The organism is Peribacillus sp. P4_B1 (assembly GCF_056402395.1).
Genome location: NZ_JBFUHM010000039.1, coordinates 1 through 45,341, shown reverse-complemented (window position 1 = coordinate 45,341; position 45,341 = coordinate 1). Strand labels below are relative to the sequence as shown.

At 38.3% G+C, this 45,341-nt stretch carries 51 protein-coding genes and 2 pseudogenes; 44 read left to right on the top strand and 9 right to left on the bottom strand.

All coding sequences use genetic code 11. The features are described from left to right. From AC1DVK_RS19640 to tdh, 18 genes and pseudogenes are all read left to right on the top strand, one after another. Positions 1-144, top strand: a pseudogene (locus AC1DVK_RS19640) (group II intron reverse transcriptase/maturase); the annotation flags it as partial. 235 nt (positions 145-379) lie between these two features. Beyond that, complete coding sequence (gene yfmF / locus AC1DVK_RS19635) at positions 380-1,660, top strand: EF-P 5-aminopentanol modification-associated protein YfmF (RefSeq protein WP_410860325.1); 1,281 nt, start codon at positions 380-382, stop codon at positions 1,658-1,660. Then, entirely contained in the window at positions 1,660-2,946 is a 1,287-nt protein-coding gene (gene yfmH / locus AC1DVK_RS19630) for an EF-P 5-aminopentanol modification-associated protein YfmH (RefSeq protein ID WP_477627190.1), read from the top strand. Before yfmF ends, yfmH begins: the two co-directional genes overlap by 1 nt. Positions 2,947-2,965: 19 nt before the next feature. Continuing rightward, entirely contained in the window at positions 2,966-3,691 is a 726-nt protein-coding gene (gene ymfI, locus AC1DVK_RS19625; protein WP_089364413.1) for an elongation factor P 5-aminopentanone reductase, read from the top strand. Positions 3,692-3,772: 81 nt separating this feature from the next. Further along, the gene (locus AC1DVK_RS19620; protein ID WP_061462470.1) at positions 3,773-4,030 is read left to right on the top strand and encodes a DUF3243 domain-containing protein; all 258 of its coding nucleotides are present in this window, start codon (positions 3,773-3,775) and stop codon (positions 4,028-4,030) included. A 243-nt stretch (positions 4,031-4,273) separates the two neighbouring features. Further along, positions 4,274-5,065, top strand: a complete 792-nt coding sequence (locus AC1DVK_RS19615; RefSeq protein ID WP_061462471.1) for a DUF3388 domain-containing protein — start codon at positions 4,274-4,276, stop codon at positions 5,063-5,065. An 8-nt stretch (positions 5,066-5,073) separates the two neighbouring features. Continuing rightward, a complete protein-coding gene (locus tag AC1DVK_RS19610; protein ID WP_410860327.1) occupies positions 5,074-5,982 on the top strand; it encodes a helix-turn-helix domain-containing protein in 909 nt (302 codons plus the stop codon). 160 nt (positions 5,983-6,142) lie between these two features. Then, positions 6,143-6,727, top strand: coding sequence for a CDP-diacylglycerol--glycerol-3-phosphate 3-phosphatidyltransferase (gene pgsA, locus AC1DVK_RS19605; RefSeq protein WP_034313524.1), 585 nt, complete (start codon positions 6,143-6,145; stop codon positions 6,725-6,727). A 22-nt stretch (positions 6,728-6,749) separates the two neighbouring features. Continuing rightward, entirely contained in the window at positions 6,750-7,982 is a 1,233-nt protein-coding gene (locus AC1DVK_RS19600) for a competence/damage-inducible protein A (RefSeq protein ID WP_061466024.1), read from the top strand. 346 nt (positions 7,983-8,328) lie between these two features. Then, entirely contained in the window at positions 8,329-9,375 is a 1,047-nt protein-coding gene (gene recA, locus AC1DVK_RS19595) for a recombinase RecA (protein ID WP_061462474.1), read from the top strand. A 349-nt stretch (positions 9,376-9,724) separates the two neighbouring features. Continuing rightward, positions 9,725-11,284 (top strand): ribonuclease Y, encoded by a 1,560-nt coding sequence (gene rny, locus AC1DVK_RS19590; RefSeq protein ID WP_477627189.1) that lies wholly within the window; start codon positions 9,725-9,727, stop codon positions 11,282-11,284. 157 nt (positions 11,285-11,441) lie between these two features. Beyond that, the gene (locus tag AC1DVK_RS19585; protein ID WP_089364416.1) at positions 11,442-12,239 is read left to right on the top strand and encodes a TIGR00282 family metallophosphoesterase; all 798 of its coding nucleotides are present in this window, start codon (positions 11,442-11,444) and stop codon (positions 12,237-12,239) included. Between the two features lie 181 nt (positions 12,240-12,420). Next, complete coding sequence (gene spoVS / locus AC1DVK_RS19580) at positions 12,421-12,681, top strand: stage V sporulation protein SpoVS (RefSeq protein ID WP_477627188.1); 261 nt, start codon at positions 12,421-12,423, stop codon at positions 12,679-12,681. Positions 12,682-12,818: 137 nt separating this feature from the next. Further along, positions 12,819-13,754, top strand: coding sequence for a dipeptidase (locus AC1DVK_RS19575; protein ID WP_061462477.1), 936 nt, complete (start codon positions 12,819-12,821; stop codon positions 13,752-13,754). Between the two features lie 217 nt (positions 13,755-13,971). Next, the gene (locus tag AC1DVK_RS19570; protein ID WP_061462478.1) at positions 13,972-15,729 is read left to right on the top strand and encodes a 2-oxoacid:acceptor oxidoreductase subunit alpha; all 1,758 of its coding nucleotides are present in this window, start codon (positions 13,972-13,974) and stop codon (positions 15,727-15,729) included. Beyond that, entirely contained in the window at positions 15,716-16,582 is an 867-nt protein-coding gene (locus AC1DVK_RS19565) for a 2-oxoacid:ferredoxin oxidoreductase subunit beta (protein ID WP_057913339.1), read from the top strand. The genes AC1DVK_RS19570 and AC1DVK_RS19565 overlap by 14 nt, the downstream gene beginning before the upstream one ends. 125 nt (positions 16,583-16,707) lie before the next feature. Then, positions 16,708-17,022, top strand: coding sequence for a hypothetical protein (locus AC1DVK_RS19560; protein ID WP_477627187.1), 315 nt, complete (start codon positions 16,708-16,710; stop codon positions 17,020-17,022). 237 nt (positions 17,023-17,259) lie between these two features. After that, a complete protein-coding gene (tdh, locus tag AC1DVK_RS19555; protein ID WP_477627192.1) occupies positions 17,260-18,300 on the top strand; it encodes an L-threonine 3-dehydrogenase in 1,041 nt (346 codons plus the stop codon). A 55-nt stretch (positions 18,301-18,355) separates the two neighbouring features. Here the strand turns inward: tdh and AC1DVK_RS19550 are convergent, their stop codons facing one another. Next, a complete protein-coding gene (locus tag AC1DVK_RS19550; protein ID WP_477627186.1) occupies positions 18,356-18,520 on the bottom strand; it encodes a hypothetical protein in 165 nt (54 codons plus the stop codon). Positions 18,521-18,874: 354 nt separating this feature from the next. On the opposite strand from AC1DVK_RS19550, the gene miaB reads away from it, so the two are divergent. Both miaB and AC1DVK_RS19540 read left to right on the top strand, forming a co-directional pair. Next, complete coding sequence (gene miaB / locus AC1DVK_RS19545; RefSeq protein ID WP_061462480.1) at positions 18,875-20,419, top strand: tRNA (N6-isopentenyl adenosine(37)-C2)-methylthiotransferase MiaB; 1,545 nt, start codon at positions 18,875-18,877, stop codon at positions 20,417-20,419. Position 20,420: 1 nt separating this feature from the next. Next, complete coding sequence (locus AC1DVK_RS19540) at positions 20,421-20,849, top strand: YlbF/YmcA family competence regulator (protein WP_061462481.1); 429 nt, start codon at positions 20,421-20,423, stop codon at positions 20,847-20,849. A 149-nt stretch (positions 20,850-20,998) separates the two neighbouring features. Here AC1DVK_RS19540 and AC1DVK_RS19535 read toward each other — a convergent pair whose 3' ends face one another. The 3 genes from AC1DVK_RS19535 to AC1DVK_RS19525 all read right to left on the bottom strand — a co-directional run bounded on the left by AC1DVK_RS19535 (position 20,999) and on the right by AC1DVK_RS19525 (position 21,948). Beyond that, positions 20,999-21,214, bottom strand: a complete 216-nt coding sequence (locus tag AC1DVK_RS19535; RefSeq protein WP_430151200.1) for an integrase core domain-containing protein — start codon at positions 21,212-21,214, stop codon at positions 20,999-21,001. Between the two features lie 125 nt (positions 21,215-21,339). Beyond that, on the bottom strand, positions 21,340-21,744 hold the full coding sequence (locus tag AC1DVK_RS19530) for an IS3 family transposase (protein WP_477627185.1): 405 nt from the start codon (positions 21,742-21,744) through the stop codon (positions 21,340-21,342). Next, positions 21,745-21,948: a hypothetical protein gene (locus AC1DVK_RS19525; protein ID WP_289320679.1), complete on the bottom strand. Its 204-nt coding sequence runs from the start codon at positions 21,946-21,948 to the stop codon at positions 21,745-21,747. A 533-nt stretch (positions 21,949-22,481) separates the two neighbouring features. On the opposite strand from AC1DVK_RS19525, the gene AC1DVK_RS19520 reads away from it, so the two are divergent. From AC1DVK_RS19520 to mutL, 3 genes are all read left to right on the top strand, one after another. After that, positions 22,482-23,021, top strand: coding sequence for an outer spore coat protein CotE (locus tag AC1DVK_RS19520; protein ID WP_056526911.1), 540 nt, complete (start codon positions 22,482-22,484; stop codon positions 23,019-23,021). Between the two features lie 269 nt (positions 23,022-23,290). Then, positions 23,291-25,918, top strand: a complete 2,628-nt coding sequence (gene mutS, locus AC1DVK_RS19515; protein ID WP_477627184.1) for a DNA mismatch repair protein MutS — start codon at positions 23,291-23,293, stop codon at positions 25,916-25,918. 22 nt (positions 25,919-25,940) lie between these two features. Next, positions 25,941-27,881, top strand: a complete 1,941-nt coding sequence (gene mutL, locus AC1DVK_RS19510) for a DNA mismatch repair endonuclease MutL (RefSeq protein ID WP_477627183.1) — start codon at positions 25,941-25,943, stop codon at positions 27,879-27,881. Positions 27,882-27,958: 77 nt separating this feature from the next. Here the strand turns inward: mutL and AC1DVK_RS19505 are convergent, their stop codons facing one another. The 5 genes from AC1DVK_RS19505 to AC1DVK_RS19485 form a co-directional block, all read right to left on the bottom strand. Continuing rightward, complete coding sequence (locus AC1DVK_RS19505; protein WP_477627182.1) at positions 27,959-29,116, bottom strand: site-specific integrase; 1,158 nt, start codon at positions 29,114-29,116, stop codon at positions 27,959-27,961. A gap of 36 nt (positions 29,117-29,152) precedes the next feature. Beyond that, positions 29,153-29,650, bottom strand: a complete 498-nt coding sequence (locus tag AC1DVK_RS19500; RefSeq protein ID WP_477627181.1) for an ImmA/IrrE family metallo-endopeptidase — start codon at positions 29,648-29,650, stop codon at positions 29,153-29,155. A 72-nt stretch (positions 29,651-29,722) separates the two neighbouring features. Beyond that, positions 29,723-29,899 carry a hypothetical protein gene (locus AC1DVK_RS19495; RefSeq protein ID WP_268590427.1) on the bottom strand — a complete coding sequence of 59 codons (177 nt, stop codon included), beginning with the start codon at positions 29,897-29,899 and terminating at the stop codon, positions 29,723-29,725. Between the two features lie 31 nt (positions 29,900-29,930). Next, positions 29,931-30,623 carry a hypothetical protein gene (locus AC1DVK_RS19490; protein ID WP_268590426.1) on the bottom strand — a complete coding sequence of 231 codons (693 nt, stop codon included), beginning with the start codon at positions 30,621-30,623 and terminating at the stop codon, positions 29,931-29,933. A gap of 117 nt (positions 30,624-30,740) precedes the next feature. Beyond that, positions 30,741-31,085 (bottom strand): helix-turn-helix domain-containing protein, encoded by a 345-nt coding sequence (locus tag AC1DVK_RS19485; RefSeq protein WP_328097689.1) that lies wholly within the window; start codon positions 31,083-31,085, stop codon positions 30,741-30,743. 159 nt (positions 31,086-31,244) lie between these two features. Between AC1DVK_RS19485 and AC1DVK_RS19480 the strand changes: the two genes are divergently transcribed. The 21 genes and pseudogenes from AC1DVK_RS19480 to AC1DVK_RS19380 all read left to right on the top strand — a co-directional run. Continuing rightward, entirely contained in the window at positions 31,245-31,472 is a 228-nt protein-coding gene (locus AC1DVK_RS19480) for a helix-turn-helix domain-containing protein (protein WP_328097690.1), read from the top strand. A 13-nt stretch (positions 31,473-31,485) separates the two neighbouring features. Beyond that, positions 31,486-31,791 (top strand): DNA-binding protein, encoded by a 306-nt coding sequence (locus AC1DVK_RS19475; RefSeq protein WP_477627180.1) that lies wholly within the window; start codon positions 31,486-31,488, stop codon positions 31,789-31,791. Beyond that, complete coding sequence (locus AC1DVK_RS19470) at positions 31,791-32,009, top strand: ORF6C domain-containing protein (protein WP_477627179.1); 219 nt, start codon at positions 31,791-31,793, stop codon at positions 32,007-32,009. Before AC1DVK_RS19475 ends, AC1DVK_RS19470 begins: the two co-directional genes overlap by 1 nt. A gap of 54 nt (positions 32,010-32,063) precedes the next feature. After that, complete coding sequence (locus AC1DVK_RS19465; protein ID WP_328097693.1) at positions 32,064-32,336, top strand: helix-turn-helix domain-containing protein; 273 nt, start codon at positions 32,064-32,066, stop codon at positions 32,334-32,336. A gap of 247 nt (positions 32,337-32,583) precedes the next feature. Next, entirely contained in the window at positions 32,584-33,504 is a 921-nt protein-coding gene (locus AC1DVK_RS19460) for a DUF4373 domain-containing protein (protein WP_477627178.1), read from the top strand. A 3-nt stretch (positions 33,505-33,507) separates the two neighbouring features. Continuing rightward, positions 33,508-33,864, top strand: a complete 357-nt coding sequence (locus AC1DVK_RS19455; RefSeq protein ID WP_349730427.1) for a replicative helicase loader/inhibitor — start codon at positions 33,508-33,510, stop codon at positions 33,862-33,864. 2 nt (positions 33,865-33,866) lie between these two features. Then, positions 33,867-35,177, top strand: a complete 1,311-nt coding sequence (gene dnaB / locus AC1DVK_RS19450; protein ID WP_477627177.1) for a replicative DNA helicase — start codon at positions 33,867-33,869, stop codon at positions 35,175-35,177. A 254-nt stretch (positions 35,178-35,431) separates the two neighbouring features. After that, positions 35,432-35,614, top strand: a complete 183-nt coding sequence (locus AC1DVK_RS19445; protein WP_477627176.1) for a DUF3954 domain-containing protein — start codon at positions 35,432-35,434, stop codon at positions 35,612-35,614. 79 nt (positions 35,615-35,693) lie between these two features. Continuing rightward, positions 35,694-36,344 carry a hypothetical protein gene (locus tag AC1DVK_RS19440; RefSeq protein ID WP_477627175.1) on the top strand — a complete coding sequence of 217 codons (651 nt, stop codon included), beginning with the start codon at positions 35,694-35,696 and terminating at the stop codon, positions 36,342-36,344. After that, positions 36,325-37,482, top strand: coding sequence for a helix-turn-helix domain-containing protein (locus AC1DVK_RS19435; protein WP_477627174.1), 1,158 nt, complete (start codon positions 36,325-36,327; stop codon positions 37,480-37,482). Before AC1DVK_RS19440 ends, AC1DVK_RS19435 begins: the two co-directional genes overlap by 20 nt. A gap of 84 nt (positions 37,483-37,566) precedes the next feature. After that, complete coding sequence (locus tag AC1DVK_RS19430; RefSeq protein ID WP_477627173.1) at positions 37,567-37,950, top strand: ArpU family phage packaging/lysis transcriptional regulator; 384 nt, start codon at positions 37,567-37,569, stop codon at positions 37,948-37,950. 444 nt (positions 37,951-38,394) lie between these two features. Beyond that, positions 38,395-38,949, top strand: coding sequence for a tyrosine-type recombinase/integrase (locus AC1DVK_RS19425; RefSeq protein ID WP_379175927.1), 555 nt, complete (start codon positions 38,395-38,397; stop codon positions 38,947-38,949). 293 nt (positions 38,950-39,242) lie between these two features. Continuing rightward, on the top strand, positions 39,243-39,410 hold the full coding sequence (locus AC1DVK_RS19420) for a hypothetical protein (RefSeq protein WP_477627172.1): 168 nt from the start codon (positions 39,243-39,245) through the stop codon (positions 39,408-39,410). Positions 39,411-39,429: 19 nt separating this feature from the next. Continuing rightward, a pseudogene (locus AC1DVK_RS19415) lies at positions 39,430-39,534 on the top strand (ArpU family phage packaging/lysis transcriptional regulator); the annotation flags it as partial. A 78-nt stretch (positions 39,535-39,612) separates the two neighbouring features. Beyond that, positions 39,613-40,461 (top strand): dCTP deaminase domain-containing protein, encoded by an 849-nt coding sequence (locus AC1DVK_RS19410; protein ID WP_477627171.1) that lies wholly within the window; start codon positions 39,613-39,615, stop codon positions 40,459-40,461. Then, the gene (dut, locus tag AC1DVK_RS19405; RefSeq protein WP_477627170.1) at positions 40,461-40,898 is read left to right on the top strand and encodes a dUTP diphosphatase; all 438 of its coding nucleotides are present in this window, start codon (positions 40,461-40,463) and stop codon (positions 40,896-40,898) included. The genes AC1DVK_RS19410 and dut overlap by 1 nt, the downstream gene beginning before the upstream one ends. 187 nt (positions 40,899-41,085) lie before the next feature. Then, positions 41,086-41,868 carry a hypothetical protein gene (locus AC1DVK_RS19400; RefSeq protein ID WP_477627169.1) on the top strand — a complete coding sequence of 261 codons (783 nt, stop codon included), beginning with the start codon at positions 41,086-41,088 and terminating at the stop codon, positions 41,866-41,868. Positions 41,869-42,223: 355 nt separating this feature from the next. Then, the gene (locus AC1DVK_RS19395) at positions 42,224-42,982 is read left to right on the top strand and encodes a hypothetical protein (protein WP_477627168.1); all 759 of its coding nucleotides are present in this window, start codon (positions 42,224-42,226) and stop codon (positions 42,980-42,982) included. Positions 42,983-43,217: 235 nt separating this feature from the next. Next, the gene (locus tag AC1DVK_RS19390) at positions 43,218-43,547 is read left to right on the top strand and encodes an HNH endonuclease (RefSeq protein ID WP_477627167.1); all 330 of its coding nucleotides are present in this window, start codon (positions 43,218-43,220) and stop codon (positions 43,545-43,547) included. Positions 43,548-43,676: 129 nt separating this feature from the next. Then, positions 43,677-44,018, top strand: a complete 342-nt coding sequence (locus AC1DVK_RS19385) for a P27 family phage terminase small subunit (protein WP_477627166.1) — start codon at positions 43,677-43,679, stop codon at positions 44,016-44,018. After that, on the top strand, positions 44,012-45,341 hold a 1,330-nt coding region (locus AC1DVK_RS19380; RefSeq protein ID WP_477627191.1), incomplete at its 3' end, for a terminase large subunit domain-containing protein. The genes AC1DVK_RS19385 and AC1DVK_RS19380, both read left to right, overlap by 7 nt.

The window sequence follows — 45,341 nt, the reverse complement described above, 5'->3', positions numbered from 1 at the left end:
GCATATGAATGGGGAAATAGCAGAAAGGGTTATTGGCGCATAGCGCATAGTCCTATTCTAGACAAAACCCTTAATAATGTTTATTGGCTCCATCATGGGTTAGTAAATCTATATGAACGATATACAAAACTACGTCAGACTTAAACTGAACCGCCGTATACCGAACGGTACGTACGGTGGTGTGAGAGGTCGGAGGCTAGGCGCCTCCTCCTACTCGATTTTTGTTTAAGCAAAAGATCGGGCTGATAAAACAAAAAAAGTAGCTGTAACTTGCATGATTTTTCCTTTCACATGTATATTTTAAGTAGATGTTTAAAAGGGTCCCGATCTACAAACAATAAGCTAATAAAGGTGATTTATATAATGAGGAGGATTATTCATGTCTATTGCTTCCGATACAATTACGGAAAAAAACGGCTACAGGCTTCATGTGGTCCGTACGGATAAATATAAAACGAATACTCTCGTGCTGAAAATGAAAGCCCCGCTTACAAAAGAGGACGTTACATATCGTGCATTGTTGCCATATGTGTTACAAAGCAATACAAATAAATATCCTACAACACCCGAGCTTCGTTCGTATCTTGATGATTTATACGGGGCTGGGTTTTATGTCGATGTAGTTAAAAAAGGTGAATATCAAATCATAAGTTTCACGATCGATATCGTCAATGAAAAATTCCTTAGTGATTCAACGCCGCTTCTCGAAAAGGCTTTTGGATTATTATCTGAGGTGATCTTTAATCCGAAGAAGAATGGCGAAGCCTTTGACCCCAAAACCGTTTCCAATGAAATCCGTTCTTTAAAACAGCGGATTCAATCCATTTCCGATGATAAAATGCGTTATTCAGCAACACGGCTTGTAGAGGAAATGTGCAAAAATGAACCATATGCTTTAGAAGCTAGCGGTAATCTGCAAGACTTGGAAACGATAACGCCTGAGTCACTTTTCGCTTATTATAAAAAAATGCTGACTGAGGATGAAATCGATTTATATGTGATCGGTGACATCGATGAATCAGAAGTGGGGGCTCTAGCTGACAAGTATGTATCACTGAAAGAACGAATGCCGGTGAATATGACAAGGATTACGGGTAATGAAGTGGAGAAGGAAAAAGAAATCATTGAAAACTCGGATGTGAAACAAGGGAAATTGAATATCGGTTATCGAACCCATGTTGCATACGGTGATCCGGATTATTATGCTCTTCAGCTATTCAATGGGATTTTTGGCGGATTTTCACATTCGAAGCTTTTCATTAATGTCAGGGAGAAAGCAAGCCTTGCTTATTATGCAGCTTCAAGGCTAGAAAGTCATAAAGGTCTATTAATGGTCATGGCCGGCATTGAAAATGCCAACTACAAGCAGGCATTGGAAATCATTCATGCACAAATGAAGGAAATGAAGCAAGGGAACTTTTCCGAAGAAGAACTGGCACAGACGAAGGCGGTCGTTAAGAACCAACTCCTTGAAACCATTGACGTTTCGAGAGGACTTGTGGAAATTTTATATCATAATGTGGTTTCCGGGCAGGATATATCACTCGATGAGTGGTTTGCCAAAACAGAGCGGACGACAAAGGAAGAAATCATTGCAGTGGGTCAAAAGATTCAGCTTGATACGATTTATTTTCTAACAGAAGAGGAGGTGCAAGGGTAATGGAGAAAATAGCATTCAATCAATTGAAGGAAGAACTTTTTCATGAAAAAATGGATAATGGCCTCGAAGTATATATTCTTCCGAAAAGTGGGTTCAATAAATCATTTGCAACGTTTACGACGAATTATGGTTCAATCGACAACCATTTCAAACCCTTGAATCAAACGGAATTCTCGAAAGTACCTGATGGAATTGCACATTTTCTTGAACATAAGCTTTTTGAAAAGGAAGATGGCGATGTTTTTCAGCAATTCTCAAAACAGGGAGCTTCTGCAAATGCTTTTACTTCTTTCACCCGTACAGCTTATTTGTTTTCAAGCACGTCCGATTTCGATAGGAATCTAACGACCTTAATCGACTTTGTCCAGGAGCCTTACTTTTCAGAAAAGACGGTAGAGAAGGAAAAAGGAATCATTGGGCAGGAGATCAATATGTATGATGATAATTCAGACTGGAGGCTGTATTTCGGGACGATAGCCAACATGTATCATCATCATCCAGTGAAAATTGATATTGCTGGTACTGTGGAATCCATTGCTGATATTACGAAAGATATGCTTTACGAATGTTATAATACGTTTTATCATCCAAGCAACATGCTCCTATTCATTGTAGGACCGGTAGATGTCGAAAGTACGATGAAGCTGATTCGGAATAATCAAAATAATAAAGACTATTACCAACAGCCTGAGGTGGAACGTAAATTTGATCAAGAGCCGGAAACCGTTGCCAAGGATAAAGAAATCTTAAAAATGAATGTTCATACACCAAAAGTGATGCTGGGCATCAAGGCCATCAATGTTAACCAAACCGGTTTAAAGCTTTTGAAAAGGGAATTGGCGGCTAATATTTATTTGGAAATGCTGTTTGGCAAAAGTTCACCATTGCATGAGGAGCTATACGAGAAAGGGTTGATCGATCAAAGCTTCTCTTATGATTATACTCAGGAGCAAGGTTTTGGGTTTGCGTTAATTGGCGGGGACAGTGCAAAACCTGATGAATTGACGGAGTCTTTATTTAGTATCCTGGAAAAATCTAAAGCCGGAACCGGCTTGAATGAAGAAAGCCTGCAAAGGACGATCAAGAAAAAAATCGGTTCTTTCCTTCGTTCTCTGAATTCGCCGGAATATATAGCGAATCAATTCACCAGGTACGCATTCAATGATATGAACTTGTTCGATGTGGTATCGGTTTTAGAAAAACTAACGATTGAAGATATAAGGGAGATCGCCAAGGACTTGATATCCGATGAACGGATGACTGTCTGCCAGGTACATCCTAAATAATATAAAAGGGGGCGGGAATGTGGGGAAACGTTTTGCCCTTATTACTGGAGCCAGCGGAGGAATCGGCAAGGAAATCGCTATAAAGCTCGCCGAGGAAAATTATTCACTTTATCTACATTATAACAGCAATGAAGAAGCGGTCCTTGAACTAATTGAAGAACTGAAGCCTCATCAAGTCGAACTTATTCCTGTTCAAGCGGATTTGGCTACACCGTACGGCTATAAGAAATTGGCGGAAAATATTTTCGCCCTTCATGCAATCGTCCTTAATAGTGGGAATAGCTATTATGGGCTCATATCGGACATGGATGAGAAAATCGTAAATGAAATGGTCCAGCTGCATGTAACGAGCCCTTTCCAATTAACAAAGGAACTGCTTCCGAAGCTGATGTACCAAGAACAGGCCGCTATTGTTGCGGTCACATCGATTTGGGGGCAGACGGGTGCATCCTGTGAAGTATTATATTCCATGGTCAAAGGCAGTCAAAATGCTTTTATCAAGGCGCTCAGCAAAGAAGTATCCCTTAATGGAATCCGGGTGAATGCCGTTGCCCCAGGAGCGATTTCCACTTCCATGCTCGAATCTTTCAGTGCAGAAGACTTGGAAATCATCAAAGGTGATATCCCAATGGGCAGGATGGGTAATTCAAAAGAAGTCGCCGAGGCCGTATACTATTTGCTTTCTGACAAGTCATCTTATATCACCGGACAAATTTTAGGAGTAAATGGTGGATGGTACACATGATTTTTTTAAAGACATGTATAATTTCCCCGATTCCTTCACAAAATATCTATGTACTATTTTGAAAGGAAAGGGTGACCATACATGTCTGTACTAGACAATTGGGATCAATGGAAAAATTTCTTAGGCGACAGATTAAATCAAGGTGAACAACAAGGTTTGTCAGATGGTGCTGTTACCGACTTGGCTTTCGAAATCGGTGATTACCTTGCGAAGCAAGTTGAGCCCCAGAATGAACAACAGAGAGTACTTGCTGATCTTTGGTCAGTTGCAAGCGATCAAGAAAAACATGCCATGGCAAGCGTTATGGTTAAGTTAGTCGAGAACAATGGAACAAGGTAAAAAATATCAATCCAAAGGCCCTGTTATTATTTAACAGGGCCTTTGGATTGATATTGATCACAATTTATCCCCATATATAAAAATGAATACTTTTTATAGGGTTTTTCCTTTTAACTTATCACGAAATGCTATATTATAGAAGCTAGACAATAATAACTAATGGGTGCAGACCTTTAAATTTACGATGGATAAGTTTTGCCCCTAATTTTAGGGTAAAAGCTTTTAGGCTTAAGGAGTGTTATCGTGGAGAATAAAGAATGGTATTTTGAATATGAAATTCAAGTCAACCGTCCAGGTTTATTAGGGGATATTTCATCCCTGCTGGGTATGCTGTCCATCAATATCATCACTATTAACGGGGTCGATGAAGGCAGGCGTGGTTTACTTTTGATGGCGAAAGATAGCCGTAACATAGAAAGATTCGAATCAATCCTCCATACGATGGATACGATAAAGGTCATTAAGCTTAGGGAACCTAAATTGCGTGACCGTCTCGCTGTCAGGCATGGAAGGTATATTCAGCGCGATGCTGATGAGAAAAACACCTTTAGGTTTGTACGTGATGAACTAGGCTTACTTGTCGATTTCTTGGCCGAGCTATTTAAACAGGAAGGTCATAAATTAATCGGGATACGAGGTATGCCACGTGTCGGAAAAACTGAATCTATCGTAGCCTCGAGTGTTTGTGCTAATAAGAGATGGTTGTTTGTGTCATCGACCCTTTTAAAGCAGACTATTCGCAGTCAGCTTATTGATGATGAATATAATAATGATAATTTGTTCATTTTAGATGGAATTGTTTCCACACGCCGTGCAAATGAGCGTCATTGGCAGCTGATTCGCGAAATCATGAGGCTTGATGCGGTTAAAGTCATCGAACATCCGGATGTTTTTGTCCAAAATACGGAGTATACTCTCGAAGACTTTGATTATATTATTGAATTGCGAAACAATCCAGATGAAGAAATAACATATGAAGTTGTCGACCAAAAAGACCAGTTTTCAGGGTCCAATTTTGGCTCCTTTGACTTTTAAAATGGCAGGTGTTTTATTTGACTGAGTTAGGTAATCGATTAAAGGAAGCTAGGGAAGCCAAAAGGCTTAGCCTAGAAGATTTACAGGAATTAACGAAGATTCAAAAGCGTTACCTGATTGGCATTGAAGAGGGAAATTACAGTATGATGCCTGGAAAGTTCTATGTACGGGCATTCATAAAGCAATATTGTGAAGCGGTCGGGCTGGATTCAGAAGAGATTTTCGAACAATATAAGAGTGAAGTGCCTTCAGTCTATAGCGAGGAATTGCCAGAACAGCTTTCAAGGGTCCAATCCCGGAAAACGATGCCGGCAGGGAATTCCAAGGTTGTAGAAATGTTACCTAAGGTCCTGGCTGCCGTTTTAGTCATTGGTGCGGCTGTATTGATATGGGTCCTGGTATCGAACTATATGAGTAAGCCGGATATTGATGATAAAAAGGGCGCTAAACAGAGCGAAGCCGTGGGTTACAATAAAAGTGATGGATTTAATGAAGAAAAAGAGAATCCAGACAAGAAACAGAATGATGTAAAAGCAGATTCATCTGATAAGAAGAATGAAGATGATTCAAATGTTAAAGATGAAAAGAAAGAGCAAAAGCTTGCCGTCATCAGTTCCAGCGGTAAAAATAGTACGTATGAATTGAAAAATACGGATACCTTTAAATTAAAGGTGACTTCCAAAGGCTCACCATGGGTAGGCATAAAAAATGGTGAAGGTAAATTACTATTCCAGGGCACCATCGACAATAATGAGAGCCAGGAAATTGATTTCACCAATGAAAAAGAAGCTGTCATCAATATTGGCAGAGCGTATGAAACTGAAATTTTTGTAAATGATGAGAAGCTGGAGTATTCTATTTCACCGACTGAAGTGAATACGCAATTGGTAACGATACAATTTACGAAAGCCGAATAGTCATCTTATAGATGACTATTTTTTCTCTATACAATATTAAGACCGGGTTTTGCTCTGCCTGGCATAAGATTGGTTTTGAGTTAAATTATACATATAAGCATTATTTTAGATCTATAACGCATTGCCCTAAAGGCAGGCGTAAATTTTGGAGGTAAAAGTTTTGAATCTGCCTAATAAGATTACAGTAGCAAGAATCTGTTTAATACCAGTATTTTTAATCATCATGCTCGTTCCTTTTTCTTGGGGGACGCTGACTTGGGGAGAATACAGTTTGCCAGTGGCACATTTAGCTGGTGCCATCCTCTTTATCATCGCTTCTACTACTGATTGGATCGATGGCCATTTTGCCAGGAAATATAATATGATTACTGATTTAGGGAAATTTTTAGATCCATTGGCTGATAAGCTTCTGGTTTCGGCTGCCCTAATTGTATTGGTTGATCTGGATTTAATGTACGGTCAGTCTTGGATTGCTATCGTGATCATTAGTCGTGAATTTGCAGTGACCGGTTTGCGTTTGGTACTGGCGGGTACAGGGGAAGTGGTTGCAGCGAACCAGCTTGGTAAAATTAAAACATGGGCACAAATTGTTTCTATTTCGGCATTATTGCTGCATAACCTTCCATTTGCCCTCATTTCTCTTCCGTTTGCTAATATCGCATTATGGATTGCATTGATCTTTACAATATGGTCAGGTTTGGATTATTTTATAAAAAACAAAGAAGTATTTGTTAATTCCAAGTAAAACGAATGGTGGTTTTGAAAAGATGGATGCAGAAATCATTGCAGTGGGCTCTGAGCTTCTTTTAGGACAAATCAATAACACTAATGGGAGATTCCTATCGCAGCAGTTTGCGGAAATGGGAATCAATGTTTTTTACCATACTGTAGTCGGGGATAACGACCGTCGTTTACAACAAGCTATAGAAATCGCTGAATCAAGGGCGAACTTGATCGTCTTTACAGGTGGACTAGGACCTACCAAAGATGATTTAACGAAGGAAACGATTGCTCGCCATATAGGGAAAAAGCTCGTTTTTAATGATGAGGCTTTGCAATCCATTGAAGCTTACTTCCAAAAACGGGACCGGCCGATGACGGAAAACAACAAGAAGCAGGCCCTTGTATTGGAGGGCAGTGAAGTGTTGGCGAACGATCATGGCATGGCACCGGGAATGGTCTTGTCCAAATCTGGGATTACATATATGCTTCTACCTGGTCCGCCAAGTGAAATGGAGCCGATGTTTTTAAGTTATGGTTATGAATCGATCATGAATAAATTGGATAAGCACGAACGGATCGATTCCAAGGTTCTTCGGTTCTACGGGATAGGTGAAGCCGAACTGGAAACGGTTATTGAAGATCTTCTTGTCAATCAAACGAATCCGACAATTGCTCCTCTGGCAGCCGAAGGGGAAGTGACGTTAAGGATTACCGCTAAAGACTCATCCAAAGAAAAATGCGAAGAGCTTATTTTAGAATCGGAAAAAGAAATCCTTAGCCGGGTAGGTAAGTTCTATTATGGAAGTGATAATACTTCGCTAATAAAGGAACTTGTAAAAGAATTAACGGTCCGCAAACTTTCAATCGCGGCAGCCGAAAGCTTGACAGGTGGAATGTTCCAAGAACAGCTGACAACCATCCCGGGGGCCGGTAAAGTTTTCAAAGGCGGCATTGTCAGTTATACGAATGATGCAAAGTCAAATGTACTTGGCGTCAGTGATGATACCATCTCAGAGCACGGGGTGGTCAGCGGTGAGTGTGCAATGGAAATGGCCTCTAATGTCCGGAAAAAGCTCGATGCAGACGTAGGCATAAGCTTTACGGGTGTCGCAGGACCGGATGAACAGGAAGGCAAGCCTGTTGGTACAGTATTCATTGGCATTTCTTATCGGGATGGAAAGACTCATTTCAAAGAATTGAATCTTTCCGGAAGCAGGGCGCAGAACCGTATTCGCAGTGTGAAGTACGGCTGTCATTACCTGTTAAGGGATTTATAAACGCTGAAGCAGAGCTTTTTACGGCTCTGCTTTTTTATTTGGTTGAAAAAGTTTGTTTCTTGAAAAAACGGGGAAAAAGAAAAAAGTTAATTCAAAGAAAAAAGTTTTTAAAGTGAGTATGTGAATGGAAATGGGGATTTCCTCAAGATAAAATGGTTTTTTATAAAGAATATCCCGAAAGAAAAAAACGAATGAATGTTCGACTTTTTGCTTGGCAAAATAGTAAAAAGAGTATATAGTAAAGATAGGTTTTGAGACAGGATACAACCTTGATCTCAAATAATTGCTAACGTTAGAAAACCTTTAATCGGACAGCCGATTATTTGAATATAGAGGAGGAAATTGAGTGAGTGATCGTCAAGCGGCTTTAGATATGGCGTTAAAACAAATTGAAAAACAATTTGGTAAAGGTTCTATTATGAAACTTGGGGAACAGTCTGATCGAAGGATTTCAACGATTTCAAGCGGTTCTTTAGCATTGGACGTAGCATTGGGAGTAGGCGGATATCCAAGAGGTCGGGTCATTGAGATATATGGACCTGAAAGCTCCGGTAAAACGACTGTTGCATTACATGCTATTGCAGAAGTACAAAAGACTGGTGGCACGGCTGCATTCATTGATGCTGAGCATGCTCTAGATCCAGCATATTCAGAAAAACTTGGTGTGAATATTGATGAGCTACTGCTTTCACAGCCTGATACGGGTGAACAAGCCTTAGAGATCGCCGAAGCGTTAGTTCGAAGTGGAGCGGTAGATATCATAGTCATTGATTCGGTTGCCGCACTTGTTCCTAAAGCTGAAATCGAAGGTGAAATGGGAGATTCCCATATGGGTCTTCAAGCACGGATGATGTCTCAGGCACTTAGAAAACTGTCTGGTGCCATTAATAAATCAAACACCATTGCCATTTTCATTAACCAAGTCCGTGAAAAAATTGGTGTAATGTTTGGGAACCCAGAAACGACTCCGGGAGGCCGGGCATTGAAGTTCTATTCAACTGTTCGCCTGGAAGTGCGTCGTGCGGAACAATTAAAACAAGGTAATGAAATTGTCGGTAATAAAACTAAAATCAAAGTTGTAAAAAACAAGGTTGCCCCTCCATTCCGTCAAGCAGAAGTTGATATCATGTATGGTCAAGGGATTTCTCAGGAAGGTGAAATCATCGATATGGGTGCAGATCTTGATATCGTCCTTAAAAGCGGCTCATGGTACTCATATAATGAAGAGCGTGTCGGACAAGGCCGCGAAAATGCGAAGCTGTTCTTAAAAGAAAATCAGGATATCGCTCTGGAAATTTCTCAGAAAATCAGAGATCACTATAATCTTGATGGAGAACATGAATTGCCACCAGAGGAAAATGAAACAGAAGAACATTTTGAATTACTTGATTAATGGTAGGAAGAGGCCTAAGCTTGATAGCTTAGGCCTTTTCTATATATTGTGAGAAAAATGTGAAATTTCCAGCGGGTTAAATGGCTGTGAAAACGGATTTACAGACATTTTCCATAATGAATGCTGTACTTAATGGTGGTTCATATAAAGAAAACTTGAATAATCATTGATACATAAGGGACAAACGCTTGACAATAAAAATTCTCAACTATACAATTAATATGTATATTTTACAATTTTTCAAACTAAAATTTTGAAAATTAAGTGCTGTATATTGAATTTAGTGCAATGTACTTGCCGACAGTTCAACATTTTATGTAAAAAGTTCATAGCAAGGGGAGGTGAAACGATGGAACCCATGACAATCATCTTCACTTTGCTTGGCCTAATCGTCGGTGCAGTTGTTGGTTATTTTATTCACAAATCAAAATTTGAGAGTAAAATAGCAGGGGCAAAGGGCTCTGCAGAACACATCCTTGAGGATGCAAAACGTGAAGCGGAAGCTCTTAAGAAAGAAGCCTTGTTGGAAGCAAAAGATGAAATTCATAAAGTTCGTTCTGATTCTGATCGGGAATCCCGTGAAAGAAGGAACGAATTACAAAAACAAGAAAATCGGTTATTGCAAAGAGAAGAGAATCTGGACCGAAAGGATGAAACGTTAGACAAACGTGAAAGCCTTTTGGAGAAAAAAGAAGATTCTCTAAACCAAAGACAACAGCATATTGAAGAGATGGAAAGCAAAGTGGAAGAGACGGTTCGTAAGCAGCAAAATGAGCTTGAACGTGTTTCCGGTTTAACTCGAGAAGAAGCTAAAGCAATCATTATAGACCGAATGGAAAACGAACTGGCTCACGATGTAGCGCTTATGATTAAAGAAAGTGATACCCGTGCCAAAGAAGAAGCTGATAAAAAAGCAAAAGAAGTTCTTTCTCTTGCCATTCAGCGTTGTGCGGCTGATCATGTTGCAGAAACCACCGTTTCTGTAGTGAATCTTCCAAACGATGAAATGAAAGGACGGATAATCGGACGTGAAGGACGAAATATCCGGACGTTAGAAACGCTAACAGGTATTGACCTTATTATTGATGATACTCCTGAAGCTGTCATTTTATCTGGATTTGATCCAATTAGACGGGAAACGGCACGCTTGGCTCTTGAAAAACTTGTTCAGGACGGACGGATCCATCCGGCTCGAATTGAAGAAATGGTTGACAAGGCAAGACGTGAGGTGGATGAACATATTCGTGAAATTGGTGAACAAACAACTTTTGAAGTTGGAGTTCACGGTCTCCATCCAGATCTTATCAAAATACTAGGACGTTTGAAGTTCCGTACAAGTTATGGGCAAAACGTACTTAAGCATTCAATTGAAGTGGCCCAGCTTTCAGGTTTACTGGCCGCAGAGCTTGGTGAGGATGAAGTTCTTGCCCGCCGTGCAGGTTTATTGCATGATATTGGGAAAGCGATTGATCATGAAGTGGAAGGCAGTCACGTTGAAATTGGCGTTGAATTAGCAACCAAATATAAAGAGCATCCAACTGTCATTAACAGCATCGCTTCCCATCATGGTGATACTGAACCAACTTCCATCATTTCAGTGCTTGTGGCTGCCGCTGATGCATTATCAGCTGCAAGACCGGGTGCTAGAAGTGAAACGCTTGAAAATTACATTAGAAGACTTGAAAAACTTGAGGAGATTTCCGAATCCTATGATGGAGTGGAAAAATCATTTGCGATTCAAGCCGGACGAGAAGTACGGATTCTAGTGAAACCAGAGCAAATCGATGACCTTTCGGCCCATCGACTCGCTCGTGATATCCGAAAAAGGATTGAAGAAGAGCTCGATTACCCAGGTCATATAAAAGTCACGGTCATCCGTGAAACAAGAGCAGTCGAATACGCCAAATAAATTGATAATGAAAGACGAAGTGGTGCAAACCACTTCGTTTTTTCTTTTTCTAATATTAATCGATAAGCATGATTCCTATAATGACACCATGTTATGTTACAATACATACTTGAATAATCCATATCATAATAAATGTGAATCTAGAAAGGGTTTTACAATGAAATTGCTATTTATTGGGGATGTCGTAGGATCTCCTGGTCGTGATATGATCCAAGAATACCTTCCTAAGTTAAAAGAAAAGTATCGTCCGCATATCACGGTCATCAACGGGGAAAATGCTGCAAGTGGCCGGGGAATTACAGAAAAGATTTACCGCAGTTTTTTAGAGTGGGGAGCGCAGGCAGTGACCATGGGAAACCATACATGGGATAATCGCGATATTTTCAATTTTATTGATGACGCGAAATATCTCGTCCGGCCAGCGAACTTTCCGGACGGAGCACCTGGCGATGGAATGAAATTTTTAAAATTGAATCAACAGGAAATAGCGGTCATCAATTTGCAGGCTAGAACGTTCATGCCGGATTTGGATTGTCCGTTCAAAAAGGCGGAAGAACTAGTCGCGGAGGCTCAAAAAAGGACCCCAATCATCTTTGTTGATTTTCACGGAGAGGCTACAAGTGAAAAGCAAGCTATGGGGTGGTTCCTGGATGGGAAGGTTACAGCCGTTGTTGGTACACACACACACGTCCAGACAGCCGATAACCGTATTTTACCTGCTGGCACCGCTTACATATCAGATGTAGGCATGACAGGACCGTATGATGGCATCCTTGGTATGGAAAGAGAGGCAGTAATCCATCGGTTCCTAACTAGCCTTCCTGTTCGTTTCGAAGTGCCTAAGGAGGGGCGGACGCTATTAAGTGGGGTTCTCCTTGAAATTGATGATAAAACTGGCAAAGCTAAAAAAATTGAAAGAATACTGATTAACGAAGATCACCCCTTTGATAATTGATTTGAATGGATGGACAGTCAAAATGACTTTCCATCCATTTTCTTTATTCTTTAATAAATGGTGGACAATCCAGGTTTTCTTTGTCATACAAGTTTTACTTGATGAATATAGTAGCAGTGGAAAGTGTTATAACTATTGAGCCAAAGATTATAATCGGCAGGGAAAACAAGGAGGACTAGGAATGGAAATATTAAAGGTTTCAGCAAAATCTAATCCTAATTCTGTAGCAGGCGCACTAGCGGGAGTGCTCAGAGAAAGAGGAGCAGCCGAAATTCAGGCAATCGGTGYAGGTGCGTTAAATCAAGCCGTCAAGGCAGTAGCAATCGCAAGAGGGTTTGTCGCACCTAGTGGAGTTGACTTGATTTGTATTCCTGCCTTTACAGATATACTTATTGATGGCGAAGAACGAACTGCTATAAAGCTAATCATTGAACCAAGATAATTTTATGGGTGGGTGTCCTGTTTGTCGGATGGCGAGCAGGCTCTTTTTTGTCCTGAAATTCAAATGACGAAAAATCGAGATCGCTTTATAATGGAATAATTGATCTCTAAATAGAAAGGGCAGGAAGGGGGATTACATTGGCGATTTTTGATGCACATTGTGATGTGTTGATGAAGATGTTCAAAGATCCGGATATTTCTTTTTTAGATAGTGATAAATTACATATAACAAAGCGGGGGTTATTGGATGAAGGAGGAAAAGTCCAATGTTTTGCGATTTATATTCCAGAGAATGTCCACCCGGATATGAGATTTCAAGCGGCTTTGGCAATGGTGGATATTTTTCATGAAAAGATTTTATCAGAGCCGGAAATGAAATTTATAAAGACCAAAGCAGACATCGATTCTCTAAAAGAAAAGGAAATCGGTGCGATGCTAACCTTAGAGGGATGCGATTGCATTGGAAATGATTTATTGAAACTGAAAACACTAATTCATCTTGGAGTGTCCTCTGTTGGTTTAACTTGGAATTACGCTAACTTGGTAGCAGATGGGGCATTAGAATCAAGAGGGGGCGGATTGACAGGGTTTGGAACGGAGGTGGTCGCGCTTTTGAATGAGAAATCAATTTGGTGTGATTTATCCCATCTATCTGAAGCTGGATTTTGGGACACTTTAAAGAAGGCGAAATTCCCAATTGCCTCCCATTCGAATGCCTATCAGCTTTGTTCGAATCCGCGAAATTTAAAAGACGGCCAGATAAAAGCACTTTTGCAAAAAAATGGAGTGATAGGGGTAACCTTTGTCCCTCAATTCCTATCTAATGGTGAATCGGCTTCGATAAAGGATATCTTGAAACATATAGAACATATATGCAGTTTGGGCGGGGAAAGACAAATTGGATTAGGGTCTGACTTCGATGGAATCGATCATATGGTAGAAAATTTAATGTCATATAAGGATTATCATAATTTTATCAATGAACTCAACATGCTTTATTCAAGTGAGTTCGTAAAAGGTCTCCTTTTTGGTAATTTCACTCGTAATTTTCCGCTTAAACAGGAATTATCTTAAGTGATTTTCAATTCTTACTATATAGATATGAATAAATATTCTGAAAATATAAAAAACAAAAGCAAAAAGGTTGCAATTTAATGATTTAACCGATAGAATTGAAAGCGTTTAGTACACCTTTCCTAAATTAGAACGATTAATTATACATAGTCGAATGTTCTGAAGGGAGGGGCGGTTAAATGCATTTATATACGAACGTCCTAAAGGAGTGTAAGACATGATCAATCAACTTTCATGGAAAGTTGGCGGACAACAAGGTGAAGGTATTGAAAGTACAGGAGAAATATTCTGTATTGCCCTCAATCGCTTAGGTTATTACTTGTATGGCTACCGTCATTTCTCATCCCGAATCAAGGGTGGACACACGAATAACAAAATTCGTGTAAGTACTACGGAAACTCGTGCTATCTCTGATGATTTAGACATCTTAGTTGCTTTTGACCAAGAAACAATTGACGTCAATTATAAAGAATTACATGAGGGTGGCATCATAATCGCAGATGCAAAATTCAAACCTGTCTGCCCAGAAGATACAAAGGCAGAATTATATATTGTTCCATTTACGGAAATAGCAGCCGAATTAGGAACATCTTTAATGAAAAATATGGTCGCTATCGGTGCGACATGTGCTGTTCTAGGAATGGAAATTTCCGTATTCAACGATGTGGTGGATGAAATATTCGGCCGCAAAGGTGAAGAAATCGTAAAGAAGAATATGGAAGCCATTACTGCTGGCTATAAGGCAATGGAAGTGATGCTTGGAGAAAAACTGGGCGCAATGGAGCTTGAAAAAGCAGACGGCCAAAAACGATTGTTCATGATCGGGAACGATGCTATCGCTCTAGGTGCAGTTGCAGGCGGTTGCCGCTTCATGGCCGCTTATCCAATTACTCCAGCCTCGGAAATTATGGAATACCTGATTAAAAAACTTCCTCAATTGGGTGGGACGGTCATACAGACTGAAGATGAAATCGCAGCGGCTACAATGGCGATTGGTGCAAACTATGGTGGTGTACGTGCCATCACTGCTTCAGCTGGACCTGGACTTTCCTTGAAGATGGAAGCGATTGGTTTAGCGGGCATTACCGAGACGCCAATTGTCATTGTCGATACTCAGCGTGGCGGTCCATCTACGGGACTTCCTACAAAACAGGAGCAATCCGATTTAATGGCCATGATTTATGGTACTCATGGTGAAATCCCTAAAATCGTAATGGCTCCAAGTACAGTCGAAGAAGCTTTTTATGATACGGCAGAAGCATTCAATCTTGCAGAGGAATATCAATGTCCAGTTATCGTTTTATCCGATTTACAGCTATCACTAGGTAAACAAACGGTTCAGCCGCTTGATTACAGCAGAGTGGAGATAAGACGCGGTAAATTGGTGGACTTTGAAATTGAAGAGGCTGAAAACAAATCTTACTTCAAGCGTTATAAAGTAACGGAAGACGGGGTCTCACCACGTGTAGTGCCTGGTATGAAAAATGGAATTCACCATGTTACCGGTGTTGAACATGACGAAACGGGCAGACCTTCTGAGACGGCTTTGAATCGTAAAGTGCAAATGGATAAACGGATGCGTAAGCTGAATAACTTAACTAACACATTCCAAACACCAGTATACAAAAACACACCGCATGAAGAAGCGGATTTATTAATTCTTGGTTTTAACTCTACACGCGGAACCATTGATGAAGCGATCGGCCGGTTAGAAACGGATGGAATGAAAGTGAATCATGCGCAAATCCGTTTGATTCATCCTTTCCCGGCTGATGAAGTCCTATCGTTGGTGCAAAGTGCTAAGAAAGTAGTAGTTATTGAAAATAATGCGACTGGACAATTGGCTAATATTATCAAGATGAATGTCGGACATGTTAATAAAATTAAAAGCATCCTAAAATATGATGGCAACCCATTCCTCCCGCATGAAATTCACACACAATGCAAGGAGATGTTCGAATATGGCAACGTTTAAAGAGTTTCGTAATGATGTAAAACCTAACTGGTGTCCTGGCTGCGGAGATTTCTCCGTTCAGGCTGCCATGCAGCGTGCGGCTGCCAATGTAGGATTGGAGCCGGAGAATCTGGCTGTTGTTTCCGGTATCGGCTGTTCAGGACGTATATCCGGTTACATCAAGTCATACGGTTTCCACGGAATCCATGGCCGCTCTCTGCCAATTGCCCAAGGGGTGAAAATGGCCAACCGTGAATTGACCGTTATAGCTTCAGGCGGTGACGGAGATGGTTTTGCAATCGGGATGGGACACACTATTCATGCGATCCGTCGTAATATAGACATTACCTATATTGTCATGGATAACCAAATTTATGGTTTGACAAAAGGCCAGACCTCACCTAGATCTGCTGCTGGATTTAAAACGAAATCCACTCCAGAAGGATCAATAGAACAGGCTGTTTCACCTATGGAATTAGCTTTGTCAGCTGGCGCTACGTTTGTCGCCCAAAGCTTTTCCACTGACTTGAAAGACCTGACAGCGATCATTGAAGCAGGGATAAACCATAAAGGGTTTTCCTTTATCAATGTTTTCTCTCCTTGTGTAACATATAATAAGATTAATACGTATGATTGGTTTAAACAAAACTTAACTAAATTGAACACGATTGAAGGCTATGATTCATCAAATAAAGAACAGGCCATGCAGACTTTGATGAAACATGACAGCCTTGTGACAGGTATTATCTATCAAGACTCTTCACGTCCTTCGTACCAGGAATTAGTGCCAGGGTATGCTGAAAAAGCGTTAAATAAATCCGATTTGACACTGGATCAAGCACACTTTGATAAGCTTGTTGCTGAATTTATGTAAAAGTGAAAAGGTTCGCCCCTTAAGACGGGGTGAACCTTTTTTGCGGTTAATTATTAGGCTTTTCAGTAGATAGGCCACATGCTAGAAGACTTACGACTGGCTTAGCTTAACAACCGTTGTTGCATTTGCCGAAGTTACGGTTAAAAACCGCAACCTCCACCGCAACCTCCACCGAAGCCGCCACCGAAGCCGCCGCCGAAACCGAAGAAACAGCAACGATTCCTTCTTCTACAACAACAGTTGTTGTTGTTATGATGATGGTGGTGATGGTGTTGATCTCTGTCGCGGTCCCGATCCCGATCGCGGTCACGGTCATGATCGCGGTCACGATCTCTGTCGCGCCTATTACAACCTCTCACAGCACGACAAAAATCGTCTGCGATTCTATCGTTATTATTGTTGTTACCATGATGATCATGATTATGGTTTCCAGAACATGACATATAAGTCACTCCTTCAATTATTTTTGTTGTACAAGATATCTTATTCGAGAGCGGACGAGATGCTATAGAAACATGACCCATTTAACAAAAATGTACGAATGCCCCAAAATCAACTTTATTTTTGTACAAAAGACCGATACAAAAGCGATTAGGTATTTTTTTAATTAGTTTTTCATATCTTTACATATTAAGGCAGGTGAAAAGAGCAGCCCTATTTCAGGGGGAGTGTATATGCTGAGAGGGAAAATGAAAGCAGTCGTCAAACATCACCGAGGATATGGGGCACAATTACAAGTTGTCGATATTCCGGATATTCGTGAGGACGAGGTCTTGATTCGAGTAAAGATGACCTCTATATGTGGAACGGATATTCATATCTTCACCTGGGATAAATGGTCGCAGGGAAGAGTGAATCCACCATACGTTTTTGGACACGAATTTGCTGGGGAAGTAATGGAGATAGGAGAAAATGTGAGCAATGATTCAGTTGGTGATTGTGTATCTGCCGAAACACATATAGTTTGCGGTACATGCAGGCAATGCTTAACCGGCCAATTCCATATTTGTAAAAAAACAAATATTATCGGACTCGATAAACAGGGATGCTTTGCAGAGTATATAGCTCTGCCGGCCAAGAATCTATGGAAAAATCCAATTGGTATGCCACTCGATATAGCTACCATCCAAGAACCGATGGGAAATGCAGTACATTCAGTGCTTGCTGGTGAGGTCCTGGGTAAAACGGTGGCCATAATCGGCTGTGGTCCAATTGGGCTTATGGCAGTTGCTGTAGCAAAGGCTGCAGGTGCCGATAAAGTGATCGCTCTTGATATTAATGATTATCGGCTTCAGCTTGCCAAAAAGATGGGGGCTACAGACCTCATACATTCAATTAAACAAAATCCACTGGAAATCACGAAAGGCCTCACAAATTCGGATGGGGTGGATGTGGTTTGCGAAATGAGCGGTAATCCTAAAGCTATTGAACAAGGGTTTAAGATGGTGACGAATGGTGGAAGGATATCAATTCTAAGTCTGCCATCTCAGCCGGTCACGCTTAATATAACGGATGATATTGTATTCAAGGGTCTTACTGTCCAAGGGATAACCGGAAGGAAAATGTTTTCAACCTGGCAACAGGTTTCAAGTTTGCTTGGGAGTGGCAATGTTGATGTAAAACCAATGATTACACACCGATTTTCACTAAGCGATTTTGAGAAGGGTTTTGAACTGATGATCAAAGGTCAGTGTGGCAAGGTGCTCCTAACCCCTTAAAGAGTGAGAAGGTTCACGAGTAAAACAACCAAATAAACGAGTAAAGCGGTCAAACTCAGCGATTAAAAAGCACAATTTCACGAGTAAAATGCCCAAACTCACGAGTAAAGCGCCCAAACTCACGAGTAAAATGCCCAAACTCACGAGTAAAATGCCCAAACTCACGAGTAAAATGCTCAATTTCACGAATAAAGCGCCCAAACTCACGATTAAAGCTCAAACCCACGAGTAAAGCGCATGGTCTGCATTTTTAAAATAGCTGTGAAGGAATAGTATCATCCTATCATTTAATAAGAAGAGGCTAATATCGTCATATTGAATATGCGAATCAAGCCTCTTCTTTCTTGTTCTTATTTTCCACGTTTGTGAAAAATTTCTTACAATTGAAGAAGGCACGACAGAATGATTGTTTCTTGCTGTTAAAAGCTTTATACTAAGTTAATGTGGATATATCACAATTAAAAGCTAATATTTACTGGAAATTCTTAAAAAGAAACCGTATAAAACCATTAGAAGATAGGTCTTGAAATAGTTGGTGAAGAAATAAACTAACTATTTTGAAAGGAGATTAACTATGAACGAGAAACAACGATTAGAATCACAACAAGTACAGGCTGAAAATTCAGCGGACAAAAAATCCGATAAGGACTTCAGTAAGTACTTTCAAGCCGTTTATATTCCGCCTTCCCTAAAAGATGCGAAAAAGCGAGGAAAAGAAGAAGTAGAATACCATGATGACTTTGCAATTCCTGAAGGTTTCCGTGGAATGGGAGAAGGCAAAAAGTTTTACATTCGTACATATGGCTGTCAAATGAACGAACATGATACAGAAGTCATGGCGGGCATCTTTACGGCACTTGGTTATGAGCCTACAAACACGGTGGATGATGCTAACGTCATATTACTTAACACTTGTGCGATTCGGGAAAACGCAGAGAATAAAGTGTTCGGTGAATTGGGCCATTTGAAATCATTGAAATTGGAAAAGCCGGATCTTTTGCTTGGGGTTTGCGGTTGTATGTCGCAAGAGGAGTCTGTTGTAAAGCGGATTCTAGAGAAGCACCATTTTGTAGATATGATTTTCGGAACGCATAATATCCACCGGCTGCCGCAAATTCTTAATGAAGCTTATCTTTCCAAGGAAATGGTCATTGAGGTTTGGTCCAAAGAAGGTGATGTAATCGAGAACCTTCCGAAAGTGCGTAAAGGCAAAACGAAGGCATGGGTCAATATCATGTATGGCTGCGATAAGTTTTGTACATACTGCATCGTACCTTACACAAGGGGTAAAGAAAGAAGCCGCAGACCTGAAGATATCATACAAGAAGTCCGTCATTTAGCGGCTCAGGGTTACAAGGAAATAACACTGCTTGGACAGAATGTGAATGCATACGGTAAAGACTTTGCGGATATTGAATATCGTTTCGGTGATTTGATGGATGAGATCCGCAAAATCGATATTCCGCGTATTCGTTTTACGACCAGCCATCCCCGTGACTTTGATGATCACTTGATTGAAGTTCTGGCTAAAGGGGGAAATCTCGTTGACCATATCCATCTTCCAGTTCAATCGGGAAGTACGGAAACACTTAAAATCATGGCCCGTAAATATACACGAGAACAATATTTAGAGCTAGTAAAAAAGATTAAGGAAGCAATCCCAAGTGCATCGCTAACAACTGACATCATTGTAGGCTATCCGAATGAAACGGAAGAGCACTTTGAAGAGACGATGTCTTTATACCGTGAAGTTGGTTTCGATGCAGCATATACTTACATCTATTCACCACGTGAGGGAACACCGGCTGCGAAAATGCAGGATAATGTACCGATGGAAGTGAAAAAGGAACGCCTGCAACGTTTGAATGCCCTTGTCAATGAAACGTGTGCATTGAAAATGAAAGAGTATGATGGGCAGATTGTTGAAGTGCTTGTTGAAGGCGAAAGCAAGAAGAATGCGGAAATATTAGCAGGTTATACAACGAAAAATAAGCTCGTGAACTTCAAAGGACCAAAATCGGCAATTGGCCAAATCGTAAAAGTGAAAATCACTGGAACGAAAACATGGTCATTAAATGGGGATATGGTTGAAGAAGCAACGGCGATTGAGGTGGAGTAATATGACTAAATATACTAAAGATGACATACTGTCAAAAGCGGCAGAGCTTGCTGAAATGATTGCGAGCACGGAAGAAGTCGATTTCTTTAAACGGGCAGAAGCTCACATCAATGAAAACCAAAAAATACGTGAAATGATCGCCAGTATCAAGAGCTTGCAAAAACAGGCGGTAAACTTCCAGCATTACGGAAAAGAAAAAGCATACAACCAAGTTCAGGCTAAAATCGATGCACTGGAAAAACAATTGGATGAACTACCGATCGTCCAAGAATTCAAACAATCCCAAGTTGATGTAAATGATCTTTTGCAAATGGTCTCATCACAAGTATCGAATAAGGTAACGGACCTGATCATTGAATCGACTGAAGGCGACGTCCTTCGCGGTGAGACAGGTTCACAGGTGCAAGCTGGAGGCGGAAGTTGTTCATGAATATTAAAAAGCCCTACTGATTTTGAACTATACCCCGAATAATGGTCACAGTAAAAAAGTCCCTTATTCGGGTAAAGTGTACCCCATTTTTTTGACAGTATAAAAAAATTGGCTAATAGGTGGTCCCGGTATTGTACCGGGGCCATTTTCTATAGTCCCCATTGATAACGAGACTCATTGTATTCTTCAATAACTGGATCAACTTCTTCCTTCACATCCGTTAAATTAGTACATGTTTTATATTCTGCTAAATCTTTAAAGTGGCCAAAAAAACTTTCCATCGGCGCATTATCCCAACAGTTTCCCTTACGGGGATTGCACTCGGATGGAACTCGTGATTCACAGCCTGCCTTAGCTTGTTTAATGTTTCATAAACATATTCATATCTAATGGAGTGGATAAATGATACGTAACTATTTCTTTTATGGCCGAATCTTTTACGCATGATAAATAAGCTGACCCTTTCCATAATAAAGATAGGTAATGTCCTTTAGCAGAATTTCCTCTGGCTCCCTCGGTTTGAATTCACGATTAAGAAGGTTTGACAAGTATGATGCTCCTCCTTGGTTGTCTTAGCTATCTTTCGAGACGGTTTGGCCCTTCTGATTTTTGCGAAGAGATTATATTTTGCCATCAACCGTCTGATTTTCTTATGATTCATGACGGCCGAATGATCATTTTCCATAACCATTTTGATCTGGAGGGTGCCTGCTTTTTCCTTCTTACTGAGGAGTATATTTTTAATTAATTTTATGTCCAAATCATCCTGTTCCTCGCGTAGCTTACGGGTTGGAGCTGCCTTTAACCACTCATTGTAGCCACTTCGACTTACACCAGCTAATTTGCATAGATAGGAAACAGCCTTCTTACTGGTATTGCCTGATCGTTCTTTCAATCAGATAGAACTTCTCAGCTGCAGTGAAAATGATTTCTTTTTAAACGCCCGCCTTTCTAACTCTTCCAGCTTTTTTAGGAAGTCATTTTCCGTTTCAAGGAATTTGATTCTCGCTTCGGCCTTCCTAAGTTGATTCTCTGCAGACTGTGGCTTAGAAGAAGGGCGTCTTTCCTTTTCCGCGGCGTTCAGGAAGCCTTCCTCCACCAAGCCTTTCAAGGTATCACGTCAGCGCTGTAGACAACGCTTAGGTTTTTCCTTACCAATGATTTCGAGATTGAATCCATGTTCTATGAAAATTTGAGAGGGGGATTTCCCCTTTTTTATATTCCTTAATAGCTTTTGTTTTAAATTCAGGATTATAGGAAAATAGAACACTCTGAAGCACTTATGATTTTTGGGTTCTTTTCAAGTTCTTTAACCTGTAAATCAGTATATGTATTCTTACTCGTTGACCCCCTCCGTCCATACTCATTACTCCTATTGGAACATAAATAAACCGGAAAAGGGACGCTTTTTTATGTGTCAGCTATCAGGGCCAAATTTCAATTTAGAAGGGCTTTTTTAATACTTGGAAATCCTTATACAGCGCCCATTCGTGACACATATCCCAAAAGATGCGCATAAAATAACCTAGGTTTAAAACATTACTGCAGTTTTCAAACAATTAAAATTCTACGCACACTAGACTTTTACCACGCATAGGATGAATGGAAACTGTATGAGGAGGGTTCGCTAGCATGTCACAATATAGAGAGATAATTACTAAAGCGGTGGTGGCAAAGGGACGTAAATTCACAAAGTCCTCTCACACCATTTGCCCGGCTCATCATCCTTCTAGCATTCTAGGTTGTTGGATCATCAACCATAAATACGATGCAAAGAAAGTCGGCAAAAAGGTAGAAATTCACGGCAGCTACGAAATCAACGTTTGGTATTCCTATAACCATAATTCAAAGACGGAAGTTGTTACTGAAAAAGTGCAATATACCGACGTGATTTCGCTGAAATACCGTGATCCGGATTGTCATGATGACCATGAAATCGTTGCACAAGCTGTCCAACAGCCGAATTGTTTAGAAGCTTGCATCTCCCCGTGTGGACAAAAAATCATTGTCCATGTGGAAAGGGAATTCTTTGTGGAAGTCGTCGGCGAAACGAAAATTTGTGTCGCTGTTAATCCAGATGGCCGCTGTGAGGATGACTGGGGCTCTGATTTCGATGATGAGGAATTTGAAGATTTAGATCCGGATTTCCTTGATGAATTCGAAGACGAATAGAATATAGAAAGTAACTACCGGATGACATTCCCTTCATCCGGTTTTATTTATTTTGAAGCGGGACAAGTCCTTTATCAAAAAAATAAGATTGAAATGATACTATATACGTGTACATATTTTTGCAGATACTTAACTAGCATTCAACAGTTTAATCCCACAGGGTAATTGATTTACATTCAATTTCGAATACAGGCAATGTTGCTTACCCGTATGTTATAATGAAGGACATAAATGGGTAATAGATTTTAGTTTGGAAAGGTTTTGAAAGAATGGCTGGATATACTCCGATGATACAGCAATATTTAAAAATTAAGGCAGAGTATCAAGATGCCTTTTTATTTTTTCGTTTAGGCGATTTTTATGAAATGTTTTTTGACGATGCACTGAATGCATCACAGGAGCTCGAAATCACATTAACGAGCCGAGAAGGTGGTAGTGAAGATCGAATTCCGATGTGCGGGATTCCATATCACTCGGCTCCTAATTATATTGATATATTGATAGAAAAAGGGTTTAAAGTAGCTATTTGTGAACAGACTGAGGATCCCAAACAAGCCAAAGGTGTGGTACGCAGGGAAGTTGTCCAGCTGATTACTCCGGGAACGAAAATGGACAGTAAGGGCCTTAGAGAAAAGGAAAATAATTATATTGCCACCATCACTTATTTTACGGATGGTCAGTTTGGCTTTGGATACAATGATTTATCGACAGGGGAAAATAAGGTCACTTTGATTGAGAGTTTTGAAGAAGTTCTGAATGAATTTGCCATCCTTGGTGCTAGCGAAGTGGTCATCGCTGAAGATTTCAATGAAGAATGGAAAAAAAAGCTGCAAGAACGGGGAGCTGCCGCTCTGTCCCTAGAGAATAATTTGGTTCAAAGCGAGTCATTCGCTGCATTGCTTCAACTGTTAAAAGACCAGAAACTGGCGACAACGACCTCACGTTTATTGAATTATCTATACCGTACCCAAAAACGCAGCCTGGATCATCTACAGCCAGTGCTTGCATATGAAACGTCACAATATATGAAAATTGATTATTATAGCAAACGCAATTTGGAGTTGACTGAAACCATTCGTTCCAAAGGTAAAAAAGGCTCATTATTATGGCTGCTTGATGAAACGAAAACAGCCATGGGCGGAAGGATGCTGAAGCAATGGATTGATAGACCGCTCATTAATAAAAACCAGATCGAGCGGAGGCAAAGCCTTGTTGAAACCCTGAAAAATCAATACTTCGAACGGCAAGACTTACGTGAACGCCTGAAGGAAGTGTATGACTTGGAGAGGCTGGCCGGAAGGGTCGCCTTCGGGAATGTAAACGCTAGGGACTTGATTCAATTGAAGCGTTCATTGCAACAGGTGCCAATCATTCGTGAAATCGTGAATTCAATGGCTTCCGAACATGATATTTCAATTCTTGCCGATAAATTGGATCCTTGTGAAGAAGTGACGGATTTACTTGAAACAGCGCTTGTTGAAAACCCGCCATTGTCCGTCAAGGAAGGGAATATCATTCAGGACGGTTTCCATAAGGAGCTGGATATATACAGGGATGCCAGCAGGAACGGGAAAACGTGGATTGCTCAGCTGGAACGTGAAGAGCGGGAACGTACAGGAATCAGATCATTGAAAATCGGTTATAATCGTGTTTTTGGCTATTATATTGAAGTCACACGAGCCAATTTGCACCTGCTTGAAGAAGGGCGCTATGAAAGGAAGCAAACTTTAACGAATGCCGAACGTTATATCACACCTGAATTAAAAGAAAAGGAAGCTTTGATTTTACAAGCAGAGGAAAAAAGCATCAGTTTGGAATATGACCTATTCCTCAATCTTCGTGAAGAGGTCAAAAGCTATATCCCGCGCTTACAGGATTTGGCGAAAGGCGTCAGTGAATTGGATGTCCTGCAGTGCTTTGCGACGATTAGCGAAGAACGCCATTATGTGAAGCCTGTCTTTTCTGATGATCGAAGAATCGTCCTGAAGGAAGGCCGGCATCCAGTAGTGGAGAAAGTCCTTCAATCACAGGAGTATGTCCCAAATGACTGCTTTATGGATGGAGAACGGGAGCTACTCTTGATCACAGGGCCCAATATGTCGGGTAAAAGCACGTATATGCGCCAGCTTGCACTAACATCGATTCTAGCGCAGATTGGATGCTTCGTTTCCGCAAGTATAGCTGAATTGCCTATTTTTGATAAGGTATTTACTAGGATTGGCGCTGCTGATGATTTGATTTCCGGTCAAAGTACATTCATGGTCGAGATGCTTGAGGCAAGAAATGCCATTATGAATGCGACTGAAAACAGTTTGATATTATTTGATGAGATCGGGCGGGGAACATCAACTTACGATGGGATGGCACTTGCCCAGGCCATCATTGAATATATTCATGAAGAAATTGGGGCAAAGACCCTCTTTTCGACTCATTATCATGAATTGACGGTATTGGCATCGGAACTGCCTAAATTGAAAAATATCCATGTCAGTGCAATTGAGCAAAATGGAAATGTCGTTTTCCTTCATAAAATTAAAGAAGGGCCAGCAGATAAAAGTTATGGAATTCACGTGGCAAAGCTTGCTGATTTACCGAAGCAGTTAATTGATCGGGCCGCTGCTATTTTAGCGAAGTTAGAGAATGAAAATGGACAAGAAAAGGGGATGCATGACCAGCCTGCTGCTGTTGTAAAAGCACCTATCGCCGAAGCAGCTCCTGTAACATCAGTCAATGAGGCACAGCTTTCCTTCTTTGGGGAAGAGGCTCCTAAGGGAAGAGTGAATTCTTCACCTAAGGAAAATAAGGTGCTGGACGACTTAAAATCACTGGATATCCTTGAAATGACGCCGCTTGAGGCGATGAATATTCTTTATAAATTACAAAAGAAACTAAAATGAGAACAAAAGCGAGGCGATAAAAATGGGGAAAATCATACAGCTTGACGAGGCTTTATCTAATAAAATCGCAGCTGGCGAAGTTGTAGAACGCCCTGCCTCAGTCGTTAAGGAACTTGTGGAAAACGCAATAGATGCAAACAGTACCATTATAGAGATTGAATTGGTGGAAGCTGGACTTGGTTCCATTAGGATCGTGGACAATGGCGATGGGATTTTGGCTGATGACATTGAGGCAGCATTTAAACGTCATGCCACAAGTAAAATAAAAGATGAAAATGACCTCTTCCGAATTCGGACACTGGGCTTCCGGGGAGAAGCGATGCCCAGTATTGCTTCAGTTTCCCGTTTCGAATTGAAAAGCAGCACTGGCGAAGGTGTAGGAACGCGCATACTTCTTGAAGGCGGCATGGTTAAAGAACTCGAGGCTTCATCCAGCCGTAAGGGAACGGATATCCTGGTTTCCGACTTGTTTTACAATACTCCTGCAAGGTTGAAATATATGAAAACCATTCATACCGAGCTAGGAAATATTACGGATGTCGCTAACAGGCTCGCACTTTCGCACCCGGATGTTTCTATACGGTTATCCCACAATGAGAAGCGTATCCTGCATACGAATGGTAACGGTGATGTCAGGCAGGTGCTAGCAGCAATCTATGGGACGAATATCGCCAAAAAGATGATTCCGATTCAGGCAAGCTCTTTGGACTTCAAAATATCCGGATATATAGTTATGCCGGAGGTCACCCGGGCTTCAAGGAATTATATATCAACCATGATAAACGGCCGCTTCATAAAAAACTATGCACTCGTGAAAGCGATCTTGGATGGGTACCATACACTTCTCCCAATTGGCCGTTTTCCAATTGCTTTGTTGAATATTGAAATGGATCCGATTCTTGTCGATGTCAATGTCCATCCATCCAAAATGGAGGTAAGGCTCAGTAAGGAACAGGAGCTTTACAGTCTTTTATCAGAAACGATTAAATCTGCGTTTAAAAAGCTATCTCTCATTCCTAGTGGATATACACCTGCACCAAAGCCAGAACAGGTGAAAAGTGAGCAAACTACTCTGGATTTGGACCATGTCGTGGAAAAGGGGAAGCGTATCCTTGAAGAAGCCAAGAAAGAAGCTTCACTCTTGAAGGATACCTTGATCCGGGAAAAGCAGGGACAAAAGAATTATGAGGATCATGTTGAAGAATTCAATCTCGAACCGATAAAGGAATTAATCTACAGCAATGAACAGCAGCAAATGGGAGATGCCTATATACCGGTCTTACCAGAAGATGAAAGAAAACCATATTTCGAATCGGCTGAAAAATATACAACCTACACTGTCGAGCAAGAGGAAGAAATCGAGGAGGATGAGTCGGAGAGTCGAATCCCTCCCATGTACCCAATTGGGCAAATGCATGGAACATATATTTTTGCCCAAAACGAAAAAGGTTTGTATATCATAGACCAACATGCTGCCCAGGAACGGATCAAATACGAATATTTTAAAGAAAAAGTCGGACGAGTCGAAAACGAGCTACAGGATATGCTCGTACCCATCACGCTTGAATTTTCGACTGACCAATGTATCCGGATAAATGAATATCGGGATGAGTTGGAACGAGTCGGCGTCTTTTTAGAGGAGTTTGGCTATAACGCCTATATTGTCAGATCGCATCCTCAATGGTTCCCTAAAGGAATTGAACAGGAAATACTGGAAGAAATGATCGAACAATTGTTATCGATGAAAAAGGTAGACATCAAAAAACTGCGTGAGGAAGCAGCAATCATGATGAGCTGTAAAGCCTCCATTAAGGCAAACCGTCATCTGCGCAATGATGAAATTCAAGCACTTTTGGATGAACTAAGACGGACAACCGATCCCTTCACATGCCCTCATGGAAGACCTATCATCATCTCTTATTCCATTTATGAAATGGAGAAAATGTTCAAGAGGATCATGTAATTAAAAGCAATGGAGAACCCTTATGTAATGGGGTTCTCCATTGCTTTTTTAGTTAAATGACCACAAAATGACCACATTTATGGGTCCATGCTCTTTATTCCTAGAGCTTTTGAAAAGTTTTCTGCAGAGGAGTCCTGTATATTCTGAGTAACATGACTATATTTATCTAATGTGATAGAAACTTTTGAATGTCCTAATCTTTCTGATACCACTTTGGAATTTTCTCCAATCTCCAACATTATAGTTGCATGTGTATGGCGTAAATCATGAAATCGTATCCTCTTCATTCCGGCAAGCTTAATATCATAAAGAAACTGCTTGTGTATCGTATTGGGATTTACTGGCTCTCCACCAAAAGCAGAAACGACAAAGTGATCCTCTATTAACTTCAACCCCACTTTTAGTAGTTGTGCTTGTTTCTTAACTTTGTAAGATTGTAATTCTTCAATCATCTCATTAGTAATAGAAATATTTCTTTTTCCGCTATGTGTTTTAGGGGTTTGTAAAACAAGACCTTGACCTGAAATATAATAAAGGGAGTGCTGCACAAAAATTCTCTTTTTATTAAAGTCTATATCCTTCCATTTTATCCCGAGTAATTCTCCTCGTCTCATTCCTGTATAAATAGCCAAATAATATAAGATGAAAATATGATCCTTTTGATCTCTCATTCTATTAAGGAATGTATTGCATTCTTCAATGGACCAAGTCTCAACATTTTTCTTTTGACGTCTAGGAGCTTTAACATTATTCATAAAATCATTTTTGATATATTTCCAATTGATAGCGGTTTTCGAGGCATTTTTAAGAATCGAGTGGATGTATTGAATGAATTCTTCTGTTAAACCTTCTTTAAGTAATTCATTGTAATAGGTGCTGATCATCTTTGCTGATAGGTCTTTCATTTTAATATGACCAAATTTGGGTATTAATCGTTTTTCAACTGCACTCTTATATCCGCGGAAGGTAGAAGCTTTTACAGAGGGTTCAGCGATGATGTGAAGGTAATCAGTAATGAAATTAATAAACAATATATTTTTTTCATTTACGAAAGTTTCCTTATCGACATCAATTGTCATTTGGTGAGCTGCTAATTCAGCTTCTTTTTTAGATTCAAAACCACGTCTGGTAATTTGTTTTCGTTTGCCAGTTGAAGAATCCCTACCGAGTTCAATAGTAAAGGACCATGTATAGCCTTTTTTGTTTTTGGCCTGTACTTTTCTGAAGTAAGCCAAGACAATCACACCCTTTCATTTTCTTTGCCTGCAGTATTAATACGTATACATTTTTGAATTCTCAGCAACCAAATGAGAAGTGTAAATATGATTTTGATATTGATCAAATCTTTGTGAAGCAAATTTATTTGTGACATTAAACGTATTAGCTAAAAAAAAAATTGCCTGATTACGATGGTTAGGCATTTCCAGCTTTAAAAGCATGAAAGTAGGAATGCAAAAATGGTAAGCAAAATAAATTGCCTGATTTTCCTGTAATTCTAAAAACATCTTAGGCATGTAGATTTGATTTCCAGCGTGTCTGAGAACATGGCATAACTCATGGGCAAAATCCTGCCACTGCTCCTGGGAAGATAACCGATCCTCAATAATGATTTCACCATCATAAAACCTGCTAGACATTTCCTCGAAAGAAACGACAAGTCCTAAACGTGCTGCAATATCTAAAAAATCTAGTTGGTGAGCATGGTATATATCGATGCTATAATAAAAATTTTTAATCCAATCTTCTAGTAGAGAAGAGCGATAGTTCATGATAAACCCCTCCTAAAAAAAGAGAATATTTGTTCGTTTTTAATTTATAAGAAAAGCCCAAATGGGCTATCCTTACTTGAAATCTTCAAACTTATTAAGCTTTTTATTTGCTGATATAAAACCGAATCCAGAAAGTAGTGCTGTTAGTGAAGCGATTGCAGCCGCGACTCCGATATCACCAAACATCATCATTGACAGTAATAAACCGATAACGCCCAATATTATTAATACTAGAGCTATAATTTTCAAGTCTACACGCCCCTACTAGTATTAATATTTATTATTCGAAAGAATATTCAACTTGTTGTTCTGGAGTAATATCCTCGTAGGATGTGCTATCTGTGGTGTAACCAAATATGAGTTTTACTTTATTGATATCCCCATTTTTTAGAATTAGTCCATCAGTATATTCCTTTTTGACCTTTCCTAAAAACTCAGAGTCTAATTCGGAATCATCTGTTATGAAGTCTTTCATTTGTGCATCAATTTGTTCGCCTTTATCAGTAACAACATTCATAAGATCGTACCATTCAATATTTTTCTCTTCTTTATTTTCAGCTTCATAAGCTATTTGTAAATAAGTAACCTCATCGCCAATAGTATCTGTGTCAGCAGCCAATTTTAGACCTTCTTTATAATCTTCAGTCATATTCGAGAGTTTTAAAAGTTTAATATTCTTAACTTTAACAGTTAAGGGAGCAATATCTAATGTTTCGTTCACTTCTTTTATTTTTATTAATTCAGCTGTTACCTCAGGAGATTCTGCCTTTTGTCCTACTACGTCTAAGATAGTATTGCCAGCTTCGTCTTTTTCTGGTTTTGGTATTTCATTTTTCACTTCTTTTTGTTCAGCACTCTTTGGCTCTTCTTTGGCTTTCTCCTCAGAAACTGAGGTTGTTTCGTCGCTCCCTCCACAACCTGACAATATAAGACCTGTTGATAGTATTAATCCTCCAAATGTAAATCTTTTCACTTAAATAACCTCCTATAATTTATATTTATATTAAAAATTTAATACCCAATAGGCAAAAGGATTTGGGTAAAATCGACTATGTTGATTCCATAGAAAGCCCTTTAAAAAGGCTAGCTATTACTTACTCTTATCTCTCTCTTTAATGAACTCCCAAAAGCGAATTAATTCTTCAATTTTTTCTTCTGGAGCGTTTTGTAAATCCTTGAAGAATATTTGTGTTTTAGGATTAAGAAATTCTTGCCACATTTCATCTGGAGATATGTTTTTCTCGTTCCCTGTAATTAAATAATCAAGAGTGACATCAAAAAAGTCAGCAATTTTTTTCAAAGTGTCATAATCAGGTTGTCTTTTATTAATTTCGTAATGAGCATAGGTTCCTCTTGTTAAACCGAGAATTTTAGAAAGTTCTTCTTGAGACAGTCCTTGTTTTGACCTTAGTTTTTTAAGTCTAGCTCCCAACATTATAAGGCCTCATTTCTTTACTAATTACCTTAATTATACTGTAGCAGAATGCTACATGAAATAATTGTAGCAAAATGTTACAAAAATTATTGACTGTGTCAAATCGCTACTGTATATTAAAATAAAGTAGCATAACGCTACAATAAAGGGGGGGAAAACGTGAAATCAAGACAATGGCTCCTTGATAAAAGAACTAAAGCAAATTTAACTCAAGAAGAGGTTGCCACTCAAGCAGACATTAAACGACCCTATTATACGCAAATCGAGTCAGGGGTTAGAAGTCCCAGTGTAAAAGTCGCTAAAGAAATAGCCGAAATCATTGGGTTTGATTGGACGCTTTTTTTTGAGAAAAATTGTAGCGATTTGAAACAAACAAATACAGCTTAAGGAGGTAATTCCAATGATTCAAGTAAATCTTGATTTTGCTGATGAAAACTTTCGAGAAGTGCTTCGACAAGAAATAAAAAATGCCATGATCGATGTAGTCCAGCAAAATCAATTACCGCCAATGCTCACAAGAAAACAGTTGATGCAACTTTTCAACATCGGTGAAACAAAAACATCTGAATTATTAAACCGTCCAGACTTTCCGGTTTTCAGAGAAGCTGGTGTATTAATTCCAACACATTTACTGTTCAAGTGGATTGAGCGAAACACACGCTGGGTTGATGAAAACACAGGCTATTTCAATAAGGAGGTCGTTTAGTGACACAACTAAATCATGGCGAAAAGTGCCGCCTTGAAAAAGGTGTAGCACGTCGAGTCTATGAATTCACAGATGACAAGAAAGGAGCTGCCAGGCTTTTTAAGGAATTATATCGGGAAATCAAAGATATATTCGGCGTGCCTACTTACAAAGATGTTAAGAGCAGGGACCTTCAGTCTGTCATACAGCTCATTGAAAACTGGTCACCTTCATCTTAACAAGTATCACCAAGACGGAGTATTCCGATTCGGCATATAAAGGTGGTGAAAATAATGAAATTCGGATCTGTTCTGCAAGCATGTAGGGAGCGGGCCGGTCTATCACAAGAAGAGTTAGCCCATCAACTGAACCGTACACAGTCTTGTGTTTCAAAATTTGAGAAAGACCGAAAAGTTCCCGACATAGGGACGTTCATGCAATGGGTTCAGGTAACTAATGCACCTGAAGTGGCAGTAGCTTACCTTTATGGTATGGATGGTATAAATATGATTCATCAGCTATTACCGATGATCGGAGGATTAATTATAGGAACAACTATTTTATGAAAAATAGATTGGGGGTAATAAAGTGAAGATCATCGCAGGGGAATGGTTGAAATTGTCTCTAATGCAGAAGCACTATCTATTAAAAAACAACATAAAAAAAGAGCAGTGAGCTACCGACTCAACTACTCAATATTTCGATAGTTCTATTTTAACAGATTATTAATGGAGCGGCAAACATTCGTTCCTTAAGTAGGTTTTAAAAAATCGATTTTTACCAACAATTTTTGAAAAAGGAGGCGAGGTGATAATGGCCAGACCAAAAAAAGAAGGTTTAGACTATTTCCCATTGGATGTTGATATGGATCAAGACGATAAAATTGCTTTGATTGAAGCGAAACATGGTGTAACAGGATTTGGAATTACGCTGAAACTCCTCATGAAAATCTATAAAGAGGGGTACTTTTATCGATGGACAGAACGAGAGCAATTACTCTTTTCAAGCCGAATAAATGTAAACATAAATACAGTTCAAGAGATAGTTATTGATTGCCTTAACTGGGGGCTATTTGACCAAGAAACATTTGATAAATATGAGATTTTAACGTCAAAGGGCATTCAAACTCGTTATATAGAGGCAATTGTCCGGAGAAAGTCTGTTACTCTTCACGAAGAATTTTTGCTGGTAGATTATCGAGAACATATCGGCTCTAGTAAAATTTCAATTTCTCTAGTTAATGCAGACAATAAAGAAGTTAATGTAAACATTAATTATAAAACAAACAAAGTAAATGGTGACATTAATCCCCAAAGTAAAGTAAAGGAAAGTAAAGTAAAGGAAAGTAAAGTAAAGGAAAGGAATAAAAACAATATACTCGAACAAATTGAAAATTTGCGTCTCAGGTATTCCAAAAATCAATTAAAGATTATTGATGATTACCTAGAAATGATTCGGCATACAAGGGTGAGTGCTAAGATATCTCCTTCTGTGATTTTAGGGATGTATCAAGACTGGGACAAGCGTCCAACGATTTGTGTAGAGTATGGCTTAAAAACCCATACCGAAAATCCCGCTTATCATTCTAAAAAGGAGAATTACACAAGTGGAATCATTCGAAACACGACAGCAGAAGAAGCAGCAGATAAGTTATCTAAACCATTGCTACAAATGAATACGGGTAAACACAAAACACCAAACAATTTTTTAGCCCTGGTAGAAAGGGGAGGTTAACCCATGGAACGTAGGCAAATTGCAGAATTACTAGATTCGATTCAATCAAGTTATCCAGGAAAGTTTGTCGTTCAAGAACCTACTAGATTACTTGATTCTTGGGAACGAGTATTGCAAAAACACGATTATGAAAGGGTTATGAGAAATTTTGATCGTCACCTTGAATCAAGTGTTTTTCCTCCAACGATAGCTGATCTTGTGAAGAAAAGGCCGTTAGACAGGATGGACTCGATTCCTAGCGTGGATGAAACACTAGAATATCTAAGGTTGATAGAAAGTAAATCAGAAATTAGTGAAGAGGCTGCCCACTCTATCGAAGTATCCAAGGCGCAAATCAGAAAAATACTAGGAAGGTCTTAAATATGGAAGAGCAACTTTTATACAATCTTGAAGTTGAAAAATCATATTTGGGGATTTTATTGGCTGAGCCTGGATTAATTAAAGACGGGAAGATAAAGCCTTATCAACTATCACCAGGGAAGAATTTCAATGTTTTATGGACGTTACAAGATTTGGACGAGAAAGGGATTCCCATTGATTTTGTATCAGTAATGGAACGAGTCGGAAGGAAAAACATAGAGAAAATTGGAGGGCCAGATTATTTAGGTGACTTGGCAGCATCAATACCATCTACAGCCAGTTTTACATACTACGAAAAAGTACTTCACGAATACTGGCAAAGGCGAGAAGCTATCACAATCGCAAATCAAATTAAGGAATCGGCCCTTTCCGGAGAGCCTGCAGTTGTTATTCAGACAGGAATCAATAATTTTATGCGGTTAGAAGATAACTCGACTGACGATGATGATGGGTCCATAAAAGATGACTTGGTTGCAGTATACGATGAATTAGAAACACCAAAAGGTGAAATTACCGGTATGCCTATAGGGTTTACAGAATTAGACCGAATGACAGCCGGTTTACAAAAACAAGACCTCATTGTCATTGCCGCCCGGCCATCTGTAGGGAAAACGGCATTTGCATTGAACATAGCAGAGGGAGTAGCTAAACAGAAACAATTCGCTGTCGGGTTCTTCTCCTTGGAAATGGGGAGAAAACAATTATTAAAAAGAATGATTTCGAGCAACGGAAGGATCAATGCTCAACATATTAGAACAAGCAACCTGGTCGATAAAGATTGGGGAAAGCTAACAGGTGCAATGGGAGATGTTAGCAACCTGAATTTAAGAATATTTGATAATCCAGGTATTACTGTTAATCAAATTTGGGCGAAGGTCCGCAAGATGAAACGGGATTTCGAAGGGAAAGACATTCTGGTCATTATTGATTACCTGCAGCTCATTACAGGATCAACCAAACATAAAGGGAATCGGATGCAAGAAATTAGTGAAATCAGTCGGATGCTAAAGCATATGGCAAGGGAATTGGATGTATGTGTTATTGCCTTAAGTCAGCTATCAAGAGCGGTAGAACAAAGGCAAGATAAACGGCCTATGATGTCAGATATACGTGAATCAGGCCAAATTGAACAAGACGCTGACGTGATTGGATTTCTTTATCGGGATGATTATTACGATAAAGAATCTGAGAGCAAAAACATTATTGAAATCATCATCGGCAAACAAAGGAATGGACCCATAGGAACCATATCATTAGCATTCATCAAAGAGTATGGGGTGTTCCTCAATCTGGAGCGCAGACATGACGGTTAGGGAACTTTATCATGAGTCCATCAAACACAAGCATAATTCACTCCGTCTGTTGATTGAATTTCTGGTATATGAAAAAAACACGATCAAATTTACTGACGATATTTCAGTACTCGATTTTTATTTTAAAGTGAATAATAAGCCGAGAATGAATGAGTTGTTGAAGGAATATCAGAGGAGGATTTATGGGTCGGCTATATGATGCTGTCCTAGCAGCATGTAGAGACGTGAGGATTATTTCACAGGGAGGAATCTCAATGAAAGAAGCTGTCGATTTAAAAATGATTGCCGAAGTAAATTTAATGGATAACAAAAAAATGTATTTAGTTAAGGATGGACAATTGATAGAGCACGATCTTCCAAATTACGGCGAGACGGTCATCGTTACGCTAAGTGGAAAAGTGGATAGATTAGAGACTACTGTGAAAAAGAAGGTATAAAAAACAAAGTGGTTGCCAAAAATTATAAAAAAAGGTAATATGGTAGCATACTATAGAGTGTGCGAGGTGCTGTTTAAATATGGAGATTATTGTACCCTTTGATGTTAAAAAGTTTATAAACAAGGAAATTCCAAGAAATGTTAGAAGTCAAATTGTTCCCTTAGTGCAAGCAGCCTACCAATTGGTTGACGAGGCACTTAAAGACGTATCGTTTTTAAAATGGGCATTGGGGAAAAAACATATCGGATACCTAGACAACATCGCAGTGCAATACACCCTCTACGAAGCAGTACTAACTGGTAAGCTCAAAAATCTTCAAGCTTTTATTGAGCCAAATAAAAATAAATCATCATATCATGTTGAAATAAAGACAAATAATACGGTTCTTACAATTAACAGAGCTAATAATAATAGTACTTCTGCGCGAAAAGCCATTTATCGTTCTATTCTTCAGAAGGAAAATCAACTGTTTTGGGATATGAATAATCAGGAATTAAAAGAAGAGCCAGGGTATTTACAACTAACACATAATCACATTGATCGAAGTGTTAAATTTGTTAACTTAGGAGTTCCGGATGGCAGAGGTAAATGGTATAGCGTAATTGACCTCACAAAAGAACTTTACTTATTGGATGAAGGTCAGGAAGGAAATAAAATAACAAAAGAGCAGCTCGTTAAATTTAAGGACTTCGCACAAGGAGTACAAGACAATGGAGGTAAAAACCAATAAAAGAACTTTTATTCCTGAAAAATTAAGGAGTGCAAGAGAGGTAAAAGGGTTAACTATAAGAGAACTTGCAGATGAAATTGGAGTATCTCATCAAGCAATATCAAAATATGAAAATTCTAAAGCATTACCTTCTGCTGAGATATTAATTAAAATTATGAGCATATTAAATGTTCCTTATGAGTATTTTTTTAAAGATTCTAAAGACAAAAATATGAATCAAATTGTATATTTTAGAAGTAAGGCCAATACAACGGCAAAAATGAAACGAATTCATGAAATAAAAATATCTTGGTTAATAGAAATATTCGAGTACCTTGAGGAAATATTAGAATTTCCAAAGTTAAATATACTTTCTTTTTCGAGAGATAAATCATTTTTCTTTGAACCTACTGGATTTGATGAAATAGAAAATATTGCTCAAGAGATCCGAAACTTTTGGAACCTTAATAATGGCCCAATCTCTGATCTAACACACTTATTTGAGAAAAATGGGATAATAGTCAGTTTCATAAAAGACAGTAACTTATCCATAGATGCTTGTTCAAAATGGAGAGAAGAGGATGGTAAATTATTTATTCTCATTGGCAACGAACGAGGCACTAATTCTAGAATCAAATTTACACTAGCCCATGAACTCGGTCATTACATTCTTCATAAGAATGTATTAAAAACCGAATTTAACAAAAAGGATGTATATAAAAGAATGGAAGAAGAGGCAAATAAGTTTGCATCTGCATTTTTATTGCCAAGAGATTCTTTTTCAGAAGAGTTAATGACTAATTCTTTAGATTATTATTTGTTGTTGAAGAAAAGATGGAATGTTTCAGTTCAAGCTATGATTTATAGATCTTATGATTTAAATCTAATTAATGATAACCAATATAGCTATCTTTGGAAACAAATTAATAAAAAGGGATGGCGAACAAAAGAACCGTATGATGAATTATTATATGAAGAGTCACCAGTACTTTTAAAGGAAGCACTTGATCTGATTCTTAAACATAACGTAAAAAGTAAGAATGCAATTTCTTCTGAGCTTGCAATACATCAATATGATATTGAAGCTTTATCCAATTTACCTCATGGTTATTTAAATGAGAGCCAAGACAAAAAAAATATAGTCAGTTTTAAAAAATAGTCTAACGGAAAAACCGAGGGCACTGAGTAAGCTAACGCTTATTTAGTGTCCTTTTTTGTTTCATATTTGAAGGAGTGATAATAAATGAATGCCAAGCAACTTACATTCTTTTCTGATATAAATGAAAAGGAAGTACAGAACGTTATTATTCGTGAGCTTAGACATTATCGTGCTTTGAAGGTACAAATTGAAAATAAAAGAGAACAGACAGAAGCAGGTATTGTGGATCTCTTTCCTTCAGTACGGAAGCAAGACCGATTAAATGAATTAAAAGTAAAACAGATTGAAAGAGCATTAGAGTGTAGTTTAGATTTTATAGAGAATAGAATCATTGAAATGAAGTATTTCACTTCTCATGAGACGAATGATATTTATATCTACATGGAGCTCGGCTTAAAGAAGGGAAAATACTATGAGAAAAAAAGGGCGGCTATATATCGTTTGGCAACAGCACTCGGCATAATCTGAGGGCTGTTTTTTTTTTTTTTTGAAAAAATTTGAACAAAAACCGAACAAATTTCGAACAAACTGGGTACCTTTTTATTTTTCGAATGACTGTAATATTTTCTTATCAGGTAATCTCCTGATGGGAGACGCATCTTTCCCATACCAATGGTGTACTCGAGTGTATCGAATGACTGAGAAGGTTGCCGGCTAATAAGGGGGAACAACTGGAGTCTAGCTGTATTGCGAACGATAGCTACGGGGCTACAAAGTGTGAAATTCCTTTGTAAAGACAGACTGTCATTTTGTACAGCGACCGTTACTGCAATCCCAGCCATTCTCCCAGGTGATTGATAAGAACGGGAATATTTTATTAAGCAATTAGCATAATGAGGTGGTAATTCTAAGGGCATTCCTAGGAGTGCTTTTTCTTTTTTCTCAAAAGAAGATTAGAGTAGGTGAGGAAAGGTGAATATTGTACAACCAATTCGCAATTTGAATACAATCCAAGAAATTAAGGCGATGTTAAAAGAGCGAAACGAGCGAAATTATATTCTGTTTTTATTCGGTATACAAACCGGCTTGAGAATATCCGATATATTAAAACTGAAAGTGAAGGATGTTCAAGGTTGGTCTGTTTTTGTAAAGGAAGGTAAGACAAAGAAAACAAAAGAAGTCAAAATGCCACCAGAACTAAAAAAAGCCATTAAGCGATACGTTCAAGAGAAACATAAAAATGAATTTCTTTTTCAGAGTCGGCAGAGTGACAGAAAAGGTAGAGTAAAACCTATATCAAGAGGTATGGCCTATACTATATTGCAAGAAATAGCAGATGAATTTGATCTTGAACGGATTGGCTGCCATTCGTTGAGAAAAACATATGGATATCATCATTACAATCAGTACAAGGATGTTGCCGTTCTTCAAGAAGCATTAAATCATAGTCATCCGGAGATTACCATGAGGTATATTGGCATCACCCAGGACAAGCAGAATAAATACCAAACAGGGTTAAGAATCTAAAAAATCTTTTTTTGGACAAACAGTTAGACATAAAAACGCTATTGTTTAACTCGTTTTTAAAAGGGGTCTGAAAGCTTCATACAGTAACGTTTTGAAGGTGTTGGCGAGTTATACTCCCTATGTCTTGAAGATAACACAGAGGGGGATATTGGCTAAATTTCAAGCGGGATTCGGCATGAAATAGTAATATTTATTAAATCGAAACAATGACGGTAAGGCAAAAAAGACCAGGATTTCTCCTGGCTACGGTGTGTGTTTTTGGTAGAAATATTATTCTATAGGGGGAATGTTAGGTGGGTCAATTATTCATTCTACCTGAAATCGATAGAGAAAAAACTAGAGATGCAGTTGAATTAGCTTTAAAAAAGACACGATTCTACATTTTCACTATTCCAGAAGAAAGGTTGTCTAAAGTTACAGCTACTTATTCAATACTTCTAAGTTTCCTTCAAAGATACTAAGATGAAGATGTGTACCATTATGAAAATAAATGAAATTGGATACAGCGAAAGAAGGTATTATCGACTAAAAGCGAGAATATTCTACAAGCTGGCATTTATTTTAATGATTGAAGTTTATAAATGAATGCACCCATTATGGGTGTTTTTCTTTGAAACAAGTAATGATAAAACTCAAATATGGAAAAGATAGGAGTTGATAAAGATGTTTTCTGATAGGGATATAAAGGCTTACCTTAGTAAAGAAATAGTTATTCATCCTTATTCTGAAAATAATTTGACGCCACTTGGTTATAATCTCAGTCCCAGTGATTTTGTGTTCTCTTTACAGGACAAAGATTTAATTTTAGAAAAAGACGGGTATTATCACATTAAACCACATGATACAGTATTAATACTTACAAAGGAATCAGTGTGGATTTCAAAAAAAATTGCGGGTACTTTTCATTCAAAGGTGGGAGTCGTTTCTAATGGATTCGGACATATTTCAACCACTTTAGATCCTAATTGGAATGGGCCACTTTTGATTTCTATTAACAACCCTACAAAAATGGAGTTGAAATTACCGGTTGATAAAACATTTATCACCTTAATATTTTACAAATTGCGTACACCATCATCTAAAGATCATGATAATGTTTCTAGTAGAAAAGATATCTTAAAATCAATTTCAGATAAAATACTAGAAAATGATTTATCTGAAAGTCAAAGAAACTTTATAGCTAAGACTAATACCATTTTTAATGATCAAAATATTTCTCAAGAGTTTTCAGAGAAGGTGCGAAGTATTTCAACTGAATCTAAAAAACCAATTAAAAATGCTATAAAACGGAGCAGATTGAAGTTTGGATTGAATGTAATAAAATATTATGGTTTAAGCGTTCTTTGTATTATTCTTATCTTAGCAATTACTCTCAGAATAATTATTCATTTCAAATCAATAAAGATGTTAGGGTTTTTATTGGTACTTGATCAAAGTACAGTTGTTGCACTTATACCAATAGTAATCGGATTACTGTATATTACAAAGCCCATCAAGGAGGAAATTAAGTAATGCAATATCAACTAAAGGTCAGTTTATTAAATGGTGAAGCAAAACTCCCTTATCAAGCTCATCCAGGTGACGCAGGAATGGATTTATTTTCAGTTGAGGAAAAAGTTATTAAACCAACGGAATCAGCACTAATAAAAACCGGTATAAAAATTGAGCTTCCAGTGGGGACTGAAGCACAAGTTAGACCTAGGAGTGGTTTAGCTCTTAAACACTCCATCACTGTTTTAAATAGCCCAGGTACAATCGATGAAGGTTATAGAGGTGAAATAGGTGTAATTTTAATTAATCATGGTAAAGAAGATTTTAAAGTAGAGAAACAAATGAGAATTGCACAAATGGTGATTTCCCCTGTAATTAGTGTGGACATATCGCAAACTGTCGAATTATCCGAAACTGCGAGATCAGAAGGTGGATTTGGTTCCAGTGGAACAAAATAAATAATCTGGCAGACAAAAGGCAGACTTTTGGCAGGAAGACGGCAGAGCATTTGGTTTTAAACGTGTTAAATTTATATCATCGAGGATAAAGAAACGGGGCGGCACTCAAATGGTGTCGTCTTTTTATGGATAAAGAAGGAAAGGCACTCCAAATAGTGTATAATTTTTCTCTATGGGGGTGGTAAGTATGGATAGAAAAACTAGCAAAAATTTATTTTTTATTATAATTGGGCTAATGATTGCCTTTCCAATTGTAATAAATATACTAATGTTTCTACATGTGTTTCCTGTAAAAGGAGATGTAAATACCTGGATCAGTTTATTGGGAACTTTTTGGGGAGCGATTGTTGGCGGAGTTATCTCAGGAGTACTTACTCTTTTAGGGGTGCAATTGACAATAAAGCATAATAATGACTTGAAGAAACGAGAAGAATACCCAGAAAAACTTTTTCGATTAGAAACTCTAATGACTTATTTAGATAAACGTAACAATGACTTTGATAGATTATTAGCTTTAGATTTTGGTGAAAAGAAAAATGTTTTTTTTGAAATCGATGAGAATTATCAACTGATAAAAACCCAAATATACTTTAAATATACTGATCAATTATTGGAAACTATTAATAAAGATATTGTTTATGTTGATTCAAAAGCTTATCGTATGTTTTTTGAAACAAGAAAGAAAGTAAATGATCTATACCAAGAGTTAATGTGGGAATCAGAATATAGTTTATTTAATTTTACAGATGCACTAATTGAAAAAGAAAATAAAAAGGGAAGTGATGTTGTTAATATAAATTGGACAGACTTTTCTTTGGACAGAGAACAAGAAAAAAAATTATCAAGTATTATTAAGAACTTATACAAAAACGAAAGAAAGCTAATTTTCCATCAAAGTGAGATTGTAAGGGACCTAAGTTTTCAATTAGAACAACATTATTTGGAACTTATTGAAGAAATAAATTATTAGCATCCAATTGCTGGATGCCTTTTTTATTGCTCCAACAAAGTAGCTAATGGCCCAACCGAGAGGGAGTCGTGCAAAGGGGAACACCTGATAAGTGTTTATGGCTATGCACCTTTAGCTGTTTTGTTGTGCTAATAATTATACAAACGAATGTTCCGTACTCGGATTGCAGTACGCCAGAGTACTCGAATTGCAGTACGCTAGAGTACTCGAATCGCAGTACTCTGAAATTTTTTCCTTCATTAAAAAGTAAGATTTTTTAATTATTTGAAAACATTTATTTCTTTTGTAGTAAAAAAAACTCATAATTTTTATGTTATATTATCCTATGTATTCAAATTTTAGGAGGTTAACACCAGTGAAAAAAGTCATTCCATTATTATTCTTATGTCTATTGTTAGGTTTTTCCACATCATTTCCGGTATTTGCAAATGAAGATACGACTACGGAAGATGATATCTATAACAACACTACTACAGAAGAAAGCACTCTCCCTGAAGATCTACAAGAAATTGCACCTATTAATGTAAATGAAATTGAGTTTGAAATTAATAAAAATCTATCACCAGATCAAATTAGTGAACGGTTCTTACAAATTAATTCATCTTACAAAATTGAGGAACCTTTTTCTCCGGAAGATTCAGAGTTTGTAAGAGCATATGCAGAATATAATTATGACAAAGAAAGCAATATCGTTGATAACAGTAATGGTATACAGGCTTATTCGATATTTAAGGATTCAGCCAGCAAATCTTTTAGCAAAACCGGCTATAAAAAATTCGGTGTAACTGTTTCATTTACAGGGAAAGTATATTCAACTCTTAATGTAGTAAATCATAGCTACAGAGGAAATATAAAAACTAAAATTACTGCTGGTTCATCGAAAGTAAAAAGTATAAAGCACGTTATAACTAATGTTGCTTATGGGGCTATTGGAACTAGTGGAACAATCGTAGGTATAGTTTCAAATACTTCGATGTCTGATAGTACAACAAGTTCTTCACTGAATACCGATAAAACTAAAAAATACACTGCAGCACTTGTAGTGTATACTAATACTAATGCATATACCGCAATTAAAACAAATGACGGTACATTTAATCTATATGCTTTATAAAGGAGTGATATAAAAATGGGAAACTTTAGTTTACCAGGTTTAATTGGGCTTTTAATTGTAGTTGGTTTAATAGGGTTACTAATATATAGAGCTGTTAAAAAAAAATAAGGCAATATTAAGCTCTAAGCAGAAGAAGATATAGTAAAGCGTAAAGATTATCTGGATAAGAAAAGAGAAGCATCATCCTAGCGATGGTGCTTTTTATTATGGAGAAAGAAGGTGGTTATAGAGAAAGATGACTGAGTACAAGACCGATGTACAGAAGAAGAAGTTCTATCGTACCAGTGAATGGAACAAGCTAAGGCAGCAGGCATTGATAAGAGATAACTTTGAATGTCAATGGTGCAAGAAAGAGGGAAAGGCTACTGTTGATTCAATCAAAGAAAAAGGTAAACGAAAGGATATTGTTCTCAATGTTGACCATAAGTATGGCATAGAAAATTATCCGCAGCTGGCACTAGTATTAAATAATTTGGAAACATTATGCGTTTATCATCACAATGTTAAGGAAGGCAGGGTCTTTGGCCAAACCAAAAAGAAAAGATGGGATGATGAAAGATGGTAACACCCCCCGCCTTGCAAAGAGGCTATTTTTAATTTTACCCGGGGACCGGGGAGGGGGCTCTGCTGTCCAAAAAAAATCAAAAAAACCATTGCTATATTAGGGGGTTAAAACAAGAGGGGGGGTGTTTTTGTGGGTGGAGTTGTAAAAATTTCAGAATTGGAAAACCAATTGATGAACCGAATTGATAGAGACGATTTAATAGAAGTTGATAAGGTAATGAGGTATATAGCGATTGTTAAGCAAATTAGAAAACTTCAAATTGCAATCAACAAAGGCGGCGTAATGGCAACAACTATTAATGCAAATCAGGAATTCACTAAAGCAAATCCTGCTATAAATGAATTAAATAAGCTCACAAAAACATTAATCGCTCTTGAAAAATCTATTAAATTTGAAATGTTTAATGTATCAGTTATACCTAAAGATGATGAGAAGGATAATGACGGACCAGAAGTCAGTGATTTATACTGATACATCAAAAATATGTATATGCTTATATTGAGACGTGGCGAAAGGGTCACGTTGTATTTAACCAAGAGCGAATTGATTTAATAAGACAATTAGAAACCGAAGTTCTTGTTCGTGACGATATATATTTCGATGAAAAGCAAATTGAGCAATGTATAAACTATATTGAGAAATGGTATTTTAAATTAGAACCATTTCAAAAGTTTATTATTGCTTTTATATTCCTTAAATACAAAGAACGTGACAAGTTATTTTATAAAGATATCGTTATTGTTATTGCTCGTGGGAATGGGAAGAATGGATTGATTTCGGGCCTTGCTGATTATTTTATTAGCCCTGGTCATGGTATCGAAGGATATAACGTAGATGTTGTTGCCAATAGTGAAGATCAAGCTGAAACATCTGTAAAAGAAGCTTACAACATGAAGGAAAAGAACAAGAAATTTATGAAGAACTTCTTCTCCTGGACTAAGACGAAGATCACTGGAAAGGCTGCTCTTGCGGAATTCAAGTTCCGGACATCCAATGCCGACACAAAAGATGGCGGCCGACCTGGATGTTTGATTTTTGATGAATGGCATATTTATGAAGATACAAAACTAATAAACACGCTAAGCTCAGGATTAGGTAAAGTAAAGCATAGAAGAAGAATTTATATATCCACCAACGGTCATGTCCGTGGTGGTTTTTTTGATAGATTTATTGAGCAGTGTTTAGAAGTCTTAAGAGGCGGAAGTAGACGTGAAAACCGTTTTGTTTTCATTTGCAAAATGGACAGTAAGGATGAAGTCGAAAGATCAGAATTATGGGAAAAGGCAAATCCTATGTTTAGTCAGCCAAGGAGCCCATATGCTGAAGAACTGTTYGACACAATTATGGATGAATATTTGGATCTTGAAGATGACCCWTCCGGGCTACCTGAATTCATGGCCAAAAGGATGAATCTTCCTCAAGAAGATAATACGGTTAAGGTAGCATCCTGGGAAGATATCCAAGCGACTAATAAGCCTATTCCATATGATCGACTAGAAAATAAAACATGTGTAGGTGCAATTGATTTCTCATTCATAAAAGACTTTACAGCATGCGGTGTTTTATTTAAGGATGGTGAAAATTATWYATGGGAAAGCCATCAGTTTGCAAGACGTGATTTTATCAAAGARGCAAAATTAAAACCTCCAATATTTGAGTGGGAAGAGGAWGGGTTGATTACATTATTGGATGAACCCGTTATTGATATCAGTTATATGGTCAATTACTTTTGTGAAATGAGAGAGAAATACGGGYTAAATACTATTGTTGGAGATACGTTGTTGGAGATACGTT

Bases quoted from the DNA above. Each gene is read 5' to 3' on its own strand.
- miaB (WP_061462480.1), top strand. From the start codon at position 18,875: ATGAACGAGAAACAACGATTAGAATCACAACAAGTACAGGCTGAAAAT.
- AC1DVK_RS19440 (WP_477627175.1), top strand. From the start codon at position 35,694: ATGGAGATTATTGTACCCTTTGATGTTAAAAAGTTTATAAACAAGGAA.
- AC1DVK_RS19620 (WP_061462470.1), top strand. From the start codon at position 3,773: ATGTCTGTACTAGACAATTGGGATCAATGGAAAAATTTCTTAGGCGAC.
- AC1DVK_RS19570 (WP_061462478.1), top strand. From the start codon at position 13,972: ATGATCAATCAACTTTCATGGAAAGTTGGCGGACAACAAGGTGAAGGT.
- mutS (WP_477627184.1), top strand. From the start codon at position 23,291: ATGGCTGGATATACTCCGATGATACAGCAATATTTAAAAATTAAGGCA.
- AC1DVK_RS19430 (WP_477627173.1), top strand. From the start codon at position 37,567: ATGAATGCCAAGCAACTTACATTCTTTTCTGATATAAATGAAAAGGAA.
- AC1DVK_RS19410 (WP_477627171.1), top strand. From the start codon at position 39,613: ATGTTTTCTGATAGGGATATAAAGGCTTACCTTAGTAAAGAAATAGTT.
- yfmH (WP_477627190.1), top strand. From the start codon at position 1,660: ATGGAGAAAATAGCATTCAATCAATTGAAGGAAGAACTTTTTCATGAA.
- AC1DVK_RS19500 (WP_477627181.1), bottom strand. From the start codon at position 29,650: ATGAACTATCGCTCTTCTCTACTAGAAGATTGGATTAAAAATTTTTAT.
- AC1DVK_RS19445 (WP_477627176.1), top strand. From the start codon at position 35,432: ATGAAAGAAGCTGTCGATTTAAAAATGATTGCCGAAGTAAATTTAATG.
- AC1DVK_RS19460 (WP_477627178.1), top strand. From the start codon at position 32,584: ATGGCCAGACCAAAAAAAGAAGGTTTAGACTATTTCCCATTGGATGTT.
- AC1DVK_RS19600 (WP_061466024.1), top strand. From the start codon at position 6,750: ATGGATGCAGAAATCATTGCAGTGGGCTCTGAGCTTCTTTTAGGACAA.
- AC1DVK_RS19485 (WP_328097689.1), bottom strand. From the start codon at position 31,085: ATGTTGGGAGCTAGACTTAAAAAACTAAGGTCAAAACAAGGACTGTCT.
- AC1DVK_RS19400 (WP_477627169.1), top strand. From the start codon at position 41,086: ATGGATAGAAAAACTAGCAAAAATTTATTTTTTATTATAATTGGGCTA.
- mutL (WP_477627183.1), top strand. From the start codon at position 25,941: ATGGGGAAAATCATACAGCTTGACGAGGCTTTATCTAATAAAATCGCA.
- rny (WP_477627189.1), top strand. From the start codon at position 9,725: ATGGAACCCATGACAATCATCTTCACTTTGCTTGGCCTAATCGTCGGT.
- AC1DVK_RS19565 (WP_057913339.1), top strand. From the start codon at position 15,716: ATGGCAACGTTTAAAGAGTTTCGTAATGATGTAAAACCTAACTGGTGT.
- dut (WP_477627170.1), top strand. From the start codon at position 40,461: ATGCAATATCAACTAAAGGTCAGTTTATTAAATGGTGAAGCAAAACTC.
- AC1DVK_RS19390 (WP_477627167.1), top strand. From the start codon at position 43,218: ATGACTGAGTACAAGACCGATGTACAGAAGAAGAAGTTCTATCGTACC.
- dnaB (WP_477627177.1), top strand. From the start codon at position 33,867: ATGGAAGAGCAACTTTTATACAATCTTGAAGTTGAAAAATCATATTTG.
- yfmF (WP_410860325.1), top strand. From the start codon at position 380: ATGTCTATTGCTTCCGATACAATTACGGAAAAAAACGGCTACAGGCTT.
- AC1DVK_RS19585 (WP_089364416.1), top strand. From the start codon at position 11,442: ATGAAATTGCTATTTATTGGGGATGTCGTAGGATCTCCTGGTCGTGAT.
- AC1DVK_RS19455 (WP_349730427.1), top strand. From the start codon at position 33,508: ATGGAACGTAGGCAAATTGCAGAATTACTAGATTCGATTCAATCAAGT.
- AC1DVK_RS19465 (WP_328097693.1), top strand. From the start codon at position 32,064: ATGAAATTCGGATCTGTTCTGCAAGCATGTAGGGAGCGGGCCGGTCTA.
- AC1DVK_RS19475 (WP_477627180.1), top strand. From the start codon at position 31,486: ATGATTCAAGTAAATCTTGATTTTGCTGATGAAAACTTTCGAGAAGTG.
- AC1DVK_RS19520 (WP_056526911.1), top strand. From the start codon at position 22,482: ATGTCACAATATAGAGAGATAATTACTAAAGCGGTGGTGGCAAAGGGA.
- AC1DVK_RS19435 (WP_477627174.1), top strand. From the start codon at position 36,325: ATGGAGGTAAAAACCAATAAAAGAACTTTTATTCCTGAAAAATTAAGG.
- AC1DVK_RS19540 (WP_061462481.1), top strand. From the start codon at position 20,421: ATGACTAAATATACTAAAGATGACATACTGTCAAAAGCGGCAGAGCTT.